This window comes from Chryseobacterium luquanense (genome assembly GCF_026460945.1).
Lineage (GTDB): Bacteria > Bacteroidota > Bacteroidia > Flavobacteriales > Weeksellaceae > Chryseobacterium > Chryseobacterium luquanense.
Genome location: NZ_JAOVZV010000025.1, coordinates 1 through 57474 on the forward strand (window position 1 = coordinate 1; position 57474 = coordinate 57474).

The window sequence follows — 57474 nt, forward strand, 5'->3', positions numbered from 1 at the left end:
ACGTTCTACAGGACCACATTTGCATTATGAAGTGCATAAAAACAATTCGCCTGTGAACCCTAAATTGTTTATGAATTTATAATTTAATTGTTAGTAAAAAGCTTCGGCGGCACCTTTGGTGCCGCCGAAACTATATTTATTAGAAAATATTTGATTAAATTCCTAAACTTTCTCTTACTCTCTGAATCGTCTGTGTTGCAATTCCTCTCGTTTTAACAGCTCCTTCCTGAAGTTTTGCTTCCAGTTCATCAAGATTGTTCATGTAGTAAGAAAACAATTCTCTTTCTTTTTCAAATCTTGTTAGAATTAACTCTAAAAGCTCTTTTTTAGCATGACCGTAGCCAAAGTTTCCGGCTAGATATTTAGCTCTTAATTCCTCAGTTTGTTCAGCAGTTGCAATTAATTCATAAATAGCAAAAGTTTTGTCTGTAGACGGATCTTTTGGCTCTTCTAAAGATTTAGAATCACTTTCGATACTCATAACCTGCTTTTTTAGTTCTTTTTCAGGCAAGAAAATATTGATGATGTTTCCTCTGGATTTAGACATTTTATGGCCGTCAACGCCTGGAACATATTTCGTGTCTTCCTGCAATTCTGCTTGTGGTAAAACCAAAACTTCGCCCATCTGATTATTAAATCTTGATGCAACATCACGCGCAATTTCCAAATGCTGAAGTTGATCTTTTCCTACAGGAACAATTTCGGCATCATACAATAAAATATCTGCAGCCATCAAAATAGGATAGGTAAACAAACCTGCATTAACATCTTGCAAACGGTCTGCTTTATCTTTAAATGAATGTGCTAAAGTCAATCTCTGATAAGGAAAAAAACATGATAAATGCCAAGATAGTTCACAGGTTTCAGGGATATCGCTCTGTCTGTAAAAGAATGTTTTTTCGGTATCTAATCCACAAGAAAGCCAAGCCGCAGCAATTTCGTAGGTGTTATTTTTAAGTTCTTTTGCATCTTTAATCTGTGTAAGTGAGTGCAGATTCGCAATAAATAAAAATGATTCGTTTCCTGCTTGCTTTGACAGCTCAATTGCAGGAATAATAGCACCTAGAAGGTTACCAAGGTGCGGCGTTCCGGTGGCTTGTATGCCGGTAAGAATTCTTGACATTTGTTTAAAATTATTTTAAAAATTTATTGAATTGCAAATTTAGGTATAATCCCACAGATTGCACGGATTTGCACAAATGATTGTGTGAATTTGTGTCAATAAGAGCAGACTTTAGCCTGCTTAATAGAACATAAAAGATTGGGCTTAGCCAAAACTTAAAATATTTTACTCAGATTATAATGATTTAGTGGATTAATACGAGTAAAGACATTTAGCTGAAAATCTTCGTAATCGGTGAAATCAGCGAGAGACTAAAGCTATGGAATCAAAATCTTCTCTCCACCATATTTCGGTTCTACCCCAAACGTAAAATCCCAGAAAACCTTTGCTCGGGCTAGTTTTTCTCTTGCATTGGTCTTGAAACCTGCATATTTATTTACGTCTGCAGCATTATAACCAAATGCTTCAATTCCGTTTTTTCGTGCAAGAAAAACAGCTCTCTCATTGTGAAACTTCTGTGAAATGATAATGTAAGAATTCTGTCCGAAAATCTCTTTTGCACGAACGACTGAGTCTAAAGTTCTGAAACCTGCAAAGTCTTCAAAGATTTTTTCAGTGGGAACTCCGGCTTTGATCAGTTCGTTTTTCATTTCCTCAGGTTCATTATAATCCTTTTGAGAATTATCTCCGCTTACAATAATGTTTTGAACCTTTCCAGATTTATATAAGTCTGATGCTGCTTTTATTCTGTTAAAAAAGTATGCGTTTGGATTTCCGTTGGATAAAGTTTTACTGGTTCCCAAAAGAAGTCCTGTTTTCTCTGTAGGTAGTTTTGAAAGATCTGAAGTAACGAAATTTTTCGTCTGATCTTTGATGGTGAAATTTGACCAGATGACAAAAATAATTCCTGCCACGAAAAGCAGCAGGAAGATTTTGATTGTATTTTTAATTAATTTTTTCATACATTTTGCACCCTTAAAAGGTTTCATAAAAGTATGAAATATTTTAAAATTCTAATCCATTCGGGAAAGCTTTCTTTCTAAATATTAATAATAATGCAGCACCTACAGTAATTGCAGAATCGGCAACATTGAAAATATATTTGAAGAATTCAAAGTGTTTTCCGCCAATTAAAGGCCAGCTATCAGGAACCGTCCAATCAACCAAAGGAAAATGAAGCATATCAACTACACAACCTTTCATAAATGTTGAATAACCTTCACCGAAAGGAACAAGTTTAGACACTCCGCCGTAACCAATCCACTGATTGACGCTTTCGTCATAAACCATTCCGCTGTCGAAGATTAATCCGTAGAACATTCCGTCTAATAGATTTCCGATAGCTCCGGCGAAAATAATGGCCATTGGAATAATTAGATAATTTGATTCACCTCTTGCCAACCATTTTTTAAACAGATAAACCATTCCGCCAATTAAGAAAATACGAACGATTACCAGAAAATATTTGCCAAGCATTCCACCAAAATGAAAACCATACGCCATTCCAGGATTCTCAACAAAAGTTAATTTAAAACCAGGAAAAACAGAAACACTGTCGTTAAGACTAAAATTAGTTTTAACATAAATTTTTGATGCCTGATCGATCAATAAAATAAGAAAAGTGATAAGTGCAATCTTCTTCATTACAAATTCGGCTTTGGTTTGTCCTTAAAGTTTTTTACTGGCTTATCTTTTTTCACTGCAGGAGTACGAGGTTCGAATGTCTGAGTTTTTGCGCCTCGTGTGTGAAATTTTTCGTAACGAATTCCCATGTCTTTCATTACACTTTTCAGTGCATTCAGCTCCATTTGATTTTTTGGGTGTACAATTAATGCTTCCATTATAGTTGGTTTGTAGTCGAAGTTTTAGCTTAAAATAAAGCTTTAACAACGATTTTATTTTAAATTAATGTTTAGAAAGTTCGTCGAGTCTTTTTCTGTCTTTTGCAGACAAATCGTTGATTCCGTTTTTACCCATTTTACTCAGAAGGTGATCGATTTCTTTTTCTCTTTCTCTCTTATCTGAATTAAATTTATCGTCAATTGTATAATTTTTTTCCTTTTCAGGAAAGAACTTCTGTTTTATTTTTTCTCTGTTGAAAAACCATAAAACAGCAAGTACAATCACCGCTAAAATTAAAAATTCAGTCATAGATATAATTAAAAATTAGGTTTATAAAATGTCGTAAAACAAATTATAAACCCAATTAATTATTTACAAAAATAAGATAAAAATAATTATCTCTGCATATTTTTAGCTTCAATGCTTAAAGTCGCGTGTGGAACTGCCAAAAGTCTTTCTTTCGGGATGAGTTTTCCGGTCACTCTACACACACCGTATGTTTTGTTTTCAATTCTGATCAAAGCATTTTTCAGATCTCTCACAAACTTCTCCTGTCTTCCTGCCAAAATAGAGTTTTGCTCTTTACTCAGCGTTTCTGCACCTTCTTCAAATGCTTTGAAAGTTGGTGATGTGTCGTCAGTTCCGTTGTTTTGATCGTTGATGAAACTTTCTCTAATCAACTGCAGATCTTTCTCTGCTTTTTCTATTTTATCTTTGATTAACTTTTTAAATTCCTGTAAATCAGAGTCGTTATATCTTACCCTTTCGTCTTGCATTGTCTTTTTCTTTTTTAATAAATTTATGAAATGGATTTTGAAAAAACAATAATTAAATATTAATTTTTTTCAACATTTACTTTAAAATTAAGGTCATCGATGTCGATTTCGTTAAAATTTGAAAGTGAAGATACAATTTCTATTTTATTTGACAAGACCTCAGATGAAATATATTCCTCATTTTGCTTAATTTGTTCCAAAAATGGTGTATTTTCTTCCAAAATGATGTTTATTCTGTCTGTTAATTCAAAATCTTTCTCTTTTCTAAGATTTTGGATCCTGTTAATAAACTCTCTTGCGATACCTTCAGATTTTAATTCTTCTGTTAGCGTCAAATCTAATGCCACAGTTGTTTTTCCGTCAGAAGTTACCGTCCATCCCGGGATATCTTTCGTTGAAATTTCTACATCAGCTGTTGTAATTTCATATCCCTGGATTTTTACTCTTCCTTCTTTTTCTAAAGCTGAAATTTGCTCCGGTGTGAAATTAGAAATCTCATTCCCAACTACTTTCATGTCTTTTCCAAGTCTTGAACCTAAAGTTTTGAAGTTCGGTTTGATCTGTTTTACAATTAAATGTGACGCTTCTTCAGCATTGATTAACTGTAATTCTTTAACATTAACTTCCTGCTTAATTAATTCTGAAACCGCTAAAATCTGCTCTTCAGTTTTCTTATCCAAAACAGGAATCAACACTTTCTGTAAAGGCTGACGTACTTTTATGTTTTCCTTCTTTCTCAGAGAGAAGACCATACTCGTAATATTCTGAGCTAAATGCGTCTTCTCAACCAAATCCTGATCGATTAAACTTTCATCGGCAATCGGGAAATCTGTTAAGTGGACGGATTCAAAAGTTTCCTTTCCGGTAGCTGCGTTCAAATCCTGATACAACTGATCCATAAAGAACGGAGCGATTGGTGCAGATAGTTTGGCAACAGTTTCAAGACAGGTATATAAAGTCTGGTAAGCAGAGATTTTGTCATCAGAATAATCTCCTTTCCAGAAACGTCTTCTGCATAATCTTACGTACCAGTTACTCAGGTTATCATTCACAAAATTGCTGATCGATCTTGCCACTCTTGTCGGCTCGTAATCTTCGTAGAAAGCTTTAACTTCTTTGATTAAAAGATTCAATTCAGATAAGATCCAACGGTCGATTTCAGGACGGTTTTCAATATTTTTTTCAGCATATTTAAATCCGTCAACATTTGCATATAAAGTGAAGAATGAATAGGTATTGTAAAGCGTTCCGAAGAATTTTCTTCTAACTTCATCAATTCCTTCGATATCAAATTTCAGGTTTTCCCAAGGGTTTGCATTCGAAACCATGTACCAACGTGTAGCATCCGGTCCGTAAACTGCTAAAGTTTCAAACGGGTCAACCGCATTTCCTTTAGATTTTGACATTTTCAGACCGTTTTTATCCAAAACAAGTCCGTTACTCATTACATTTTTATAAGCAACTGAATCAAAAACCGCAGTTCCGATTGCGTGAAGTGTGTAGAACCATCCACGGGTCTGGTCAACTCCTTCTGCGATAAAATCTGCAGGGAATGCTTTATTGTTGTCAATTAACTCTTTGTTTTCAAACGGATAGTGTAGTTGCGCATAAGGCATAGATCCTGAGTCAAACCAAACGTCAATCAGGTCGCTTTCACGGTTCATTGCTTTTCCTGATTCTGAAACCAAAACAATCTTGTCAACGATATTTTTGTGAAGATCAACCAAAGAATAGTTTTCTTCAGACATATTTCCGATTTCAAATCCTTTGAATGGATTTTCTTTCATCAAACCTGCTGCGATAGATTTTTCAATCTCATTGTACAACTCTTCAACAGAACCAATGATGATTTCCTCCTGTGCTGAGCCTGTCGAAGGATCTGTTCTCCAGATTGGCAATGGAATTCCCCAATATCTTGAACGGGAAAGGTTCCAGTCGTTCACATTTTCCAGCCAATTCCCGAAACGCCCTTCTCCTGTAGCTTTCGGCTTCCAGTTGATTTCTTTGTTTAAATCTACCAAACGGTCTTTTACCGCCGTCATTTTTACAAACCAAGAATCTAACGGATAATATAAAAGTGGCTCATCAGTTCTCCAGCTGTGTGGGTAACTGTGAACATATTTTTCAACTTTAAAAGCTTTATTTTCTTCTTTTAAACGGATTGCGATTTCTACATCAACAGACTTCTCTGGTGCTGTTCCCGCATCGTAATATTCGTTTTTCACATATTTACCTGCGAAATCTCCCATTTGCGAAGTGAATTTCCCCTGCAAATCAACCAACGGAACCGGATTTCCGAATTCATTTAAAACTAACATTGGCGGAACTTCAGGCGTTGCTTCTTTCGCAACTTTCGCATCATCAGCACCAAAAGTTGGCGCAGTGTGAACGATTCCTGTACCGTCTTCAGTCGTAACAAAGTCTCCCGAAATTACTCTGAACGCATTTTCAGGATTTTGGTAAGGTAAAGTGTACGGCAATAACTGCTCATATTTAATCCCAACCAAATCAGCACCTTTGAATTCCCCAAGAATTTGGAAAGGGATGGTTTTGCTTGATGAAGTGTAATTGGCGAAATCATCGTCAGTTCCCTCAATGAATTTTTTACCAAACTGTTTTCCGGTCAGAGCTTTAGCCAAAACAATATTGATCGGCTCAAAAGTATATTGGTTAAATGTTTTTACTAAAACATAATCGATTTTCGGTCCTACGGTCAAAGCGGTGTTTGAAGGTAGTGTCCATGGAGTGGTCGTCCAGGCTAAGAAATGTACATCTCCAAAACCCTGTAAAAACGAAGGCAATGTTTCAGGAAGTGTTTTGAACTGTGCAACAATCGTCGTATCGGTAACGTCACGGTAAGCTCCCGGCTGGTTTACTTCGTGAGAAGAAAGTCCGGTACCTGCTTTCGGAGAGTAAGGCTGGATTGTGTAGCCTTTATACAACAAATCTTTGCTGTACAACTGCTTCAATAACCACCAAACGGTTTCCATGTATTTTGATTTGTACGTGATGTACGGATCTTCCAAATCTACCCAGTAGCCGATTTTTTCGGTCAGGTGATTCCAGACATCCGTGTAACGCATTACCGCTTCACGACAAGCTTTGTTGTAATCTTCAATCGAAATTTTTTTGCCAATATCTTCTTTTGTAATCCCTAGTTCTTTTTCAACTCCTAATTCCACAGGAAGTCCGTGCGTATCCCAACCCGCTTTACGGAAAACCTGTTTTCCGTTCTGAGTCTGGTAACGACAGAAAATATCCTTCAACGCTCTTGCCATGACGTGGTGAATTCCGGGCATCCCGTTTGCTGAAGGCGGACCTTCATAAAATACAAACTCAGGATTTCCTTCACGGGTTTCAACACTTTTTTCAAAGGTTTTATTGGCTTTCCAAAATTCCGCAACATTCTCGGCTACGTCTATCAGGTTGAGGTTTTTATATTCTTTAAATTGGCTCATTGTAATTTCTCAATTTCGTTGATTAATCAAGTTGGCAAATTTAGTGATTTTTGTCGGTTTATAATATATGTTTTATTTTGATTCAGTTTATTGAAAAGTTTGCAAAAATTGAAACGGTTTTCAACGGTGAATCGTGAATGGTCAAATGTGAATTTTCACAATTTACCAAATGAACAACTTGCTATTTTATCAATAGGAGCGGGCTTTAGCCCGCTTTCAATATCGCCACATTATATTGGCTTTAGCCAAAACCTATTTTTTCTCTCGCAGATTTTGCAGATAACGCAGATTTTTAAGATTAAATTTTAAAACAATCATCTGTGAAAATCTGTGTGATCCGTGGGAACGAAATTAGCATCCAACTTTTAATTTTAATTTAAATAAATTTGTCATCTAAATTTAAACTATTGGAACTCTTCCCACTCATCGAGAAATCAAGCATTCAGGACATCAAAACGTTTCAGGAAGAAAAACTTCATGGGCTTTTACAATATCTTGAGATGAATTCGCCCTTCTATCAGAAATTATTCAAAGAAAATAATATTCAGGTTTCTGAGATTCAAACTTTGGAAGATTTGCAGAAAATTCCGACGACATCGAAGAATGATATTCAACAGAACAATGATGATTTTTTCTGTGTTCCACAAAATCAAATTGTCGATTACAGCACAACATCAGGAACATTGGGCGATCCCGTAACTTTCGGTCTTTCCGAAAAAGATATGGAAAGAATTGCTTACAACGAAGCGATATCTCTTGCCTGCGCAGGAATTCAAAAGGGTGATGTTGTACAGATGATTACGACGATTGATAAAAGATTTATTGCTGGACTTGCCTATCTTTTAGGTTTAAGAAAAATGGGCGCGAGTGTCATCAGAATGGGACCCGGAATTCCCGAACTGCAATGGGATTCGATTTTCAGATATAAACCTAAGTATTTGATCACGGTACCATCATTTCTTTTAAAAATGATTGACTACGCTGAGAAACATGGGATTGATTACAAAAGTTCAAGCGTTATCGGAGCGGTCTGCATTGGTGAAAGCATCAAAAATCAGGATTTTTCAGATAATATTCTTTCGCAGAAGATAAAAGAGAAGTGGGATATTAAATTATTCTCTACTTATGCATCTACAGAAATGAGCACTGCATTTACAGAATGTGAATTTCAGATCGGCGGACATCAGCATCCTGAATTGATTATTGCGGAAATTCTTGATGAAGAAGAAAATCCTGTGAACGAGGGTGAAAGCGGCGAACTGACCATTACGACTTTAGGTGTTGAGGCTTTACCTCTCTTAAGATTTAAAACGGGAGATTTAGTTAAAGCGCATTACGAACCTTGTGAATGTGGCAGAAATACGATGCGATTGGGTCCGGTTGTCGGCAGAAAACAGCAGATGATTAAATATAAAGGGACAACGCTGTATCCGCCTGCAATGAACGATATTCTGAATGATTTTGACGGAATTTTGTGTTACCAGATTGTAATTCAATCAAATGAAATTGGTTTGGATGAAATTATCATTAAACTTAGTACAGAAAGAGAAGATGAAAGCTTTGAAGGCGAAGTTCGTGATCATTTCAGAGCAAAATTAAGAGTAAGTCCGAAAATTGAAATTGTTGCTTTTGATGTTTTGTCTAAAACGGTTTTTAATCCGAACAGCAGAAAACCGATTAATTTTTTAGATTTAAGATAATTTTTAAATTTTATTCGAATAAGTTGGAAATAGTATCGTTTTGTTAAAGTGAATTTTCTTTTCTGATACTATATTTGCAGTCTTAATTTAAACTATGAAAAAAATATTTCTCTTTCTGTTCGTTGCAGTGAGCACGACAATTCTCGCTCAAGATAAATTAACGATCGAATCGGGAAACCTGAGTTTTCTGAAAGGTCAAACCGAAGTGAATGTTGAACGTAATTACGGGAGTCCACTTTTTCAGGCTGAAAATTTTACAGAAACTGAATATCTGGACAGAAGACATAAAGAAACGGTAGCCAAAAAAAGCGAAGTTGCATGGAAAACCTGGATTGATACTTGGGAACAGCATGTAGAAACTATTTGGACGGAAAAATTTATTGAAGGATTAAATAAATCAAAGAAGATTAAATTTGCCCAAAATGTTGAAACAAAATACACATTAATCATTCATCCAAAATGGATGTATGCCGGATGGCAAGGTTTCGTCACGCAACCCGGAAAATTGTCTGCAGAAATTACAATCGTGGAAACGGCAAATCCTTCAAATGTTTTAGCAACATTAAAAGGTGATAAAATTGAAGGTACTGGTAGCAAAGTCGATTACGGAATGGAATACGGAAGAATTTCAGCAGCCTACGAAAAAACGGGAAAAGAGTTCGGAAAAGAACTGAAGAAAGCTTTAAAATAAAACAAAACGGTCTGAAAATTCAGACCGTTTTTTTATGCTTTTTCTTTTTCTGTTTTAATGAAATTGGCTAAGTTGACAACCGCTGTGTCATGTATTCTCACAAAAGTATTTTTCTTATTCCAAACATATCCAGCGAGAACTGCACAGATTTTCCTTTTCACATCAGGATTTTCAGGTTGGTGGAAAAATAATTCCTGAAGATTTCCAGTGTACCATTCTTTCACGTACGTTGTAAAAACGTTCACGCCGTATAAAATATAATCCGCAAATTCTGTCTGCCAGTCGACTTTTTCACCGTTTAACTGCCGGATTGCCAATTTTGCTGCCGTCATTCCGCCTTCTGTGGCAAATGCCATTCCTGACGAGAAAACAGGATCTAAAAATTCTGACGCATTACCCGTCAACGCAAATCCGTCTCCGTATAATTTTTTAACGGAACATGAATAATCTTTCAAATGTCTCGGTTCAAATAAAAATTCCACATCTCCGAAACGTTTTACATAATAATCCGACAGAGAAATTGCTTTTCTCAAAGCCTCCGCAGCATCGCCGTTTTTAGATAATTTGTCAATATATTCAGTGGGTCCGACAATGCCAACGCTCGTATTTCCGTTAGAAAAAGGAATTACCCAAAGCCAGACTTCCGTTTCAATAATATCAAAAGAAATCAAAGTTCCCTCCTCGCCTTCTTCTCTGTTGATGTCTTCCACATGAGCAAAAATTGCTGAGTGCGGAGAAAGTTTTGAGGGTTTTTCTAAATCTAAAAGTCTTGGCAAAACTCTTCCGTAACCGCTGGAATCGATCACGAATTTCGCATGGATTTCTTTCGTTTTTCCGTCTTTGTTTTTTACGGTGGTGATAGAATCGGTTCCGTTAAATTCAATGCCAATCACTTCGGTTTCAAATTCAAGATCAACGCCTTTATTGATGACTTCCTGAGCCAAAGTATTGTCGAAATCAGCTCTCGGGACCTGCCACGTCCAGTCCCAGCCTTCCCCGAATTTGTTGCTGAAATCAAAGATGCAGACTTCATTGCCACGCATAAAACGTGCGCCGAGTTTTTTTTCGAAGCCCATTTTATCGAGTGCAGGAAATAATCCGGCCTCGTCAAAATGATCCATCACCCGCGGAATAAGGCTTTCACCCACCACAAGCCGCGGAAATTTTGTCTTTTCGACCACCTTCACATTGATGTTATTCTTCTTCAGATAAGCAGAAGATACGCATCCGGAAGGCCCAGCTCCAATTACTAAAACATCAACAATTTCTTTGTCCATTTGTTTAATAAAACTTTTATCTTTGCGCAAAATTAGTGACAATTAATTATATTTTACAAAATTATATCTATTACTTTTAATTGATGAAAATAAATAACTTTTTAGAACTGAGAGATTTTCAGAGAATTATAATTGAAAACGAAAGCATAGAATTAGATCCATCACTTCTCCAGAGGGTGAATGAAAGTTTTTCTTTTCTTAAAGAATTTTCAAAAAATAAAGTAATTTATGGTGTGAATACCGGTTTTGGGCCGATGGCGCAATTCAAAATCAGCGATGAAGATACGCATCAGTTGCAGTATAATTTAATCAGAAGTCACTCTTCAGGTATCGGGAATCCGCTTCCTGCAGATGAGGTGAAAGCCTGTATGTTGGCAAGATTAAATACTTTGTCACTAGGAAATTCAGGTGTTCACGAATCTGTTGTAAATTTACTTAAAGAATTAATTAACAGAGATATTACGCCGCTGATTTTTGAACACGGCGGAGTAGGAGCAAGCGGTGATTTGGTTCAGCTGGCGCACTTAGCTTTAGTATTAATTGGTGAAGGCGAAGTTTTTTATAAAGGCGAAAGAAAATCAACTAAAGAGGTTTTTGAAATTGAAAGTTTAGAACCGATTCAGGTTGAAATTCGTGAAGGTTTAGCTTTAATGAACGGAACTTCAGTGATGTCTGGAATTGGTATTGTCAATGCTTACAAAGCCAATCAGTTAACTGAAATTTCATTGAAATTATCCTGTGCAATCAACGAAATAGTTCAGGCATACGATGATCATTTTTCAGAGGTATTGAACGGAACGAAACTTCATGCCGGACAGCAGAAAATTGCTGAAAAAATGCGTGCTCATTTGTCTGACAGTAAATTGATCAGAAAAAGAGCAGATCATTTATACACTCATTTTGAAGAGCAGGAAAAGGTTTTTAAAGAAAAAGTGCAGGAATATTATTCGTTGAGATGCATTCCGCAAATTCTTGGACCTGTTTTAGATACACTGGAATTTACAGAGAAAGTTTTAGAAAACGAAATCAACTCCGCAAACGACAACCCAATCATCAACGTAGCAGACCAACACGTTTACCATGGCGGAAATTTCCATGGAGATTACATTTCTCTGGAAATGGATAAGCTTAAAATCGTTGTTACAAAACTGACGATGTTGGCAGAAAGACAGCTGAATTACCTTTTAAATTCAAAAATCAACGAAATCTTGCCTCCTTTTGTAAATTTAGGTAAATTGGGTTTCAATTTCGGGATGCAGGGCGTTCAGTTTACGGCAACTTCTACGACTGCGGAAAGCCAGATGTTATCGAACCCAATGTATGTTCACAGTATTCCTAATAACAATGATAATCAGGATATTGTAAGCATGGGAACGAATGCTGCGGTGATTTGCAGAAAGGTGATTGAAAATGCTTTTGAAGTGTTGGCAATCGAAGCGATAACTGTTGTACAGGCAATTGAATATTGTGGCTATCAGGATAAAGTTTCATCGAAAACGAAAGAACTTTATGATGATATCAGACAATTGATTCCTGCATTTTCAGATGATATGGTGATGTATCCATATCTTCAAAAAGTGAAAGACTATCTGAAGAAATAAAGCATCCGTATTGCGAACCCGAAGGGTTCAACATTAATAGCCGTAGGTGAAACCTATGGAAACGATATTGAAAAAAACAATCCGAACCCTGAAATGGTTCAACAACTAAAAATAAACTACACATGAAATGTGCAATCATAACAGGTGGTTCCCGGGGTATCGGCAGAGCGATCTGTATAAAACTGGCAGAAGAAAAAAATTATCATATTCTCATCAACTACACTTCGAATGAAGCTGCAGCAAAGGAAACTTTAGCCAAAGTTGAAGAGTTGGGTTCTACAGGAGAAATTCTTAAATTCGATGTAGGAAATGCTGAGGAAACTCAAAAAGTTTTAAATGAATGGCAGGAAAATAATCTAAAATCCATCGTTGAGGTTATCATTAATAACGCAGGAATTACAAGAGATGGTTTATTCATGTGGATGCCAAGTGAAGACTGGAACTCGGTGATTAACACGAGTTTAAATGGTTTTTACAACGTCACCAATTTCTTCATTCAGAAATTATTGAGAAACAAATACGGCAGAATTATCAATATGGTTTCCGTTTCCGGAGTGAAAGGAACGGCTGGACAAACCAATTATTCAGCGGCAAAAGGCGCTTTGGTTGGAGTTACAAAAGCTCTTGCTCAGGAAGTTGCGAAAAGAAATATCACAGTAAATGCAGTCGCGCCAGGTTTCATAAAAACAGATATGACGCAGGATTTTAATGAAGACGAACTGAAAGCAATGATTCCTGCAAATAGATTTGGTGAAGCGGAGGAGGTGGCAGATTTGGTAGCATTTTTAGCCTCAAAAAAATCTTCGTACATCACAGGAGAAATTATTAATATTAACGGAGGAATTTATTCATAAATTAGGTGGCAGATAATAGGTAACAGTGATTCGCTGCAACCTAAAATCTATAACCTACAACCTAAAATTTAAATGGAAAATAGGGTAGTCATTACCGGAATGGGAATTTATTCTTGCATCGGAACTTCTTTGGAAGAAGTGAAAGAATCCCTGTATCAAGGTAAATCCGGAATTGTTTTAGTGGATGAGAGAAAAGAGTTTGGCTTCAGATCAGGTCTTAGTGGCGTGGTTCCCAAGCCCGATCTTAAAAATCATCTCAACCGACGCCAGCGTGTCAGCATGGGCGAAGAGAGTGAGTATGCCTACGTTGCAACACTCGATGCTTTACAACAGGCCAATATCGATCAGGACTTCTTAGACCAAAACGAAGTCGGAATTTTATACGGAAACGACAGTGTTTCAAAAGCCGTCGTAGAATCGATCGACATCGCAAGAGAGAAAAAAGATACCACTTTGATGGGGTCCGGAGCGATTTTTAAGTCGATGAACTCCACAGTGACGATGAATCTCTCTACGATTTTTAAATTGAGAGGAATCAATTTAACCATCAGTGCAGCTTGTGCAAGCGGTTCGCATTCTTTGGGACTGGCTTATATGATGATTAAAAATGGTTTTCAGGATATCATCGTTTGTGGTGGTGCTCAGGAAACGAATAAATATTCCATGGCGAGTTTCGATGGTTTGGGTGTTTTTTCAGTAAGAGAAAACGAACCGACCACAGCCTCAAGACCTTTCGATTCTGAAAGAGACGGCTTAATTCCAAGTGGTGGAGCGGCAACTTTAATTGTTGAAAGTCTTGAATCTGCGCAAAGAAGAGGTGCAAATATTTTAGGTGAAATTGTAGGTTACGGTTTTTCTTCAAACGGAGGACACATTTCCACACCAAATGTTGACGGTCCTGCTTTAGCGATGAACAGGGCTTTAAAACAATCAGGTTTAGATGTGAAAGATATTGACTACATCAATGCTCATGCGACTTCAACTCCGATTGGCGATGCAAACGAAGCAAAAGCAATTCACGAAATTTTCGGAAGTGAGGTTCCGGTAAGCTCAACAAAATCGATGACGGGTCACGAATGTTGGATGGCGGGTGCAAGTGAAGTTATCTATTCTATTTTAATGATGCAGAACGATTTTGTGGCTCCAAATATCAATCTTGAAAATCCTGACGAAGATGCAAAAAGGATAAATTTAATCTCCGAAACAAGAAATCAAAAAATTGACGTATTTTTGTCGAATTCTTTCGGATTTGGGGGAACCAATTCCGCATTAATCGTTAAAAAATTTGAATAAAAAACATGGAAAGAGAAAAAATTGTTGCCATTGCTAATGATTTTTTAATCAATGAGTTTGAGGTAGATGGTGACGAAATCAGTAATGATGCCCATTTCAAGAAGACTTTGGGCTTAGACAGTTTAGATTATATAGATTTGGTGGTGGTAATTGAGTCTAATTTTGGAATAAAATTAGGTGAGGCAGACTTTAAAGATATTATTACTTTTGATGACTTCTATTCGACAATAGAAAATAAAATCGCTAAAAAAAACGCATAACTATCGATTAAAAATTTACTCAAAAACAATTAATGATATAGCAATTTAGCAGTTTACCAATGTTTAAGATATTGTTACATTGCTAAATAGATTTAAAACTATGAACAAGTGGAAAGGCAAATCTAAAGGCACTATCTTAGGTTACAGAATCTTTGTCTGGTGCATTAGAAATATCGGGATCCGAAGTTCTTATTTTGTTCTTTATTTCGTAGCTTTCTACTATTTTCTATTCGAAAAAAACAGCAATAAATATTACCGCTATTACTTCCAAAAAAGACTCAATTATGGGTTTTGGAAAACGAAATTTTCTCTGTTTAAAAGTTATTTTACTTTTGGAACAGTTTTGATTGACAAAACCGCAATTTCTGCAGGATTAAGAGATAAATACACTTACGAATTCGACGGAATAGAAAACCTCAGAAATCTTTTAGCCGAAAAAAAAGGCGGCGTTCTCATCAGTGCTCATATCGGGAATTTCGAAATTGCAGAACATTTTTTTGCCGAAATTGATTTCGATTGCCAGATTAATTTAGTGACTACAGATCAGGAAGTTACAGTCATTAAGGAATACCTTGAAAGTGTTTCTGTAAAGAAAAGCAACATCAAATTCATTTACGTAAAAGATGATATGTCGCATATTTTCGACATCAATGAAGCCTTGTCAAAAAACGAATTGATTTGCTTTACAGGTGACCGTTATTTTGAAGGTTCAAAATTTCTTGAGGGAAATTTATTTGGAAAAAGCGCAAGATTTCCTGCAGGCCCGTTCCTTATTGCTTCCAGATTGGGCGTTCCGGTAGTTTATGTCTATGTGATGAAAGAGAAAAATCTTCATTATCATTTGTATGCCAGAGTTGCGGAAAACGTGAAAAAACGCGATGCACAGGGACTTTTAAACTCTTATACTCAAAACCTTGAATCGATGATTCAAAAATATCCGCTTCAATGGTTCAACTATTTCGATTTTTGGGATGATATTGATTAATTTTCAATATTTTTAGGGCAGCTATTCCGCCTTCCGCTCCCAATCTTTTTTGCCAAAGCTTTTCCCGAAGCGAAAAAAAGGATTTCCGCTAAAGTCGGGCTGCGTGCAATTCAAAATTTATAAGAATTTAAAATCCCTGAAAGGACGATTTAGCAAAGGATGGATGAAGTCCTATGATTAGAAGATATATCCAAAAGTTGAAAAAAACATACGACATATTGATTATCGGCAGCGGAATAGGAGGTCTTGTTTCGGCTCTTATTTTGGCGAAAGAAGGCTTAAAAGTCTGTGTATTGGAGAAAAACAATCAATATGGCGGAAACTTGCAGACATTTTCAAGAGATAAATTAATTTTCGACACCGGAGTTCACTATTTGGGCGGACTTTCAAAAGGTCAAAACCTGCATCAGTTTTTTTCTTATCTGAAAATAATAGATGATCTGGAACTCCAGAAAATGGATGAAAACGGCTATGATAAAATTACTTTCGGAGATGATGAAATTGAATATCCACACGCTCAAGGATATGACAATTTTGTCGAGCAATTATCCAGCTATTTTCCTGAAGAAAGAGAGAATTTAGAAAATTATTGTGAAGAAATCCAGCGTGTTTGCAATCACTTTCCAAGATATAACGTGATTGGAAAAAATAGTTACAGCGAAGAAATTCTCCATTTAAATACCAAAAGATTCATCGAATCCATTACTCAGAATAAAAAACTGCAATCCGTTTTATTAGGCTCTAATTTTTTATACGCGGGAGATTCTGAAAATATTCCGTTTTATGTTCACGCTTTGACAGTGAATTCTTACATTCAAAGTGCGTACAAATGCATGAAAGGAGGAAGCCAGATCTCTAAACTTTTAATCCGTAAATTGAGAGAATACGGAGCAGATATTCACAAGCATTCAGAAGTTGCTGAAATTATCTTTAATGAAAATAATGTTTTAAGTTCTGTAAAAACAAAGTCAGGAAAAGAATATTTTGCTAAACAGTTTATTTCGAATATTGAAATTCGGGCTTTAACTAAATTAATAGGTGAAGAAAGACTGAAAAAATCTTTTTTAAACAGAGTATTGAGCTGGGAGCCTGTTTCTTCGTGTTTCAGTGTTTATTTGATTTTAAAACCTCAAACAATTTCAAATTTCAATTATAATATTTACCATTATTCATCCGAAGAATCAGTATGGAATGCCTATCGTTACGATAAAAAATCGTGGCCGGAAACCTATATGCTTTCTTCCACACCTTCAAAACATCATCCTGAATTTGCAGAAAGCTTAACCGCTATTTCTTATATGGATTTTGATGAGGTGAAAGCTTGGCAAAATACTGTAAATACTGTTGTTGAAGAAAATGAAAGAGGAAAGCAATACGAAAAATTCAAGCTGGAAAAAGCAGAAAAAATGATTGATGCTTTAGAAAAGAAGATTCTGAATTTAAGAGACTCAATTAAAAATATTTATACATCTTCTCCACTATCTTATCGTGATTATATCGGAAGTTTTGAAGGAAATATGTATGGCTACGTCAAAAGTTCAGAAAATCCTTTAAAAACGATGGTTTCTCCACGCACGAAGATTGAAAACCTTTTCCTCACAGGTCAATCCGTCAACATGCACGGAATTTTAGGCTGTACAATCGGAGCTTTTAATACCTGTGCTGAAATCTTAGGGAAACAATTAATCGATGAGCGTTTATCAAAAATTTTAAATCAAGCCAATGAAAAGTAAATCTTTATTTTTTCTTTATCTGGTTTTAAATCTTATTTCGTGTGGGACAAGAAAGTCTGTTAAACACATTCCGGAAGTTAACCAATATACGCTGGAAATTCCAAAAGTTGAGAAGATTAACGATTCTACTTTTAGTTTTAATCAAAATTATTTAACTAAAAATAAACAACAGCTCTGGGAATTATACATCAAAGGAAATCCTTTGCAGTTAGGCTATAATAATGGTGCTTTAACGCAGAATTTAATGCAAAAGCAGGAAGAAATTTTCTTTTCTAAAGTGGAAGGTTTTGTTCCGTCAAAATTTAAGCAAAAATTGTTGAGAGGTTTCCTGAAATGGTACAACCGTAAGATGTATCTGAATGTAAGAGAAGATTTTCAGGCTGAATTGTATGGCTTATCTCAATATTCATCGGACAAATATGATTTTATTGCACCAAAATTCAGAAGAGCAATGTATCTGCACGGAGCGCACGATATTGGTCACGCAATGCAGGATTTGATGGTGGTCGGCTGTACTTCTCTTGCGGTGTGGAACGAGAATACAGAAAATGGTGATCTGTTGATTGGTAGAAATTTTGATTTTTCTGTGGGTGAAGATTTTTCTAAAAATAAACTTATTGAATTTGTAGAACCCGAAAATGGAATTCCATATATGTCGGTAAGTTGGCCAGGAATGATTGGCGTGGTTTCCGGAATGAATAAAGAAGGAATTACGGTGACAATCAATGCCGGTAGGTCGAAAATTCCACTAACGGCAAAAACACCGATTTCTTTGGTGACGAGAGAGATTTTGCAATATGCCAAAAACATTGATGAAGCGATTGCGATTGCAAGAAAACGGAAGGTTTTTGTTTCAGAATCGATTTTGGTTGGGAGTGCAAATGATAAAAAGGCAGTAATTATTGAAGTTTCACCTAAGAATTTCGGTGTTTATAATGCGGCTAATTCAAGCAGAGTTTTTTGTACCAATCATTTTCAATCTGAAGCTTATAAAAATGATAAAAAAAATCAAAAGCATATTATCGAAAGTCATTCAGAATACCGATACGAAAAACTTCAGGAGCTTTTGCAGGAAAAACCGAAACTGAATCCAGAGAAAATAGCTTCTATCTTAAGAGATAAATCAGGTTTAAAAGATAAAAGTATTGGTTATGGAAATGAAAAGGCTATAAATCAATTGTTAGCTCATCACGCCGTTATTTTTTCGCCCGAAAAAAGATTGGTTTGGGTGTCATCAAATCCTTATCAGCTGGGAGAGTTTGTCTGCTATGATCTGAATGAAATTTTCTCTGATAAAAAATTAAAAGATGGTGACTTTGCAAAAACGGAATTCAATATTGCTAAAGATCCATTTGCAGATTCTAAAGAGTTTGGGAATTATGAAGAATTTAAGTTTGCGAATGGAGAAGTTGAAAATGCAATTGATTCGGATGATGTGATTCTTACGGATGATTTTATTCCTCATTATCAATCGTTGAACCCAGATTTTTGGCTGGTTTATTATCAGGCTGGAAAGTATTATTTTAAGCAAAAAGATTATTCTAAAGCTAAAATTGAATTTGAAAAAGCTTTAATGAAAGAAATTACAACAGTTTCGGATCGCGAGAATGTTGAAAAAAAATTGAAGAAAGTAAATAAGTACTTAAAATAAACTTCCTTTACAATCAAAATTGATTGAAAAAGTTGTAGAGTTTTATTTTTACAGCTTTTTTTGTGAAATTGTTATTGTGTTTATCTTCTTTATGTCTTTGTTTTGTTGAATAATATTTTATAATTTGTTTGTTTGATTGAATTATTTTGGATAAAATTATTTATTTGATGAGAAATTGTTTGGGAGTTTAGAGTTTAAATATTTATATTCGTTTTTCCTAAACTAATGAATTAATGAAGAAAATATATCTTTTAATCTTATCTTCTTTTTTACTATTTACTTCCTGTAAAACCGATGAAAAAATTGAGGCTGTAGAAGCAGAAAGTCCGTTTGTGAACTTTAATATTGATGCAGTTCCTTATGCTAAACTTTCAACGTATTCTTTTTTTACGGGAGATCTAAAAAATCTAAATCCTTCCAAAAAAGTGATTCCTTACGAACCTGCAAGTTCACTTTTTACAGATTACGCTCTGAAAAAGAGATTTATTTGGATGCCCGAATCAACCATGGCAACGTATGACTCGGATGATAAATCTTTAAATTTTCCTGTCGGAACGGTATTAATTAAAAACTTTTATTACAACACTGTTCAACCCAACAATACCACGAAAATTATTGAGACAAGATTGATGATTAAAAAAGTCAGCGGTTGGATATTTGCTGAATACTTGTGGAATGATGATCAGACTGAAGCAAATCTGGTAACGGGAACAGATTTTACAAGTGGAAGTTCTAAAAATATCACATTTAAAAAAAGTAATAATGATGTGATAACAACTGCTTATAGAATTCCTTCAGAATCTGAATGTTATGCCTGTCATAAATTAGATAATCAACCAGTTCCTATTGGTGTAAAACCTCAAAACCTAAACGTTTCTTATAACTATCCAAATGGAATAAAAAACCAATTACAGAAACTTGTAGATGAAGGCTATTTGCAAAGTTACCCTTCGAATATAGTTTCTACCGTAGATTACAGAGACACAAGTAAACCTTTAGACATTAGATTGCGTTCGTATGTTGATATTAATTGTGCACATTGTCATCAGCAAAATGCACGTTGTGATTACAGAGCAATACGTTTGAGCTTTAATAAAACTACTAATCTTGCAAATATGGGAGTTTGTGTTATTGCAGATGAACCAATAGATCAATCTTTGGAAAGAATCATTACTCCCGGAAATCATAATAAATCTGTAATGAATTATAGACTAAACTCCACGGATGAAAGTATGAGAATGCCATTATTGGGAAGAACTGTAGTGCATGATGAAGGGGTAGAACTTTTAAAACAATGGGTAAATTCTTTGAATCAAAACTGTCCATAAAAATAAAACCAAACAAAAATAACCATGAAAAAAACACTATCCTTTTTTGTTGTATTATTTAGTATAACATGGGGAATTGCTCAATTATCTTGTGCTACTGCAGTGAATCTTACACTTGGAACACACACTGCACCTTCTGTTACAGGTGCGCCTCTTTCTACAGCTTGTACGCTTGGTACTTCTGGAAATGCAGCCTTATGGTATAAATATACAGCAGTTCAAAATGGTAATATCACTGTTTCAACATCTTTAGCCGGACAAAATATTGATACAAGAATTATTGTTTTTATGGGAAATTGCGGAACTCAAACCTGTGTTGCTGCGAATGATGATTTTTCAGGATATGCTTCCCTCGTTACCTTTGCAGCAACGATGGGAACTACATATTATATCACGTTTGATAATAAGTGGACGAGTTCTGGGTTTAATTTTTCTATTACAGAAACTGCTGCTCTACCAAATCGCTTATCATTTGTTCAGCAATATGTAAATGCACCAGGAACTTACAATCATTGTGTGGTAGATATGAACGGTGATTATTTAGATGATATTGTGTCGGTTGTGAGTAACACTCATATCGTAATTGCGTATCAACAGCTTTCAGGTATTTTTAATGAATTGTCTTATACGATTCCTAATACTGTAGTTCTTCCTTATTGGAGTATTGCAGCTGGAGATTATGATAATAATGGTTTCAATGATCTTATTTATGGATCTAGCAGTGGAATTGCTTTTGTAAAAGCCAATGCAACTGGAACAGGTTATACATCAGAAAGGAAACCTGAGTTTTATCTTACACAGCGTACAAATTTTGTAGATATCAATAAAGATGGAAAGCTAGATGCTTTTGTTTGTGATGATAATGCTCCTAATAGGTTTTATATGAATGATGGAATCAATATGAATCATAATCAAGGCGGAATGGGTGATTTCCCTTCCGGTGGAAACTATGGCTCGATTTGGATTGACTATGATAATGATGGTGATATGGATTTATTTATAGCTAAATGTAGCGGCGGCGGTTCTGGACCTGGCGGAAATATTGATGAACTTCATAGAAATAATGGCAATGGAACTTTCACAAATGTAGCTGCAGCAGCAAATATGGCAAATCCTGTTCAGACGTGGTCTTCAGCTTGGGGAGACTTTAATAATGATGGTTGGATGGATGCTGTTGTTGGAATGAATTCTATAGCAAACGGATATAGTAAAGTGATGAAAAATAACGGGGACGGCACGTTTGCAGATGTTTCTGTGGGTTCTGGTTACGATACTTCGAATAGTTTAAGCCGAGAATATGTTGCCTATGATTTCGATAACGATGGATTTTTAGATATTTTAGGAGCTGGAAATAATATTATGTTTGGTGACGGAACTCTTAAATTCACTCCAAATGCTACACCATACAATTTAAATTACAACAACAGACCTGTAGGTGATCTTAACAATGATGGTTTTCTTGATATTCAGAATGGAAATACAATTATGCTGAATGCCGGAAATACAAATAAATGGCTGAAAGTAACCTTACAAGGAACTCAAAGTAACAGAAACGGAATTGGCGCAAGAGTTGAAATTTATGGAGCTTGGGGAAAACAAATTCGTGATGTGCAAAGTGGAGTAGGATTCAGAAATATGAATACACTTAATACTCATTTCGGGATTGGCCAGGCAACAGCAATTACAAAAGTGGTGATAAAATGGCCTTCCGGATTGGTAGATACAATTAATAATGTGACACCAAATACAACTCTTCACGTTGTAGAAGGAACTTTTTTAGGAACCAAAGATGTAGAGAATACTCAGGATTTATTTACGGTTTATCCAAACCCTGTTTTTGATGTTATTAATTTTAAATCGAATAAAAACTTTATTCCGGTTGAAGCAAAAGTTTATGAACTGAGTGGAAGAATGGTTTTACAAACAAAAGTTGATAGAGAATCGGTTTCTGTTAAACAATTAAATTCAGGAAATTATTTATTAATTTTAACTGATAAAAACGGAAAAACACATTCTCAAAAAATTATTAAAAAATAAGATTTCAATCGTATACCTAAATTAATCATGCAAAGTCTAAAGGCTTTGCATTTTTGTTTGAACGAAATTAATTGTTATCGGGACTGACTTTATTTAAGAACAAAAATGTAGCAACCCATGAAATCACAGACATTGTAGTTGCTAAAATCATACTTCCAATGATGTATTGAACAACATTGTTTTTTACTAAATCAAAATTCCATTCCTGATTAAAAATATCACTGTCACCTTGAACGAAAGGTGCTCCCAAAAATAATGAAGCAACGATGATAAATGGAATGAAAGGTGGTAAACTTACATTGGATGCAATAAATGCCAAAACTTTATTCAGTTTAAATAACACTGATAACGAAATAACAAGCAAGGTATGATAACCTCCGAAAGGTAAAAATCCTACAAATACGCCTAAAGCGATTGAGAAAGCTTTTACACGATTGGTGCCTTCACTTTCTAAAATATCTTCTTTGATGAAACGTTTGAAGCTTTTCTTTCTGAAATTCCGAATAAAATTTCTTGGAATGATATAAAATATAGTGATGGTGACCAACACCGTATTCAGAATACTGATCCTCGTAAAATCTTTGAAAGGTCTGAAGTGAGAAACCCTTTCTGCAGGGTCATACAAAACTTTTATCGGAATATTTTTTACGGGAATATGGCGCCAGGCGGTTCTTACAATAATTTCAATTTCAAACTCAAATTTTGGGGTAAAATATTTTTTTGGAATTTTATGCAAAGGATATACACGGTAACCGGATTGGGTGTCTTCTAGTTTAATTCCTGTCTCAAACCAGAACCAGAAATTAGAAAAACGATTTCCAAAACTGCTTTTCTTGGGAATTCCGTCTTGTGACATATTTCGGTTTCCAATCAATAAAACGTCCTGATTTTCATTCAATAAAGCTTCTACAAAAATCGGAATATCGTTTGGGTAATGCTGTCCGTCTGAATCAATTGTGATGGCATGATGGTAACCTAATTCTTTTGCTTTTCTGAAACCGATTTTTAAACCATTTCCTTTCCCTCTATTTTCAGGTAAATTGAGGATGGTAAATTGAGAATAAGTTTTTAGAATTTCTGAAGTAGAATCGGTAGAACCGTCGTTGACAACGATGATGTTTTGCGTGTATTCCAAAACACCGTCAATCACTCTTTTCAGCGTCTTTTCGTTGTTGTAAGTAGGAATTAAAACGCAGATTTTCCTTTCGTTAATTGCATTCTGTACTTCAGAAAGTGTCATTTATTTCAATGAATTTTTTTCCGTTGCGGTCATTGTTTTAGACTGCATTGCGAATTTTTTGATGTACGTTTTCAGCGCAGCATTCTGCTTGGCATAGTTGCTGAGAATAAATACTTTATCTTCTTTCAGGTTTTTCGAATATCCCACAATTTTCGGAATGTTTTCCTGAACGCTCATTCTGATTAACCTCAGTTCGACGTTGTTGGGATTAGATTTTATGACGCTTTCCAATTCTGTTGCGCCGGATTTTACGAAAGATTTTCTTTTGTTTTTCTCGGTCGTCACCTTAGCTTCCAGGATTTCTGCAGCAGCTTTGTAGCCTTTCGTTAATGCATCTGAAGATGAATTTTTATCTGCTAAATCGATGAAGTTTTTTGCACCTTCATTTGAAGAATTGGCTTTTGAATACGCATTTCTCAGTGCATCCAAATCACCGTTTTGAAAGAAAAGAAATAATACTGTTATGAATGAAAATAAAAATTTCATGTAGAGTTTTTGATTGTTTTTTAAAGGTCACAAGGAATCGCTGGGTTTTTATCACTATTTATGTTTTCAAACCTAAGCGATTTCATATTAAATCTTAGAATAATTAACAGACATTTTTAATGCAATAGTCTCGCCAAAAACTGTTGTGTTTTTCACCTTTACCTCGTTTTCAATTTCCTTAATGTCAAGCTGCATTGTCAGATTTGGAGTTTCAAAAGGGTTGATAATGGCCATGAATTTCACGTTGGAGGCAGATTTCAGGAATAATTTATTTCCTGTAAATTCCTCAGTGAGTTCTTTCACAATTTGCATCATACAAACGCCTGGCGTCACAGGATTTCCAGGGAAGTGGCCATTGAAAATTTCGTGGTTCTGATTCAACGTGATTCTCGCCGTGAAACTTCCGTTTTCTGATTTTTCATTGCCTTCCAATGTGTAAAAGTCTGTCAGTATAGTCTGCATTTTATTCAGTTTCGGTTATTTGAAATAATTTGATATTTATCTTAAAATCTTTGTGTTCAAGATGAATTGTCTCTGCAAAAGTAGGTTTTTTAGCTACAAAAGTGAAATTGATTTTTTCCTTTCTTTTTTTGGTGTAAACTATTTGTTGAAGCAGCGCATTTTCTTTGTTAAAATACAGGAAGTAATCTTTCTTGCCAGCTGCAGACCGGAAAATTCTGGATTTTTCATCTACAAAACTCTCGGCGATAGCATATTTCTGTCTTAATAATTCCTGAAAATCATTTTTCAGAAAATTAATGACCATTTTTTTATCTAAATCTGCCAGAACATAGTTGAGTTTAAAATCGTTTTCAGAAATTTCAAAGTCAATCATTTTATTGCCAAAATCTGAGGTCATTACAACTCTGTGTGTGGTTTCTGAGATTTTTTTAATGATAAGAATTCCGCTGATGTCGTTGCCGTAGACTTCCATTTGGCATTTGTAGACATAATCTTCGTTCGAAGAAAAATACAGATTTTCAACTGATTTTTCTGCAGTTGAAATTGGTTTTGCATCTGTCAGCTGATACGTTTTGCACGAAAATATCAGTAACAAAAATGAACTATAAAGAAAACTCAGAAGCAGGAATCGGCGCATTGATTTTGGTGTTTTTGAAAACAATATTTGTTGTATCTCCCGAAGCCTCAGTCATATTCACCTGCGAAACTGTCGATTGATTTTTAGGGAAATGCAGTTCGATTTGCTTTATATATTTTAGCAATTGAGCAGATTTCGGAGTAAATTTAGCAATATATGATGTTGAATTTTTTAGATAAATCACAGAGAATTCAGGGTCACTGAACATTTTTCCGTTGGAACTTCCGACAATCAGTTTATTTATTTTTTCAAAGGTTTTACTCTTCGCATCCACCGACGATTTTTTCCCTTGGTCGTTGATGAAAATTTTGTTTTCCTTAAAGATAATGCTGTATTGATAAGGTTTTGTGTATTTCCAGCTCAGTGTATTTGGTGATTTTAAAGACATTTTTCCCTGTGTGACAATGTTTTTATCTAAAAAATCCATTTTTTTTGTCTGAACAAAATCGCTTTGTAAGGTTTTAATTTCCTTTGTTTCAGCAGAAATTCTTGTCACAAATGCTTTGGATTCGGCACTCGTCATTGCCGTAGTTTGGGCAAAAACAAGACCTGAAAATAGAAAAAGGACTAAGAAAGCTATATTTTTAAACATTGTTTTCTGATTTAATAATTGAATCAATCGTGAACGTTGAATATTTTTCACGCTCCAAAAATAACAATAATTCAACCAAAACATGGTACGTTTTCTCAGAAGTGTCGTGAAGCAGGATAATGCTTCCTTTTTTTAAATTTTTGGTAATTCTGTTATAGATTTTTTTCTCATCATCAATCATTGTGTCCAACGAACGGACGTTCCAGCCGATACTTTTTTTCTGTGTTTTCTTGATTGCTTTTGCAATATTCGGATTGGTCACTCCAAAAGGTGGACGATACAAATTAGTTTTAAAACTGTCAATTTTCAACATTACATCATCACATTTTTCAATTTCCTCAACCATTTTTGAAGTGGATAAAAAGCCTGTATTATTGGAATGTGAAAAAGTGTGATTACCAACCGTATGACCTTCTGCAGTGATTCTTTGGAAAGTTTCAGGATATTTTTCAATCTGTTTTCCGATGCAGAAAAAGGTGGCTTTGATGTTATTCTCTTTTAAAATGTCTAAAAATTTCGGAGTGAATTTTGTCGGTCCGTCATCAAAAGTCAAAGCAACTTCTTTGATTTTTGTTCGTTTATGAGTAAAACTGTTAGCAAAATATCCCAGCTGAATATCAAACGAACCCCAAATTACAACCGCTGAAAAAAGGATGATGCAAAAGACGTAAACCCAAATTGTTCCCTGAAATGCATAAACAACGGCATTCAGGAAAAGATAGAAGACAATGAATGGATAATGTTTCATCTTTATTGTTTTTGAATTTCTGGTTTAAAATTTTCAGATTCTTAGTGTTTCAGACAGTATGTTTGTCATTCCGTAGGAATCTCGACAGCGTTTAAAGCTGCTTAGATTCCACGCTCCACTTCGTTTAGCTCTGAATGACAAAGAGGCTGATTAATTAAAATCGCTCAATAAATTAAATTCTTTCCAACAAAACCAAACTGTGGTCAATTCCTCCGAGATGATTGTAGAGCAGAATATTTTGAATGCTTTCTTTTTTCACATCATTAATTTTCATCACTTCCGGAATCACTTGATTTTTCAGAATCTGACAAGCCATAAATGTTGAAAAACCGCTTGCTGTATTGAATTCGCCACTCAAATGTTTGTAATATAATAACGAAGAATTTTGAAATAATTCCGATGCATATTTATAATAAACATCCGATTCTGAATCTCCGCTGAAACCTAAAATAACAGCATCAATCTCTTCGCTTTTTAAATTATTTTTAACTAAAAAATCTTCAATGAATTGTTGAGTTTCGTCTAAGTCTAATGAATTTACAATTTGAATATCTTTTAATTGTGCGTAAGAAGTTTCGGTTTTCTCTTTTCCTAAAACAAAAAAACTTGAGCCTTCGCCCCAAATCACACCTTGCGTTGTGGAATTCAAATAATCAACCGGAAGATTTTCTTCTTTTTTAATGGAATTGCTCAATTTGTAGAGCTCCATCGTTCTGTCCGTTTGTTCATCTGTTGAACCGACAAGAACATTTTCTGCCTCACTATCCAAAATCTGAAGTTTCGCATCCAGCATTGAAAATTCCAGTGAAGATGAGCTGTTGACGTACGTGAAATTATAGCCGTGACATTGCAATCCCAAAGCAATTTGCCCGGAAACTGTATTGTGTGTCGATTGGATGAAAAAAGTTGGCGTCAGAAATTCTTCATTATTTTCCAAAACGTTTTTCAAAAACTTTTCAGAATCCTGAGAACAGCCCATTCCTGTTCCGACGATGATAGCGTCCGGTTTTTCAATTCCTGCTTCCTGCAGAGCTTTTGTAGAAGCTACGGAACTCATTTTTACTGTTTTAGACATTCTCCGGCTCATTGCTGGCGGGATGAATTCTTTATAATTCGGCTCGATGGCATTTAAAATCTGAACTGAATTTTCAGGTTTCAAAGTGTTGAAGAAATTTTGTTTTAAAGTGTCCTGAACCGAGATACAAGCGGCACTGTTGATATAAACTGCACTCATTATTTAGAAAAAATTAAAGTTGAACAGTTTCCGCCAAATCCAAATGAGTTGGAAAGTACGTGGTTGATATTTTTTTCTTTCAGTTCGGTTACCGGCGTCAAATCAAATTCTTCCATTTTGGTTTTGAAATTTAAATTTGGAAAAATCACATTGTTCTGCATCGCCAAAATCGAATAAACCGCTTCAATTCCTGCTGCTGCCGCCAAAGTATGTCCGGTAAACGCCTTTGTAGAACTGAATTCCGGAACCTGATTTTCACCAAAAATCCGAATCATTGCAATACCTTCAGACAAATCATTATTCGGAGTCGCCGTTCCGTGAACATTGATGTAATCGATGTTTTCTTTATTTAAACCTGAAACTTTCAAAGCTTTTTCCATTGCTAAAAAAGCGCCTTGTCCGTTTTCCGAAGAAGCGGTTTGGTGGTGCGCGTCGTTGGCATTTCCGTAACCGGAAAGATAAGCGAGGACTTTTTTATTTTCTTTTTTGACAATTTCATCAGATTCTAAAACAAGGAAAGCGGCGGCTTCGCCCAAGTTCAGACCTTTTCTGTCGTTGTCGAAAGGCGTGTTGTAAGAATCGGTCAAAATCATCAGCGTATTAAAACCATTCAAAGTAAACTTCGAAAGTGAATCTGTTCCTCCGACAATCACACGGTCAAGAACACCGTTTTTAATGAGTTTTGCGCCCATCATAATTGCGTTGGCTGCAGATGAACAGGCTGTGCTGATGGTAGAAACCATACCTTTAAGACCCAATAATTCTGCAATTGCCAAAGATGAATTTCCGGCATCGTGAGCATCAATGTACTTTTGCTTTTCAGGGAAATCTTCGTAAGTGTAGAAATATTTTTCGGTGATATCCATTCCGCCCACGCTGGTGGAGGAAATGAGTCCGGTTTTATATTCATTAATATCCGAAATTCCGGCGCTTTCTACAGCTTCTTTTGCGGCCACCATTCCCAATAAAGCGGTTCTTGTGACGTTGTTATCTTCATTCAACTGAAGTTTCTGCACAAGTTCTTCATTAGACAATTTTATCTCGCCTGTTTTAATGCTTCCGGCGTGGCGTGTTTCAAACAGTTCGATGTCTGAAATGCCGTGTTTACCGGTCGTAAGCGAAATAAAATTTTCCTCGACATTGTTACCAATGGAGGAAATGATGCCCATCCCTGTAATGGCAATTTTTTGACTCATCCTTTTATAATGTACCAATGTATCAATTTAACAGTGTAACAATATTGTTACATTGCTAGATTGATATATTGTTAAATTGAATTATTTTGTTCTGTTTTCTTCGATATATTTTGCCATCACTTCGATAGACTGGAAAATTTCTTTTCCTTTTTTTGGGTCAGATAATTTGATTCCGTAGTCTTTGTCAAGAAGCACGATTAATTCCAGCGCGTCGATAGAATCCAAACCAAGACCGCCACCGAAAAGTGGGTCTGTATCTTTGATTTCTTCTACTGCAACGTCCTCAAGATTAAGAACTTCTATGATTTTGTTTTTTAATTCTAATTTTAAATCTTCCATTTTTCAAAAATTTACCAATGTATCAATGTGCCAGTTTACCGATTGGGACTGAATAGTATTGTTACATTGTTGTACTGTTATATTGTTAAATTATGTAGTTAGCAAATATACAAAAGCTTTATAACTTTCCTGATATAGTTCGACCCAGCCACACAAGACTTTTTCAGCTTTCCCTGATTGCAGAATCTGTGCCGCGTATGAATTCAAAAATTCTTCATCAAATTCATCCAAAACGAAAAACGCATTTTCGGTCTGCATTTTATGTTTAATGCTGATTTCACCAACGCAGATGTTCGGTAAAGTGTACACAAAAACGGCAGGACTTGGGAAATAATTTTCCTCGGAATTGATGCTTTCCTGATATTTAAAATCGGTGTCGAGGCTTGAGGATTTGTTGGCGAAAACCAAAGCGGTTTTGCTGTGGTCATCGTTTTTCAGAATCATTTCGGATGCCAGAAAAGCGAGTTTGCTGAGATTATCCATTTTATGAAACTTAGGATAATTCAGTTCTAAATTTTTGTAAGCTTCTTTAGCGAAATGTGAGAAATTTTCGGTTTGGGATTCAAAAATAATTTGTTCGTTGAGGATTATTTTTGAATTTTCTATGGTGCAGATGTCTGTTTTCTTCATTGAGGATTTTCAAAATTTCAAGGCTTTTTTGTTGGATTTTGATGAGTGTTGAAAATAGCGAAAACCACAATTTCATTTTCTACAATTTCATAGATAATAACAAAAGGGAATTTTTGAATATATGCCTCACGCAAATTTCCCTTCTTCAGAGGAAAGTGCAATGGGTTATTTTGAATTCTAAAGAGATAACCTTCAACCTTTTTTGTGAATTTTTCTCCCAGTCCAATTTGTCGGCTTTCGTACCATAATGCAGATTCAAGCAAATCAGCTTCAGCATTTGGTGATAGGGAAAGGTGATAAGTCATAATTTCTTCATCAATCTTTCTTTAACTTCTTCCCAAGAAGAGGTTTTTAGCTCACCATTTAAATACTTTTTGCGTTCTTCCTCAATTCTGTCATACACATAATCAGGAACTTCGGGATAATCGGTAGCTTCTAATTCGTAATCTTCTTCTTCTTCTTCTTCTTCTGCATCAATGATTGCATTGAAAATACGAAGTATACGTTCATCTGCATCATCAATGTAATCGTGAATTCTTTTTCTGATTTCTAAAGTAGATTCCATTTTTTAAACTTTAATTCTATCAAAATTACAAAAATTTTCTTACGCTTTCTCTAAAACAATGGCCGCATTACAACCACCAAAACCTGAAGCCGTTTTCAAAATGTATTTAATTTCTGCCGATTTATTTTCTTTAATAATATTCAAATCCAGAGAGACACCCAGTTCTTCGAAGTTTTTAGACGGAATTAAAGTGTTTTTCAAAGCAGATTCCATTGAAATAATACTTTCCAATAAACCTGAAGCTCCTAAGCAATGTCCGTAATAGCCTTTCATACTGTTAAGTGGAACATTTTGCAAATTCATTCGGTTGAATGCGATGGCTTCCATTTCGTCGTTGTAAAGCGTTGCCGTTCCGTGGGCGGAAATAAAATCGATTTGTTCTGCTGAAACTTTCGCTTCTTTCATTGCATTCTGAACGCTGGCAAACAATCCGTCGCCGGTTCTTGATGGTCCGGAAATATGATTGGCGTCATTAATGGCTGAGTCGCCTAAAACTTTAAACTTAAATTTTTCGTTCTGATATAATGCAGACGTTATGAAAACCACAGCGGTCGCTTCGCCCAAATTAATTCCATTACGATTTTTGTCGTAAGGTTTGCAAGGTTCGCTTCCAATCGCCTGAAAAGAATTAAAACCTGAAATTACAAATTCAGAAATCTCGTCTCCGGCAACCACAAAAGCATCTGTATATTTTCCTGCCTGAATTATATTTTTTGCGACAGCAATTGCCATTACACCCGAAACACAGGCATTAGAAACGACAATCGGTTTATTTTTAAACCCGAAAAAATCAGCAATTTTTTGAGCTAAACTGGAAAGGAAAACTCCTTCCGGTAAAGTACTTTCGTTTTTTAATAAACTTATATTTCCTTTTGTTGTTGAAAGAATAAAAGCAGTTTCCTCTGAAATCGAATGTCTGTCCACCAAAGGTTTCAGACTCAACAAAAACATTTTTTCAAGTCTTGTGAAATTATGAGTGTTGAAGTGTTTATTAAATTCCTCTTCCAATTTCTCAGAATCAATTTTAGAAACAAAGAAAGCTTCGTGATTGTCGATAATTTTATGCAAAGCCACGCCAGATTTTCCTTCCAAAAGTGCGTTCCAGTTTGCTTCCACATCAAAACCTAAAGGCGTGACGCAGTTATAATCTGTAATGTAAATTTCTTTGTTCATTAATTACTAAAATTTTTGAATCTTTTTTGAAAAGCCAAAAGCTAACAGCAAATCGCCAAAAGCAAACTATAATCCCATTTTATCTTTCCAATTCTGAAAAAACTCAGGATTGTATAAGCATAAATTATTTTCAGAATCTAAAAAAACCTGAACAGTTTCGCCACTGCAAACCAGTTGATTGTGTTGATTGAAAATCTCGTATTTATAAATCAGCTTTGCCGAAACAGAATTCACGAAAGTGGTTACAATGTTGAATGTTTCCCCGTATTTCAAAGGGAGAAAATGTTCGCACGTACTTTTTACAATTGGCGTTACAAATCCTGCTTTCTGAATGTCGAGATAAGTCAAACCGTGCTGTCTTCCGAAAGCTTCTCTTCCGTCTTCAAAATACACGATGTAATGCCCGTGCCAGACGATTCCCAGCGGGTCTGTCTCGTTGAAACGTACGCGTACTTCTTCGGTACAAATTAAATTTTTAGACTGCATTTTGTTTAGTTTTTAACCACAATGGGCACAAAGGTTTTCACAAGGGATACAAATTATAATCAAATATATTTTTGTCTGATAAAATTAAAATAAGATTATCAGGTCGCTCTTCTAGAGCTTTACTTCTATCAATATCTATTTGCTATTAACAGTTCGCTTCTAACGAAGCTTTGCAAAGTCCCATCAGGACTTACTGTTCGTAGAAAAAAGGAAATCGCAAAAACATAGCTCCAGAGGAGCGAACTGTTAATTTATCTTGTAAACATTGAGTTATTCTGGTTGTTTATATTGTTTATCGGACAAACTATAAACCAAATATTTCTGTTGGTTCATTCATTTTATTCTGCTTTCAACTTTGACAAAGTTTTGACTCTTGATAGACTTGACAAAACGTGAATTTCCCACGAAATCCCTAGCCCTGATGTTCTATGTTAATCTTCAAATTCTTTAAGTTAAATCTTTACAGTGTTGAATCAAACACTATTTTGTTTCCTCTCATACAATAAAGAAATGCTGACCATCGCAATATAAAATAAAAATAAGAAAATCAGTTCCTTGGCAATATCGCCAATGCCGCTGTTTCTTAAAATAATATCATAATATGCATTCAGTCCCCAGTTCATCGGGGAAAACTGCGCAATTTTCTGCATAAATTCTGGCATTAGGAAAACCGGAACCCAAATTCCGCCAATCGCCGCCAAAACTACAACCGAAGTCGCTCCAAACGGTGCTGATTGTTCCTGAGTATCTGAAACGGTTCCAATTAAAACTCCAAATCCAATCGCTGCCAATCCTGCAAAAAGAGTCACAATAAGCAGATGAAACATTTTTCCTGAAACATCAAACTGAGGTAAATCCATCAGCGGGAAAAGCCAGATTCCCACTGCAACCATCAGCAAAAACTGGATGACGCAAATGATGAGATAGGTGAATGTTTTTCCTAAAATATGAATGTAATACGGCGTCGGGCTCACGCGAACTCTCACGCTCGTTCCCTGACTTTTTTCTTTGACTAAGTTAATCGACAACGGCACCACAATAAAGAAAATCGCAAACAGCGCCCACGCAGGAACATTGTGTTGCACGGAATTTGGCATTACTTCTTCGTTGCCTTTGTTTGGTGTGATTTCTTTGAAGGTAATCAAACTTTTATTTTCAAGGTCTTCCGTTGTTCCGAGTTGGTCCTGGAAGGCTTTGTAGATTTTTTTATTCTCAATTTCGAAAACCATTTTGTTGATGGCATTCATCACAGAATTTTTGAAACCTGCGTTGGTGGCGGGGTCGAAATAGAGATGAATGTCTTTTGCCTTTGAAGCTACAGCTTTTGTCGAAGTAGAATCGGTTTCCAGGCCAAACGAACTTACAACAGTCTGAACTTTAGAATCGATATTTGAATTTAAATCTTTTGTCAGATTTTTTGGAATGACGATGGCCATCTGATAATCTCCCGTGAAAACAGCTTTTTCAGCTGATTTTTCGTTGTAATCTGTGACGAGTTCAAATGTTTTGCTGGTTTCCAGTTCTTTTTTGATGACTTTGGAAACTTCAGATTTATCGTTATCAATAAAAATAATCGGGATTTTTGAACCTTCCAGATTTTTGAATGTCGAATCCTGAATTAAAGTGATGGTAATAATCAACAGCAACGGCATCAGGAAAATAATCACAATTCCGCCCGAATCTCTCTTCAATAACTGAATTTCCTTGATGAAACTTCTCCACAATTTATACAACATCTCTCAATTCTTTTCCGGTTAATGAAATGAAAACATCCTCCAGGTTTTCCGCATTGGTAACTCTTTCCACCAATTCTTCAGGAGTTCCAGTCGCGTGGATTTTGCCGTGGTCGATGATGGCGATTTTTGTACAGAATTCCTCGGCTTCAGATAAGTGATGCGAGGTGTAAATAATGCACGTTCCTTTTTTATTTAAATCTAAAAGATAATCGATAATCGCTTTTTTGGATTGAACATCAACGCCAACAGTCGGCTCGTCCAGAAACAGAACTTTTGGGTTGTGAAGCGTTCCTGCAATCAGATTGCAACGTCGTTTCATTCCGCCTGAAAACTGGTCGACTTTTTTATTGGCAAATTTCGTTAAGCCCATTAATTCTAAAGCTTCGTCGATGGCTTTGTGAAGATAACCGTTCTTCAAACCATACAGACTTCCGAAAAACAACAGGTTTTCTTTCGCCGTCAAAGTCGGGTAGAGCGCATATTCCTGCGGAACTACACCAATGATTTGCTTGATTTTCGAATTGTCTTTTTTAGGCGACAAACCGTTGATGGTAAAACTTCCTGAGGTTGGTTTAATCAAACCTGAAAGCATAGAAATTAACGTCGTTTTCCCTGCCCCGTTGGGACCGAGAATTCCGTAGATTTCGTTTTTATCGATGTTCAAAGAAATATCATTAACCGAAAAATCTTCCGAGTTTTTGTATTTCTTGTAGAGGTTTTTTATTTCGATGATATTCTCCAAACTATATCGCTTTTCTCAATTTCTTATAAAAAGCTTCCTCCAAATCTGCAATATGCAACATCGATTTTGAAAGCTGATTATAGATATCACTTTTCGAATTTCTGTTTTTATAAACTCTTGCAATATCTACGGCAAAATCTCTCCATAGGTCGCCGATTGCGGTAATTTCTTTAGATAATTCTTTCAATTCATCATTTTTAAGAATCACTGAGGCTTCCTGTAAAAAAGCTCCGTAAATAAACCTGAATCCGCCACCGCCGGTACCGATTTCCTCCTGCATTCTAATCAACTGTCCGAGATAATGATTGGTCACTTTCGTGCCTTTTTTCTCAGCCCATTTCGGGATGCTTTTCGCCACCCAACGCATTGCTTTTACACCAATTAATGGAACGGGAGCCAACATATTTTTGCAGGTGTCTTTAATTCCTTTTTTGATAGCTTCTTCCAGATGAACATTCTCAGGAATGTGTGTAGGGAAATACATATGACCTTTCGGAGCAAGTGCACCTTTTGCGTAACGAACTTTTTCGAGTTCTGCTTCCGTTAAAGTTGTAGCAAAATCCATTACAGGGTCGCTGATGAGGAATTTTCCGTCTTCTTTTCCGTAAACTACGAGATTGTGGGCGTTGAAGTGAAATTTATATTCTTCAGGAAAATAAGTCAAGTTGAAAACACCAACCTGTAAACCTGTCGGGATATTTTGTTCTAAATTTTTCTCCAATGCCTTTTGAGCTTCGTTAGGATTTGAGAATTTTTGTCTTTTGATTTTAATTCCCAATCGTTTAGCCGCTTTGGTGAAAATCGAACCTGGCATCGGACGATAACTGAAACCTGGCGCAAAATTCACTTTTAAGAAGGGTAGATAGACGAAAAACAATCCGGAACCGATTCCGAAAATCATTGGTTCGCTTAGTTTTAAACCTTTATTTAGAAGTAGATTGGAAGCAACACCGTTTTCGCAATGCGCTGTCTGATGGTGTTCAAAATTTATTTTCATTAATGGTTTGAGTTTATCAAACCTTCAAGGTTTTCAAAACCTTGAAGGTTTCTATAGTCCGTTAAAATTTTTCAGTTCATCTACCGAGATTCCGAATGTGTCGGCGTATTTTTTCAAAGTAGATTCGCTGAGTTTTTTAAATATATTCGGTTTTGCGTGTCTTTTGACTGTCCATTGCCACTTTCCGACGTATGCTGCAAGAACCTGCAAATCCATTTTATTGAGTTCCATAAAGTAGATGATCGGGCTCACGATATTGTTGGCCACATTTTGTTTGGCTTCTTCAATACGCTCATTGATAAGCTCCATCGATTCTTCGAGAGCTGCTTTTTTAGCATCCCAACCAATACTGTTTGCTGTGGTGTAATTGTCATTTTCATCAGTTACATACAACACTTCGGTCATATTTGCTGATTGTAAATTACTTTCGTCCTGTGGAAGATCTTGCTTTTTCACTCGAAGAAATTCTGTTAATTATCTTTTTAAATCAATTGGCTAAAATAATAAAAATACAGGACATAGGATTAGGTAATTTTTTTTGTTATCTTAAATTTAAACTTGAAAATTTGTTGAAATAAACAAGCGCAAAGTAAATCTCTGCGCTTGTTTATAAATAATTTTCAAAAAATTTAACTTCGTATTTTCTGAAGTTTTTTATTTACAGAATTTGTTGTGAAATAGAGTGTTGATATTACTAAAAATAAAATGCTCATCATCGCAAAGTATTCTGTGAATCGCATTACCATGCTTGGTTCTTTGATATCTCCGTCCATTAGAAATCCGATTGTTGTAAGAATTGCAGATACTATAAAGATGTTTGAAAGTTTTCTTTTCATTGTTTTGATTTTTAATTTATATATCAAACGGAAGTGAGCTTACTTTATTGTGTAATTTGATTTGTAACAAAGTTAAATTTATAAAGACTTATTTTAAAATAATCAATTCATATGAAGAAATTTTTTATTTCAGTTTCGCTTTTTTGCACAATCATTGCAATGGCGCAGAAATTTGAGACACAGAAACAGACCGATGCTCAAGGATACAGCTTCGAGACTGTGAAAAATGATCAGGCTGGTGTAAGAGTTTATACCCTGAAAAATGGTTTGAAGGTTTATCTTGCTAAAAACGATGATGCACCAAGAATTCAGACTTATATTCCGGTAAGAACTGGTTCTAATAACGATCCGAGTGACAATACGGGTCTTGCTCATTACTTGGAGCACATGGTTTTCAAAGGAACTTCACACTTAGGAACTCAGGATTGGGCTAAAGAAAAAGCTCTTTTAAAACAAATTTCTGATCTTTATGAACAGCACAAAGCAGAAAAAGATCCTGAGAAGAAAAAAGCATTGTATAAAAAAATCGATGAGGTTTCTCAGGAAGCTTCAAAATATGCAATTGCAAACGAATACGATAAAGCAATTTCTTCTTTGGGAGCAACAGGAACCAACGCTCACACTTGGTTAGACGAAACGGTTTACAAAAATAATATTCCTTCAAACGAGCTTGAAAAATGGCTTAAAGTTGAAAAAGAGCGTTTTTCTGAATTGGTTTTAAGACTTTTCCATACAGAATTGGAAGCAGTTTATGAAGAATTCAACAGAGCGCAGGATAATGACGGACGTTTGGTAAATTATGCATTAATGGATGCGCTTTTCCCAAAACATCCAAACGGTCAGCAAACGACAATTGGTACTTCAGAACATTTGAAAAGCCCTTCAATGGAAGCCATTCACAAGTATTTTGATACATATTATGTTCCCAATAACATGGCGGTAGTTTTAGTTGGAGATTTAGATTTCGACAAAACGATAAAATTAGTTGATCAATATTTCGGTACTTTTAAATATAAAGAATTGCCGATGAAGAAAATGGTTTCGGAAGAACCAATGACTTCCATTGTATCAAGAACTGTAAAAAGCCCGTCAACGCCAAGAATGACAATGGCTTGGAGAACCGATTCAAACGGAACTCAAGAAGCAAGATTGGCAAGTGTAGTAGGTGAAATTTTGAGCAACAGCGGAGATGCAGGTTTAATTGACCTTAATATCAATCAAAAACAAACGACTTTAGGCGCAGGAGCTTATGCAAATGCATTAAAAACATATGGTTCATTCAATATGTATGTAACTCCGAAAGAGGGACAGAGTTTTGATGATGCTAAAAAATTGCTTTTAGCTCAGATCGATTTAGTTAAAAAAGGTCAGTTCCCGGATTGGATGTTGAAAGCAATTGTGAACGATATGAAAGTTCAGCGTATGAAAGGCTGGGAAACTGCAGACGGTTTGGCAACCACGCTTTACAGTACTTATATTGGTGAAAGAACTTGGGAACAGGAACTTGATGAAATCAATCAGTATGAGAAAATCACAAAAGCTGATGTGGTAAAATTTGCTAACGAATTCTTTAAAAATAATTACGTTGTAATTTACAAAGAAAAAGGAGTAAATGATAAATTGGTACGTGTACAAAACCCAGGGATTACACCAATTAAACTTAACAGAGAAGCACAGTCGCCTTTCTTAAAAGATATTTTAGGTAATAAACCCGCTGAAATTAAACCTCAGTTTGTAGATTATAAAACTGCAATTGCTACGACTCAGATTAAAGATAAAAAAGTAAGCTTTGTCAACAATAAATACAACAAAGTTGCTCAGGTAAGTTATATTTTCCCATTCGGAACAGATAACGACAAAGAACTTTCTTTAGGAGTGAGTGTTTTACAATATTTAGGAACGGATAAATACACTCCGGAACAATTGAAAGAGGAATTCTATAAATTAGGAATTTCAAACAGCTTCAGAACTTCAAATGATCAGACTTTTATTACATTAAGCGGTCTTGAAGGAAACATGAAAAAAGGAGTTGAATTGCTAAATCACTGGTTGAAAAACGTAAAAGCAGACCAGGAAATTTACAATCAAACGGTAAAAACTATTCTTGAATCAAGAGATGTTGCTAAAAAGGATAAAACCAGAATTATGGCGGCACTTTCCAATTATGCGAAATACGGGAAAGACTCCAGAATGACAGATATTATTTCTAAAGAAAGATTGCAGAATATTAACGTTACAGAATTAATGTCTAAAATCAAGACTTTAAATAATTATCCTTACGAAGTTTTCTTGTACGGAGAAAGTCAAAAAGACCTTGAGAAAGCAGTAAAACCATTTATTGCAGACGCAACGTTGCAGCCTGCAAAAGCTAAAGAATACGCAGAGCCAAAAACTGGAGGCACTGTTTATTTCGCAAACTATGACATGGTACAAATGGAAATGGCGAAAGTAGCGAAGGGAAGTGATGTAAATCTTGCGAACTTCGGGAAAATTAATGTTTTCAATGAATACTTCGGAAGAGGATTGTCATCTATTGTTTTCCAGGAAATCAGAGAAAGTAAGTCTTTGGCGTATTCAGCATACGTTTCTTACGCAACAGCGAATGAGAAAGGTCACGCCAACTACATCACCAACTACATTGGAACACAATCGAATAAATTGCCTTCAGCTGTAAATGCGATGGATGAATTGATGATTCAGCTTCCGCAAATTCCTGCTCAGTTTGAAAACTCAAAAGGTTCGGCTTTAAAGCAGATTGCATCCAACAGAATCAACAGAACCAACATTTTCTACAATCAAATGTCATTGAAGAAATTGGGAGTTGATTATGATATCAGAAAAGATATTTATGCTGAAATTCAGAATTTGACTTTACCTCAATTGACTAATTTCTACAACACAGAAATTAAGCCTGTACAATACAACACGGCAATCATCGGGAAAAAAGAAAACCTGAATATGGAATCTATTAATAAAATGGGAACTTTTAAAGAAGTGACTTTAGAAGAAATCTTCGGATATTAATTTTCATTGATATAAATTGTTTGAAGTGAGGCAGAAATGTCTCACTTTTTTGTTTAAGATCAATAACTAATATTTTTGTAATATCATAACTGTGTCAAGGGTTTAAATCTTGACACGGTTATTTTTAAATAGAAGTGTTTACATTATGTGATTTTATTTAATCTATAATCCATGCTCCCAAATCAAGTATTTCAATCCTGTAAATTATTAACGTTGAAAGGATACCCAATCCATAAATTATGATATGTTTAAATAGAAGTATTCGATTAAGTTTTTTTTGGAAAATTACCATTAGAACTAAGCTAGGTAATATTAAGAATGAGAAAAATAGCATGATTTCACTTATCTGAAATATTGAATAAGTAATAAATAATGTTTTCGGGTCAGGATTTGAATATGATGGCATTCTTCCATACAACAAATAAGAATGAGTTATTAGTAATAATAAAGCCAATAGATTTATTAGTGGGATGTAAGAAAATATTTTGTAATAAATTGAATACTTCATATTAATTCTTTTCTCGTTTCAAAGCCCAAGCAAGAAATACGGTAATAAATTATAAATGATTTTTTTTGAATTTTACTTTCTCTTATACTTCAACTGCACCAAAAGATAAATCTCACCCTTCTCTAAGTCATTGCACCAAGTTCTTTCAATAACTAAAGCGTTGTTGTATAAACCCAAATTTTCCATATTTTCATAGTATTCAATTCTTTCTGAAGTTTGATATTTAAAGAAAGAAATCAGGTTTACTTCGTCTCCAACTTGGGGTGCAACAGGAAATTCTACAGATCTTTCAAACTCAAATTCAACATCGTAGGAATAGAACCTTACTTTTACGCTCATAATTTTATTTTCATCAAATATATCGAGAAATTCATCAATAAAAAAAGCCAACTGTAAAAGTTGGCTTCTGTATCTTTAAAATTAAATTTTCAGTTACTTTATTTCCTGAATAAACAAACTGATTTCTGTACGAATCAGCAGTTTTTCATCTAAAAAAGTTTCACAGAAAATCTGACAGATATTTTCGTATTTTGAAATTAATGAAGCTTTTGAAAAAATCTTATTTCCAGCTTCAGGCAAACCGAAAATTTCAATCTTTTTGATGTTTGTAATAAACCCAATTACTTTGGTATTTGATTCAGTGTTTGAAAAAAAACTCTGCCCAAGAATTGAAGATGAGGTTTGCGCAGAATGCTCAATCAAACCAGCTTCTACAAACTGATTGTTGTGAACAAAAATGTTATCAGCTTTGATTTCAAAAGAAGTCACCACTTTTTCCGGAGTCAACTCCAAAATGTAGTCAACCATCAACATGGGCTCTCTATGAGGTAAGAAATGATGAATGTTGATGAGGTTTTCTTCTTTTAATTCCATTTTATTATATTATTTCATCATTCGAGTAGATTTCGAGAAGTTTGAATTTAAAGTTCTCGATACAAATTCTTGCAGAATTTTACTCGAATTGACGATAATTAAATCTATTTCACCACAGTTTTCATCTGCGATTTTGCGATTATTTTATCGTTTAATTTAGTAATGATTTCTACTAAAGTTACACCCATCATTTCATTTAAAATAGAAACTTCGGTTTTTAAAATATCATTTACTTTCGGCAAATCTTCCGCTTCAAAAGATTTAATGGCACCAATATAACCTGTAGGAGCTTCTTTTCCTAAAAGATAAAATTTATAACCTGTATGAAGAGCCACGCTTTGAGCCTGATGTTCAATCAAACCTGAAGCCTGAAAAATTCCGTCATTTACAAAAATATTATCTTCTTTAATGGTAAAACCAGAGATTAACTGGCTTTCATTATATTCTGCAAGTTCGCTCACCATGACAAAAGGAAATTTTTGCGGAATAAGACTTTCTACAAAATTTTTGTCTGATGTCGGTAAAGAAATTTCCATTAGCAAACGGTTAATAATGCACAAGAATAAGCAAATCTTCCACTTTCAGGAACGCAAAGCATGATTCTTTCTCCTTTCTTAAGTTTGCCAGAATTCAACAATTGTTCAACTGCAATAAAGATTGAACCCGCTCCGATATTTCCAACTTCCGAAAGGTTGTAGAACCATTTTTCCCAAGGGAAATCTAAGCCTACTTTAGCAAATTCCTCTTTTAAACCTTCTTTAAAGTAACCAGAAGAAATATGTGCCAAAACATGGTCGATAGAATCAGGATCAAGGTCGTGTTTGGTGAAAGAAGCTCTCAAACTTTCTGCACCTTTTACCAAAATGTATTGGTCTAAAAGTTTAGTATCTTGTTTTAAAGCAAAAATTGATTGGTTTAGCCATTCTTCAGCAGGATATTCTGCCCAAGATTTCAGGCTTCCGTCTTCCTGTTTTTCACAACCGGAATACATGCACGCTTCAATTTCGTGAGCATAAGAATAGAAATCAATCCATTCTATTTTTAAAGAAGTTTCGTTTTCTCTCGGTTTATTTTCCAACAGAAAAGCTCCGGCTCCGTCAGAAAGCATCCATCTCAAAAACTCTCTTTTGAAAGCTACGATTGGTCTTTCTTCAAGAAGTTTTAAGTTTTCAGCTTCATGATTAAATTTATCGGCAGTCATCCATGCAGACATCCTTTCAGAACCAACACAGACTGCATTGTCTTTAATTCCGGCTTTAATATTTAAAAAACCATAATTTAAAGCATTCATTCCCGAATTACAAAGTCCGGTTGAGGTATTGATTTCAACAGACTTTCCAATGTTAAGCTCACCATGCACCATCGATGCATGAGAAGGCTGAATCTGGTCTGCAGAAGTTGTTCCGCACGAAAGCAGTTCCATGTCTTCTTTTTTGAAATTTTCGTCAAAAAGACCTTCAATTGCTTTTGCAGTAATCTGCGCATTGGTGTGCGTGGGTTTTCCGTTTTTATCTAAAGCGTAATATCTGGTTTTAATTTTATTATTTCTTAGAATCAGTGCTTTTGCTTTTGACGGTTTGTCATTTATATAGCCAAGATACGTTTCCATTTCGTCATTAGAAACCGGTTCATTCGGCAAGTATGTTGAAGCTTTTGTTATAAATACGTCGTACATTTCTATTTTAAATTAATTCCTTGTAAATATTTTTTCTGTTTTTGTCTTTTTGTCCATAAAATTGGAGCAAGCAAGATATGAAAAATCAACACAATTGGTGAAATGATCCAAATTGCTGCCATCAAATATACCTTAAAGAATTTTATCAGCAAAGGTCGTTTTTCTTTTTTATTGATGATCAGGTTAGACCAAATAGTAAAGATTTTGTTGCCTACTTTCTCTACTCGTACTAAAAAGGCTCTTATTTCTACGGCTCCGTTTTTTACCAACTCAGATTGAAGATTGACTAAATCATTGTTTTCAAAATGTCTTTCAATAATTTTACCATATTTTCCGGCTCCGTTGATTTCTTCATCCGAAACTCCGGCAGCAGGAAGAATTCCTGATTTTTCTTTTTGTCCGGTTGTCATCCATCGAAGAATCGTCAAAACACTTGTGTAATTGTCTCTTCTGTCCACTAATGCGATATTTCCGACCAGTTTAGCGTCGAAATTCTTTAAGTAAACTTTCAGTTTTTCCTGTGAAAGCATCCACATATTTCTTGTTGCAGAAATGGTTACAACTGGCGTGTTTTTTAAAATGTCAGCTGCAAAGCCGCTTTTCAAGAAAGAAATAATTGGGATTGATGGCGTTAAATACCAAACCTGATAACCGAAAAGTACTAAGTCAAATTTAGTGTTGAGCACTTCTTCCGGTGGTGGAAGAATTTCACTGGGGATCTGTAAATAAGATTCCGGAAATGTGTTGAAAAAAACATCACTCGGCCACGGAAAAGGAAAATCTTTTTTAAGCTGAATGTTGTAATAAGTTACTTTGTATTCGTCTTTTTTATCTTCAAACGGCTGTGCGATATTTTTGACAATATCTTCTAACTGACCTGTTTGAGTATAATAAAGTACGAGTATATTTTTTTGCATTAATATTTTTTATGGATTACAAAAATAAGATATTCAATTTTATTATTTATGCCTAAATATTTTTATTGATTCCGAATTAAACAAGTGTTTGTAATTTGGGTTTTCAAAAGTTCGATTTTTAATATTCAGCAAAATAATGATCTCCGGAAAATCTTTGATATCATTAAGATAAAAATTTTTATCAGAAATTAAAAGTACATCTATCTTTTTATTGATTTGAGACTGATTTTCAATATAGAAAATTTTTCTTCTTTGCACCAAATAGTTGTTTTTGGCAACTAATCTTTTTTCTTCATCATTAATTAAGCTGAAAATTTTTCTTCCGGCTTGCTGAAGTGTGAGCAAAATATCTTTCTGTCCGAAATCATTCGCAATATGAAAAACCGTGGCATCTTTCGGAATGTGTTTATTCAATTCAAAATAAGCCGATTTGTTTTTGTTAAAATCTTCTTTTAAAGGTTTTACAACTTCATTTTCTTTATATAAAAAGCTTAAAAACAGTTTTTTCTTAAAATAGTCTTCATCTTCAATATCAATTCTCAGTTTTGCAAATTCATCTCTGAAATAAGCGTTGATTTTCTTCGTTCTTTCAGAATAATCTTTACCAAAACTCAAATCTCCTTTATGAATTCTGTCGCCAACTTTCACTGTGATACTTCCGTCATAAATAATAAAATCTCCTTTCGGCTGCACTTCAGAATTTCCATGAATATATATGGGAAGGATGTCTAAATTAAATTGTTCGGCAATGTAAAATGCACCTTTATGAAATCTTTTTATGTCATTCGTATAAGAACGCTCAGATTCCGGGAAAACAACCAAAGAATATCCCTGTTCTATTTTTTCTTTCAGTTGATCCATTCCGTTTTCAATTCCTTGAGAAACCGGATAGAATCCCAAAGCTTTTACCAATTTCCCGAAAACCGGAGAATTATAAACCCAGTCATTCACAAGATAAATAATTTTGTGATTGACCATTCCTAAAGCCAGAGTGTCAAGAAATGAAGTGTGATTTGCGATAATTACTGCAGGTTGAGAAAAATCTTCATCTGGGTTTCTGATGACTTTTTTCTTTACAAATGGATTTGAATATAAAACTGAAGTCAGGAACTTTGCTAAAAGTAATTTGATGAAATCTAATGTTTTTCCTTTCGATCTTTTTACAAAAATACTTCCGATTGCAGAAAATAGTAATCCGCCCAAACCATAATAAATAAAAGACAGGAACGAATTTAATAATAACCTTAAGGTAATTGGCGATAAACCTTTTCTCTGTCGGTTAATGATTAAAAATCTAAACCAAAACGGGTACAAAGTTGAAGTAATCACAATTACGGAAAACATTCCGATCAAAGCGACCAAAGCTAAAGAATGTAAAGCCGGATGTTTTGCGAAGATCAAAGAACCGATGGATAAAATTGTTGTAAAAACCGCCAGAATAATCGAAATTCTATATGTTGGAAGCTCGTTTTTTCCGGTTGTGTGTTCTTTTTGCATTGCTTTCGTGAGGAAAATACTGAAATCGTCACCAACTCCGAAAACCAAAGTACAGACAACGGTGCTGAAAATATTTAATTCTAAACCAAGAAAATATAAAATTCCTGCAGTCACGACTCCCGTTAAAACAATTGGGAACATCGTGAGAAGCGACAATTCAAAATTTCTGAAGAAAACGATAATTGTTAAGACAATTGCTAAAAGAGAATAATTAATCAACGTATTGAAATCATTTTTTAGCAAGCCCAAAAAATTCTCATTCATCTGTTGACGGTCGATTGCCAAAGCTTCGTGGTTTTTTTCAACATCTTTTATGAAAGCATCTCTTTTCTTTTCATCCACTTTTACGACATTCGAAACGGTATAAAAACCATTTTCGTTGCTCAGAAATTCAGAAATTTGTAGTGCTTTTATTTTTTCGTATTCTCTTAAGCTTAAAGTGGAGTAAGTTTTATTTAAATTTTCATTAAACTGATCAAATGCAGAAGAATTAAAACCAAATTTATTTCCATTTTGAACCAATTCAGAAATTGTTTGATTTTTTCTGTTCTGATTCCAAAACAGATTCCATTTTTCAACCTTTTTTTGTTGGTCTTCATTAGATAAAACAACATTACCAATTGAATTGTAGCTTAAAATTTCACCTTCTTTTTTTTCTTTTTCTAAAAACTGGCTCAGTTGTGAGTTCCTTTCTAAAGCTTCATTTTCCGAATTTCCATAAGAAATTGTATAAATGGATTTCGAAGTGATGTCTGATAACTTTTCAAGCTTGGCTTCACTGATTTTTAAATCTTTCGGAATGTAATTTAAGTCACCGATATCTTCATTAAAACCAACGTGGCGAAAGCCAAAAAGACACGCAATAATCATAATTGAACAGACAATAATCAAAGGTTTGTTCTTTTCGTAGGGATAATTACCAATCTTATCGATGAAATTAGTGCTTACTTTTCCCGACTTTTCTTTCGGATGATACAATTGCGGAACAATAATCAAAGCTGCAAACGAAGAAAGGAAAACAGTAATTGCTGCAAAAAGCCCGAGATCTTTCAAAGCTTCAGAACGAACGAAAACCAGACATAGAAATGAAACAGCAGTCGTTGCGCTACTCAAAATAATCGGTTGTGTGATTTCCTTGTAAAGCTCTTCAATATTGTTATTATGTTTGTAATGCGTCAAAATATGGAGCGCATAATCAATTGTAATTCCAATTAAAATAGCTCCAACACTTAATGAAATTGCTGAAATTTTATCTTTAATAAAATACAAAATCATCAGTGAAATGAACACGGCGAAAACTGTCGGTAAAAAAACGATGAGTGGCGTAAAAAAATTCCTGAAATAATAAATCAGCAAAATCAACAAGACTGTCATCGAAATAATGACTGTATTCTGAATGTCTTTCTTGATCTGTTGTGCATTCGCAACCGCAATTACCGGCGAACCGAAATAACTGATTTCTGTTTTTCCTTTGAACGATTTATTGATCTCGTCTTTAATTTGATTTAGCTGATTCACAAAAACTTCATTGTTTTTGGTATCGTTGCTTTTATTTTTTGGATCGATAAAAAGCAAAAGGTTTTTTCCGTCTTTGGTGACGATGTAATTGTCTTCGAGTTTGAAATCTTTACTGATATTTAAAGCATTCAGTTTTTTGATTCCTAAAAAAGTAATTCCAAGCGGGTCTTTTTTGATGAATTCTTTCGTTACCAAACTTGTCGGAGAAACTAGCGAGACATAATTGTTCTCAACCTGCTTTGCAATACTGTCTTCATTGAGTTTTCTTTCGATTTCTTTGTAATCGTTTTCATCCAGAAACAAAGGCAAATTTTGATTGACAAAATCAAAAGTCTCAGAGATTTCATTGTCATTTACTTTTCCCTGAACCGAACCTATATATTTTTTTAAAGGTTCAATTTTATTTAAAAAAGTATCTGCAGTTTCTGAAAGTTGAAAATTGTCGTCTTTCGATTTCTTTTCAATGATGACGATGATTTTGTCTGAAAAATTGAGTTGTTTCAAAACTTTTGCCGTCAAATCAGATTTGTCATTTTTAGGAATAATCTGATTAATGTCTTCTTCAAAATTAATTTTGGAGGCAAAAAATCCACAAATGACAAGAATTCCCAAAGCTGCTGCGATGGAAAACAATCGGTTTTTAGAAATAAAATAATATAATTGTATGAAAAAGCGATGCATTGCCTTAATAAATCAAGTTGCAAATTTAAATTTTTAATGATTGGTTCAAAACAATAATGTAATAAGTTTTGTCTGAAAATCAATAAAATATTGATTATAAAATGAAAAAAACTTATACTTTTGCAGAAGTTCCCAATTCCCTTGTTCTATTTTTAGAACTGAAAAACGATTAACACGTTGTATGTTGAAAACATTTGATGAAAAATTATCCGGATTTCTGTTTGTAGTAATTTTACCGTTTCTGCTGTTTTTCATGTCGTATTACGGCTTTGAATCTTCTTATGTGGGATTGAAATCAATGGAAAAACCGCCCGATTTTATGTTTACCTCGGTGTATGCTTATAGGGTTATTCCAAATTTTTTGATGGTGGAAGTTTTTCATTTCTTTGAATTTTTTGTGAATAATTATTTACCATCAACAAAAGATTTTTTACTTAAAAACGGAACGTTATTTTATCATAGTATTTTTCTGATTAACGCTGTGTTTTTCGTGCTTTCTTCAATTGTCTTAAATAAAATTCTCCATTTCAATACTTCACTTGCTAGTAAATATATCAGTAGAATTTTTCATTTGTTAGCGATTTTTTTCATTGTTATTGTACAATATGTTCCGACCAATTGTGATTCAATAGCGGTGTTTTTTTATCTTTGGGGAGTTTGGTTTACTTTTAAATATTTCAAAAACAGAAGAAAGATTGATTTTATTTTTTTATGTGTGATAATCATTATTTCTACTTTTGTAAGGGAAACTTCATGTCTGAATATTGCTTTTTTTGCAGCACTTTTTGTTGATTTTAAAAAGGTTAGAAATTTTATACATTTAAAAGAAATTTTAATATTGATTACTTCGTTTGTATTGCCTTATTTGTCACTGAAGATTTTGATTCCACAAAATGTTTCTTTTTTTGAGGGCGTATATCTTATGAAAAACCTTACAAGTCCTTTTAATATCGCAGGTCTTTTGTTTGGTATTACTGGTTTTTATTTTGTTTTTTGGTTTGCAGAGCCTCTTCAAAAAACATTTTTAAAAAAATATTTATTTTTTTCACTTCCATATTTGGTGATGATTGCTTTAGTCGGTCTCGTTTGGGAAACTAGACTTTTTTTACCATTAATTCTTTCAGGAATTGTGGTGGTTTCTCATCAGTTTAAAAATATTCATACAGTTTAAATGAGTTTATTACACCCATACTATATTATTGCGCTTGTTTTCATGCTTATCTTCAGCTTTCAGGAAGTTTATGGAAGAAAGGTGGAGAAGAAATGGCTATGGTTTTTAGCAGGTTATCTTATTATTCTTGCGGGTTTGAGAGATCAGGTGGGTCCCGATTATGGAAGTTATGTAGGAATTTACAATTATTCAGATACGAAAGATTATGTAAGTATCATTATGAAGGCTTTGTATGTGGAAGGACCACAACCTATGGAACTCGAATGGCTTTTCGTTTTGATTAATAAAATTTTGCTCAATATTTTCAGTGCACCATTTTATATGCTAACACTTGTTGTAGCGGCGATAACTATCATTTTAAAAGTTGAATATATTGATGATAACACCTTTTATCCTTTTACATTTTTATTGTTTATGTTTATTCCAGGCTTCTTTATTGGAGAAAGCGGACAGATTAGGCAATGTTTGGGGTCCTTTATCGTTTATTATGGAATTAAATTTATAAAAGAAGAAAAACTTATTTTATATCTGCTTTGTATTTATCTGGGAGCAGGAATTCATAATGTTTGTTATGCATTTTTGCCTATGTATTGGGTTGCAAGAATTCCGATAAACAAATTTTGGATGTTGCTTTTCATTATTGCATCGGTATTTGCTTCACCTTTTGAAGTTTACCGTGTTTTAGGTACTTTTATGGATGGTATTGCGGGTGATAATATGCTTGTAGAAGGATTTAATGGTTATGTAGACGAGTCGGCTCAGCGATTGAATGGAGGTTTTGGTATTCCTGAAGCAATGATGGCAATTCTCACTTTTTTCCTTTTCTATTTTGATACGCCAATGAAAGAAAAATATCCATATTATGAGTATCATCGGAATTATGCAGTAATAGGAATTTGTTTTTATTTTATTTTTAGGAATAATCCGGTTTTCTCATCAAGATTAGCCGGTGCCTTTATTGGTTTTTCATACATTATCATTCCTAATGCCATGTATGTGGTCTCCTATGGAACAAAAAGATTAATTCATACTTTCATTATTGTACTTTTCTTTTTTAATTTCATTGTATTTTCAAGCTTTAGAAATATTGTAAATGGAAGATTTACAGCAGAATCTTACAAAAATTTTCTACTTCCATAAAGAATACGTTTCTAAAAGGTCTTTAAACACTTATTTTTTTTCCTATTATTTAAATTTTATTAATCATTAATGAAAATTAATTAAGACGCATACATTTTATGTGTCAAATATTGTATTTTTGCTTCCGAAAATAATTTAAACGGAATTCTCACACATATTTGAATATTTTTACGCATTTGTCAAGATAACTGATTTATGATTTTTATTTCATTGGTGTTTTTGATGTTTTGTTGTGTTTGTGGGAATGTTGTTTATAAATCACAAAATCAACTTACAATATGAATAAAAAATACTTTTTTAGTATTGCAGCGCTGTTCTGTTTATTTTCTGCTGATGCTTATTCTAAAAATGTTTTAGAATCAAAATTTAATGTGTCTAAAGCTGAATTTTCAGCATTGAAAATAAAAACAGACACTTTAGGTGATAAATTCCCTGATAAAAGTAATGGGAATGCAGAAAGAGTCGCTGTAAAAGATTGGATGAAGGCGCCGAATAGCTATATTTTTGAACCTTCACAAGCAAGTGATGGGATTTATATTCCTGTAAAAAAAGCTTATGCTATGTGGAGTGGCTATAAGTTTTTAGGCTATTCTAGTATTCCAAGCGGTACTATCACGGCCGATGTTCTTTGGGAAGATAATCATGGATTGATAAAATCGGGGCTAAATTATGCTTTGGAAATTGTTAATTCAGGAGAAAGTGCCAAAATAAAAGTACCGATTAACAAAAGCAAAGAGGGAAATGCGGTTATCGTTTTTAGAGTTAACGGAGAGATTTTTTGGTCATGGCATATTTGGGTAACCGATGATCCAACCAACGGGTCTACTTATAAAAGTTTTGCCGGTGTAAAAAGAGAAAAAAGCGACGGAACAATAGAAATAATTCCAGATGTAGAGTGGAAATGGATGGATCGGAATTTAGGCGCTTTAAGTAATTCAAATACCGCCAACGATTGGAATAAAAGCGGAGGACTTCTTTACCAATGGGGAAGAAAAGATCCTATTCCGCCATTAGCATATAAAGGAAATGATTTTTATGAGGTTTCCGGATCTATCGGAAGAATTCGTCATAGAGGTGCAAAAAATTTCACGAATGCTCAGAATTTCGATAATTTAAGACAATTTGTACCGCTTTCTGGTGCAACAGTTGATAATAATATTAAGCTTTCAGTAAAAAATCCGTTAAGTCTTATTTATGTTAATAAAGATGACAATTCCGGACCTGCCTATTATAACAATAATGCCAATCTAATGGTTAACTGGTTTGGAAAAACCGTTTCTTTAATTGATAGTAGGCTTACAGAACTGAATTTATGGTCAGATAATTCCCGTGGAAGATTAAATACAGATTACAGCAGTGATGCAAGTACGGCTCCCTATAAAGATAAATCATCTTTTGACCCATGTCCGAACGGATGGAGAATTCCTTCCATGTTGGTGGCAAATCAGGCTTCGGGATCTTATGTAGATAATATTAGGGTAGATTTTTCACCTTTTGGAGTACGAACGAATATTGGGAAAACAGCTTTTGAATCAAGCGGATATCATATAGTTAAACCTAATGACACGAATGTTCCTGCATTTATGACAGGGTTTAAAGTTTATCCTAATGTAGGTTTCGATTTATCTAATGTGGGCGGGAATAATATGGGAACTTTCCCGGGAACAGGTCAACTTGCTATTAATTCTCAAGCCGGACAATATACGGATCAACATCAGGTAGGTTTGTGGACAGCAACAATGACCCGCTTTTATGATACAACTCCTGCTGTTGGAGCCAGACTTTTATATATGATTCCGGATAAATATCAAAATGATACGCCAAGTTCTGCATTTCCGACAATTAAAGGAAGATATTGGTATTTGCCGTTGTCGACTTCTAAGACTTCAGATGCAAATGCTTGCAGATGTATTAAAGATCCTTTAAATATTCTTAATAATTATGATTTTCCAACTGAATATTTTTCTGAAACAGATGAGTATACAGAAGGTTTGAATAATCCAAATACATATCAAATTGTAAAAAGTACAACTGCTACAAGCTTGGAAATTCCTGTAAGTAAAGCTTTTTCAGTTCAAAGTCAATTGCTGAATAACCCTGATATTTTAAATGCTTCAAATTTTAATGATTTAAAAGCAAACGTTTTATGGTCAACAAATACGGGCTTAATTAACACTGTAACCATAGCAAATCCTTCACCTGGATCAACTGCAGATTTGGTAAATTCTAAAATTGTTTTAAATCTAAACCCCAATCAAAGCGGTAATGCTGTCGTTACATTGCATAACGGAAGTATTGATAATCCGGTGTATTGGTCATGGCATATTTGGGTGACCGACACTCCGATTGAATCTTACAATTATACCACAGAAATGCCCAATGCAAATGCAACTAATTATATAAATTATGTTCCAAAAGGCGATGTTCTTAAAACAGAATTTATGGATAGAAATCTTGGGGCAACAGATGCTTTTCCAATTGTAGCTAATCCTTTAACTCCGACTGTTGATGAATATGCTAAAATCAGAGCTTCTACAGGATTACAATATCAATGGGGAAGAAAAGATCCTATTCCTTCGTTTCAATATGCAGATACTCGAGCTTCTTACAATGTTTTTTTAGGAAATGTAAATGCGAATGGAGCAGTAGCTTACACAACGCTTACTCCTGCAACTTATAATAATTTATCTGGAGAATATATTGTTCCTTATGATACTTACACTAATTCTTCTAATGCAAATGTTTTAGCAACAGATAAAGTTTATGAGAAAGTAGCAAAAGTTTTATCATATTCGGTTGAAAACCCATTGGTTTATATGATTCCAAGTTCGTTTGCGCCTTACAATTCTGCAGTTCCGAATTACACAAACGGAACAGATTGGTTATTAAACGAACCAAATGTCGCACCTGAAAGATGGGGAAGAGGTGGTGAAAAATCAGCTTTCGATCCTTGTCCGGAAGGTTGGAGGATTCCTGATCTCACGGGAGTAGCAATTATTACCAACAGAGATTTTGGAATTTCACCTTGGTATAAAAAAGATAAGAATGTAGCAACAAGCTATAATTTAATTAATGAATATGCCGGTGTAAGAGTGAGAAATACAACAACGACGACAATCGGATATACCTTTAACGATTCAAGTTATCCTGTAGGAAATTATCCTAATTCCGGATCACGTGGTTTCAGAAGTGTTACGGCTAACCAAACTTCTGTCGGAACTTTTAATGTGAATAATTTCCAATTTCCGGGAGTTTGGACCGGGGCTTTAAATTCAAATTATATTGGAAGACCAATTAATATTTTATTTAATGCAGCTTCTACAGCCAATCAATTTATTGCTTTCCATGATAATAATGATCCTTACTTTGGGATGAATTGCCGTTGTGTGAAGGTTAAAACGAATCAAAACGGAGATGAAGAAGGTCCGATTCCCGCAATTCCTGTGACTCCTTCGGGATCTACAAAAGCTGCAAATGTTTTCACTAAAAATGAAATCGCAGATAAGGCAAAAGAAAATAAAATTGTTCTTTTTCCAAATCCTGTAAAAGATGTTTTATATATAAGAGCGACGGATAATAAAGACTACTATTATCAGATTTATAATGCTTCAGGTCAAATGGTGAAATCCGGTAAATTTGAAAATACAAAGACCGATGTTTCATCTTTAGTTCAGGGAGTTTATTTGGTAAGAGTTAATAATTCCGAAACAGTTGTAAAGATTGTGAAGAAATAATTTTTAAATCTTTTAAGCTTAAAAATAATTAAACTTTAAAAGAGAAACAGAATAGCGCAAGAATCCTACAAATTTCATATTTTTGAGAAATTAAAAACTGAGTTTGTCGATTATTTAAAAGCTGTTTTGTTTCTCTTTTTTATTTGATACGCTCACAAACACATAAGGTTGAAAAAAGTTCTGTCTTATTTTAACATCAAGATTTTTATCTATGTTCTTATTGTTGCAACCGCTTTGTTTGCAATAGTTTTTACATATTTTCATAATGCAAATTCAGATGGCTATATTTTAGGTGATTGGTTGATCAATTATCAGGATGGCGGTTTCAAAAGACGCGGACTTTCCGGAAGTTTCTTCTTTCTTTTACAAGATTTATCGGGAATTCCGCTTCATTATTTGGTTTATGCGTTTCAGGTAATTATAATTTCGCTTTTCTTTTACTACTATTTTAAGCTGATTCAATATAAAGAAACAACATTTCTCTATCTGTCACTTTTATTGTCTTCGATAGGATTTGTCGGGCTTTTTAATTGCGTTGATTATGTTGGTAAAAAGGAATTTATCGTATTTTTTCTTTTTGCCTATTTCGTTTATCATTTAAATAAAAACTCACTCTCAAAGCGGAAAGAATATTTAATTTCTCTCGGACTCTTTGTTGCAATGTTTTTTCATGAAATCACGATCTTTTTTGTACCCTATTTTCTCATTGCATTATATCTAAAGACTCATAAGCTTGAACTTGAACGATATTTAAAATATATTCTTGCCGTTTTTGTTCCTGCTGTTTTAATTGTATTGTTCGGTCATGATATTAATGAAGGTCACTCTTTAGAAATATTAAAAAATCGTGGAGTTGTTTTAACTAAAGGAATTTTCTTTTGGAATATTAATGAGAGAATTTATATTAATGAACATCTCAGTCAATACTTATTATATATAATCAGCTTTGTAATTAGCGTTTTTCATCTGTGGTATTATTTAAAATATCAAAGAGAGCGAAAGATTCTGTCTATCTGGTTAGTTATAGCATTTTTATTCTCACTACCACTATTTTATCTGGCAATCGATTGGGGAAGATGGATGTACATTCACATGATGTTTATTATCGTGCTTTTTGCCTTATTATTAAAGGATAGCGATTCTTATTTAGCTTCAGAAAAATTGGTTTTAAATCAAAAATTCTGGATTACTTTCTTCATAATAATCATTTCGTTATGCTATAGAGTTGAGATGTCGGGAAGAGGTTTTACACTCGAAGGATTCTTCTACAGAACCTTAATTGCACCATTTGAACTGCTAAATAAAATTATTTAACAAACCCATCTAATAAAAAAGCTTTACTTTTGCAAAAATTTCAGGAATGTCGAAAAATTTAGTAATCGTTGAGTCCCCCGCAAAAGCAAAAACCATTCAGAAGTATTTAGGAAAGGATTTTGAAGTGAAATCCAGTTTCGGTCACATCCGAGATTTACCTAAAAAAGGAATGGGGATTGACTTGGAGACGTTCAGCCCCGATTACGAAGTTTCTGCCGACAAAAAGAAATTGGTGACAGAACTTAAAGCTTCTGTGAAAAAAGCCGAAATGGTTTGGCTGGCTTCCGATGAGGACCGCGAAGGTGAAGCAATTGCATGGCATTTGGCAGAAGAATTAAAACTGAAACCTGAAAACAGAAAAAGAATTGTATTCCACGAGATTACTAAAAATGCAATTTTAAAGGCTATTGAAACGCCTAGAGATATTGACCAGAATTTGGTTAATGCACAACAGGCAAGAAGAGTTTTAGACAGAATCGTAGGTTTCGAAATGTCTCCTGTACTTTGGAAAAAAGTAAAACCGGGATTGTCTGCAGGAAGAGTGCAGTCGGTTGCCGTAAGATTGGTAGTAGAGAGAGAAAAAGAAATCCGTGCATTTACACCAAAACCAAGTTTCAAACTGGATGGGATTTTCTTAAATAAAACTTCTCAGGAAATCGCTGCAAAGCTTAAAAAAGATTTTGAGAAAGAAGAAGATGCCGAAAAATTCTTAGAATTAGCAAAAACTGTTGAATTTAAAGTTTTAAATGTAGAAACAAAACCGGGAAGCCGCTCTGCATCTGCACCTTTTACCACCTCTACATTACAACAGGAAGCTTCTTCAAGATTAGGTTACAACGTAACCAACACCATGCGTCTTGCCCAGAGATTATACGAAGAAGGGTTTATTACCTATATGAGAACCGACTCGGTAAACCTTTCTCAAGAAGCCATTGAAGGTGCTAAAAATCAAATTACATCAGAATACGGAGCAGAATATTCTTCTCCGAGAAATTATACCACAAAATCATCTTCTGCGCAGGAAGCTCACGAAGCAATTCGTCCGACAGATTTTTCTGTGAAATCGATTGGGGATGTTCAGTTAAGCAAATTATATCAGTTAATTTACAGAAGAACACTGGCTTCTCAGATGGCAAATGCTAAAATTGAGAAAACAGTAATTGAAATTGGTAACTCAAAACTTCCGCAGCATTTTGAAGCGCAAGGTGAAGTAATCATTTTCGACGGTTTCCTTAAAGCATACGGAATTGTAAAAACGGAAGACGAAGACGAAGAAAACAACGAAAAATTGTTGCCGAAAGTAACAGTTGGAGAAGTTTTAGACTATAAAAAAATTACCGCAACAGAAAAATTCACAAGACCAAGCGCAAGATATACAGAAGCAGGTCTGGTAAGAAAGCTTGAAGAGTTGGGAATTGGTCGTCCGTCAACTTATGCACCAACAATTCAAACAATTCAGAATCGTGAATATGTTGATAAAAGAGAAATCGAGCCACAGACAAGAGAAGTGGTGAAGATGTCTTTAGTAAAAGATAAAATTAAAAAAGAAGTCCTTGATGATAAATTCGGGGGCGATAAAAATAAATTCGTTCCGACCGATATTGGTGAAGTTGTCAATGATTTCCTAACCGATAATTTCAGTGAAATTTTAGATTTCGGTTTTACCGCAAGAGTTGAAGAAAGTTTTGATGAAATTGCTAACGGTGGTCAAAAGTGGAAAGAAATGATGACCGATTTCTATTCAAAATTCCATCCGAGAATTGCTGATGTAGAAGAAAATGCAGACCGTGCCAATGGAGAAAGACTTTTAGGAGTTGATCCTAAAACCGGTAAAAATGTTCACGCAAGAATCGGAAGATATGGTGCGATGATTCAGATTGGAGAACAGGATGATGAAGAAAAGCCAATTTTCGCATCATTATTGGCAGGACAAAACATTGCAACCATTAATTTGGATGATGCTTTGGAACTGTTTAAGCTACCTTTTGAATTAAATAATTTTGAAGATCAGACGGTTTCTGTTGGTGTTGGAAGATTTGGTCCTTATGTGAAATGGGGCGAAACGTACATCAGTATTCCAAAAGGGGAAGATCCTCTTTCTGTAGATCAAAAACGTGCTGAAGAAATTATTGCTGAAAAGAAATTGGCAGATGCGCCAATCGCAAACTATAAAGGAGAACCTATTACAAAAGGATCGGGTAGATTTGGGCCTTTCATAAAATATCAAAGTATTTTCATCAATGTTCCGAAAAGATATGATTTCGAAAATCTTTCTCAGAACGATATCAACGAATTGGTTGAAGCTAAATTAGAGAAAGAAGCCAACCGTTACATCCAACAGTGGGAAGCTGAAAAAATCTCCATCGAAAATGCAAGATGGGGTCCTATCGTAAAACACGGAAAGAATATTTATAAAATTCCAAAGAAAAAAGACGATACCAAATACGAAGCCGACGACTTAAAAGAAGTTTCTATCGATGAGGTTAAAAAATGGATTACAGCACAGGATCCAAAAGCTTTTGCTGAAAAGAAAAAACCAGCAGCAAAGAAAGCTCCTGCTAAGAAAGCGACTACTGCAAAGAAAACGGTTGCAAAAAAACCGGCAGCGAAGAAATAATTAGTTTTTAATAAAATAGGAAGCACAGATTTTTTGTCTGTGCTTTTTTGTTGCTCTCCGATGTCTCCTGACTTCGGAGTTTACTTATTTGTATTTGTGGCGCAAAGTCGGAGACTTTGCGTAGCGGGAAATCAATATAAGTTTTCTATTTTCATTT

Annotated in this window: 51 protein-coding genes; 18 read left to right on the plus strand and 33 right to left on the minus strand. The window is 34.6% G+C overall.

What is annotated here, in order from left to right; all coding sequences use genetic code 11:
• On the plus strand, window positions 1-82 hold an 82-nt coding region (locus OEA66_RS20550), incomplete at its 5' end, for a M23 family metallopeptidase (protein WP_375379305.1).
• A 72-nt stretch (window positions 83-154) separates the two neighbouring features.
• On the opposite strand, the gene trpS is transcribed toward OEA66_RS20550, so the two are convergent.
• The 7 genes from trpS to ileS form a co-directional block, all read right to left on the minus strand.
• Complete coding sequence (gene trpS, locus OEA66_RS19025; RefSeq protein WP_267282894.1) at window positions 155-1123, minus strand: tryptophan--tRNA ligase; 969 nt, start codon at window positions 1121-1123, stop codon at window positions 155-157.
• Between the two features lie 257 nt (window positions 1124-1380).
• Window positions 1381-2025, minus strand: a complete 645-nt coding sequence (locus OEA66_RS19030) for a SanA/YdcF family protein (RefSeq protein ID WP_267282895.1) — start codon at window positions 2023-2025, stop codon at window positions 1381-1383.
• Between the two features lie 43 nt (window positions 2026-2068).
• A complete protein-coding gene (locus OEA66_RS19035; RefSeq protein ID WP_267282896.1) occupies window positions 2069-2707 on the minus strand; it encodes a lipoprotein signal peptidase in 639 nt (212 codons plus the stop codon).
• Window positions 2707-2904, minus strand: a complete 198-nt coding sequence (locus tag OEA66_RS19040) for a DUF2683 family protein (protein WP_219969626.1) — start codon at window positions 2902-2904, stop codon at window positions 2707-2709. Before OEA66_RS19040 ends, OEA66_RS19035 begins: the two co-directional genes overlap by 1 nt.
• A 64-nt stretch (window positions 2905-2968) precedes the next feature.
• Window positions 2969-3214: a DUF6576 domain-containing protein gene (locus OEA66_RS19045; RefSeq protein WP_267282897.1), complete on the minus strand. Its 246-nt coding sequence runs from the start codon at window positions 3212-3214 to the stop codon at window positions 2969-2971.
• A gap of 86 nt (window positions 3215-3300) precedes the next feature.
• Window positions 3301-3681 carry a TraR/DksA family transcriptional regulator gene (locus OEA66_RS19050; RefSeq protein ID WP_129535779.1) on the minus strand — a complete coding sequence of 127 codons (381 nt, stop codon included), beginning with the start codon at window positions 3679-3681 and terminating at the stop codon, window positions 3301-3303.
• A 59-nt stretch (window positions 3682-3740) separates the two neighbouring features.
• Window positions 3741-7139, minus strand: a complete 3399-nt coding sequence (gene ileS, locus OEA66_RS19055) for an isoleucine--tRNA ligase (RefSeq protein ID WP_267282898.1) — start codon at window positions 7137-7139, stop codon at window positions 3741-3743.
• A 407-nt stretch (window positions 7140-7546) separates the two neighbouring features.
• Here ileS and flxY point away from each other — a divergent pair, with 407 nt between their 5' ends.
• Both flxY and OEA66_RS19065 read left to right on the plus strand, forming a co-directional pair.
• Complete coding sequence (gene flxY / locus OEA66_RS19060) at window positions 7547-8839, plus strand: flexirubin biosynthesis putative acyl-CoA ligase FlxY (protein ID WP_267282899.1); 1293 nt, start codon at window positions 7547-7549, stop codon at window positions 8837-8839.
• Window positions 8840-8933: 94 nt separating this feature from the next.
• On the plus strand, window positions 8934-9530 hold the full coding sequence (locus OEA66_RS19065) for a hypothetical protein (RefSeq protein WP_267282900.1): 597 nt from the start codon (window positions 8934-8936) through the stop codon (window positions 9528-9530).
• Window positions 9531-9562: 32 nt separating this feature from the next.
• On the opposite strand, the gene OEA66_RS19070 is transcribed toward OEA66_RS19065, so the two are convergent.
• On the minus strand, window positions 9563-10807 hold the full coding sequence (locus tag OEA66_RS19070) for an NAD(P)/FAD-dependent oxidoreductase (RefSeq protein WP_267282901.1): 1245 nt from the start codon (window positions 10805-10807) through the stop codon (window positions 9563-9565).
• An 83-nt stretch (window positions 10808-10890) separates the two neighbouring features.
• Here OEA66_RS19070 and flxA point away from each other — a divergent pair, with 83 nt between their 5' ends.
• The 9 genes from flxA (at window position 10891) to OEA66_RS19115 (ending at window position 22549) form a co-directional block, all read left to right on the plus strand.
• A complete protein-coding gene (flxA, locus tag OEA66_RS19075) occupies window positions 10891-12408 on the plus strand; it encodes a flexirubin biosynthesis tyrosine ammonia-lyase FlxA (RefSeq protein WP_267282902.1) in 1518 nt (505 codons plus the stop codon).
• A 122-nt stretch (window positions 12409-12530) separates the two neighbouring features.
• Window positions 12531-13262 (plus strand): flexirubin biosynthesis SDR family reductase FlxB, encoded by a 732-nt coding sequence (gene flxB, locus OEA66_RS19080; protein WP_267282903.1) that lies wholly within the window; start codon window positions 12531-12533, stop codon window positions 13260-13262.
• A 72-nt stretch (window positions 13263-13334) separates the two neighbouring features.
• Complete coding sequence (locus tag OEA66_RS19085) at window positions 13335-14555, plus strand: beta-ketoacyl-[acyl-carrier-protein] synthase family protein (RefSeq protein ID WP_267282904.1); 1221 nt, start codon at window positions 13335-13337, stop codon at window positions 14553-14555.
• Window positions 14556-14560: 5 nt separating this feature from the next.
• Window positions 14561-14815 (plus strand): acyl carrier protein, encoded by a 255-nt coding sequence (locus OEA66_RS19090; RefSeq protein ID WP_242802637.1) that lies wholly within the window; start codon window positions 14561-14563, stop codon window positions 14813-14815.
• A 100-nt stretch (window positions 14816-14915) separates the two neighbouring features.
• Entirely contained in the window at window positions 14916-15800 is an 885-nt protein-coding gene (locus tag OEA66_RS19095; RefSeq protein WP_267282905.1) for a lysophospholipid acyltransferase family protein, read from the plus strand.
• A gap of 173 nt (window positions 15801-15973) precedes the next feature.
• Window positions 15974-17533 carry a phytoene desaturase family protein gene (locus tag OEA66_RS19100; RefSeq protein WP_267282906.1) on the plus strand — a complete coding sequence of 520 codons (1560 nt, stop codon included), beginning with the start codon at window positions 15974-15976 and terminating at the stop codon, window positions 17531-17533.
• Entirely contained in the window at window positions 17523-19184 is a 1662-nt protein-coding gene (locus OEA66_RS19105) for a C45 family autoproteolytic acyltransferase/hydrolase (RefSeq protein WP_267282907.1), read from the plus strand. The genes OEA66_RS19100 and OEA66_RS19105 overlap by 11 nt, the downstream gene beginning before the upstream one ends.
• 233 nt (window positions 19185-19417) lie before the next feature.
• Complete coding sequence (locus tag OEA66_RS19110; protein ID WP_267282908.1) at window positions 19418-20512, plus strand: hypothetical protein; 1095 nt, start codon at window positions 19418-19420, stop codon at window positions 20510-20512.
• A gap of 24 nt (window positions 20513-20536) precedes the next feature.
• Entirely contained in the window at window positions 20537-22549 is a 2013-nt protein-coding gene (locus OEA66_RS19115; RefSeq protein WP_267282909.1) for an FG-GAP-like repeat-containing protein, read from the plus strand.
• A 67-nt stretch (window positions 22550-22616) separates the two neighbouring features.
• Here the strand turns inward: OEA66_RS19115 and OEA66_RS19120 are convergent, their stop codons facing one another.
• The 19 genes from OEA66_RS19120 to OEA66_RS19210 form a co-directional block, all read right to left on the minus strand.
• Complete coding sequence (locus OEA66_RS19120; protein WP_267282910.1) at window positions 22617-23789, minus strand: DUF2062 domain-containing protein; 1173 nt, start codon at window positions 23787-23789, stop codon at window positions 22617-22619.
• On the minus strand, window positions 23790-24275 hold the full coding sequence (locus tag OEA66_RS19125) for a hypothetical protein (RefSeq protein ID WP_267282911.1): 486 nt from the start codon (window positions 24273-24275) through the stop codon (window positions 23790-23792).
• Between the two features lie 87 nt (window positions 24276-24362).
• A complete protein-coding gene (locus OEA66_RS19130; RefSeq protein ID WP_267282912.1) occupies window positions 24363-24737 on the minus strand; it encodes an ApeI family dehydratase in 375 nt (124 codons plus the stop codon).
• Between the two features lies 1 nt (window position 24738).
• A complete protein-coding gene (gene lolB2 / locus OEA66_RS19135; protein WP_511165686.1) occupies window positions 24739-25374 on the minus strand; it encodes a flexirubin biosynthesis protein LolB2 in 636 nt (211 codons plus the stop codon).
• A complete protein-coding gene (lolA2, locus tag OEA66_RS19140; protein ID WP_267282914.1) occupies window positions 25340-25966 on the minus strand; it encodes a flexirubin biosynthesis/transport protein LolA2 in 627 nt (208 codons plus the stop codon). The genes lolB2 and lolA2 overlap by 35 nt, the downstream gene beginning before the upstream one ends.
• Window positions 25959-26714, minus strand: a complete 756-nt coding sequence (locus tag OEA66_RS19145) for a polysaccharide deacetylase family protein (protein WP_267282915.1) — start codon at window positions 26712-26714, stop codon at window positions 25959-25961. The genes lolA2 and OEA66_RS19145 overlap by 8 nt, the downstream gene beginning before the upstream one ends.
• Window positions 26715-26886: 172 nt before the next feature.
• Window positions 26887-27948: a beta-ketoacyl synthase N-terminal-like domain-containing protein gene (locus tag OEA66_RS19150; RefSeq protein ID WP_267282916.1), complete on the minus strand. Its 1062-nt coding sequence runs from the start codon at window positions 27946-27948 to the stop codon at window positions 26887-26889.
• The gene (locus OEA66_RS19155) at window positions 27948-29144 is read right to left on the minus strand and encodes a beta-ketoacyl-[acyl-carrier-protein] synthase family protein (RefSeq protein ID WP_267282917.1); all 1197 of its coding nucleotides are present in this window, start codon (window positions 29142-29144) and stop codon (window positions 27948-27950) included. Before OEA66_RS19155 ends, OEA66_RS19150 begins: the two co-directional genes overlap by 1 nt.
• A gap of 81 nt (window positions 29145-29225) precedes the next feature.
• Window positions 29226-29483 carry a phosphopantetheine-binding protein gene (locus OEA66_RS19160; RefSeq protein ID WP_034963026.1) on the minus strand — a complete coding sequence of 86 codons (258 nt, stop codon included), beginning with the start codon at window positions 29481-29483 and terminating at the stop codon, window positions 29226-29228.
• Window positions 29484-29573: 90 nt separating this feature from the next.
• Complete coding sequence (locus OEA66_RS19165) at window positions 29574-30113, minus strand: 3-oxoacyl-ACP synthase (protein WP_267282918.1); 540 nt, start codon at window positions 30111-30113, stop codon at window positions 29574-29576.
• A 17-nt stretch (window positions 30114-30130) separates the two neighbouring features.
• Window positions 30131-30418 carry a type II toxin-antitoxin system RelE/ParE family toxin gene (locus OEA66_RS19170; protein ID WP_263002662.1) on the minus strand — a complete coding sequence of 96 codons (288 nt, stop codon included), beginning with the start codon at window positions 30416-30418 and terminating at the stop codon, window positions 30131-30133.
• On the minus strand, window positions 30415-30678 hold the full coding sequence (locus tag OEA66_RS19175; RefSeq protein WP_267282919.1) for a hypothetical protein: 264 nt from the start codon (window positions 30676-30678) through the stop codon (window positions 30415-30417). Before OEA66_RS19175 ends, OEA66_RS19170 begins: the two co-directional genes overlap by 4 nt.
• 39 nt (window positions 30679-30717) lie before the next feature.
• Window positions 30718-31851, minus strand: coding sequence for a beta-ketoacyl synthase N-terminal-like domain-containing protein (locus tag OEA66_RS19180; RefSeq protein WP_267282920.1), 1134 nt, complete (start codon window positions 31849-31851; stop codon window positions 30718-30720).
• Between the two features lie 66 nt (window positions 31852-31917).
• Entirely contained in the window at window positions 31918-32337 is a 420-nt protein-coding gene (locus OEA66_RS19185; protein WP_267282921.1) for an acyl-CoA thioesterase, read from the minus strand.
• A 473-nt stretch (window positions 32338-32810) separates the two neighbouring features.
• Window positions 32811-34073 carry an ABC transporter permease gene (locus OEA66_RS19190; protein ID WP_267282922.1) on the minus strand — a complete coding sequence of 421 codons (1263 nt, stop codon included), beginning with the start codon at window positions 34071-34073 and terminating at the stop codon, window positions 32811-32813.
• Window positions 34063-34815, minus strand: a complete 753-nt coding sequence (locus OEA66_RS19195; RefSeq protein ID WP_267282923.1) for an ABC transporter ATP-binding protein — start codon at window positions 34813-34815, stop codon at window positions 34063-34065. Before OEA66_RS19195 ends, OEA66_RS19190 begins: the two co-directional genes overlap by 11 nt.
• A gap of 1 nt (window position 34816) precedes the next feature.
• Window positions 34817-35812 carry a BtrH-related acyltransferase DarH gene (gene darH / locus OEA66_RS19200; RefSeq protein ID WP_267282924.1) on the minus strand — a complete coding sequence of 332 codons (996 nt, stop codon included), beginning with the start codon at window positions 35810-35812 and terminating at the stop codon, window positions 34817-34819.
• A gap of 51 nt (window positions 35813-35863) precedes the next feature.
• Entirely contained in the window at window positions 35864-36268 is a 405-nt protein-coding gene (gene DarG, locus OEA66_RS19205) for a flexirubin biosynthesis protein DarG (protein ID WP_267282925.1), read from the minus strand.
• A 173-nt stretch (window positions 36269-36441) separates the two neighbouring features.
• Entirely contained in the window at window positions 36442-36648 is a 207-nt protein-coding gene (locus tag OEA66_RS19210) for a hypothetical protein (protein WP_267282926.1), read from the minus strand.
• A 111-nt stretch (window positions 36649-36759) separates the two neighbouring features.
• Between OEA66_RS19210 and OEA66_RS19215 the strand changes: the two genes are divergently transcribed.
• On the plus strand, window positions 36760-39672 hold the full coding sequence (locus tag OEA66_RS19215; RefSeq protein WP_267282927.1) for a M16 family metallopeptidase: 2913 nt from the start codon (window positions 36760-36762) through the stop codon (window positions 39670-39672).
• Window positions 39673-40252: 580 nt separating this feature from the next.
• On the opposite strand, the gene OEA66_RS19220 is transcribed toward OEA66_RS19215, so the two are convergent.
• The 6 genes from OEA66_RS19220 to OEA66_RS19245 all read right to left on the minus strand — a co-directional run bounded on the left by OEA66_RS19220 (window position 40253) and on the right by OEA66_RS19245 (window position 47293).
• Window positions 40253-40519: a hypothetical protein gene (locus OEA66_RS19220; protein WP_267282928.1), complete on the minus strand. Its 267-nt coding sequence runs from the start codon at window positions 40517-40519 to the stop codon at window positions 40253-40255.
• Window positions 40520-40612: 93 nt separating this feature from the next.
• Complete coding sequence (locus tag OEA66_RS19225) at window positions 40613-41053, minus strand: hotdog family protein (protein ID WP_267282929.1); 441 nt, start codon at window positions 41051-41053, stop codon at window positions 40613-40615.
• A 104-nt stretch (window positions 41054-41157) separates the two neighbouring features.
• On the minus strand, window positions 41158-41589 hold the full coding sequence (locus tag OEA66_RS19230; protein ID WP_267282930.1) for a hotdog family protein: 432 nt from the start codon (window positions 41587-41589) through the stop codon (window positions 41158-41160).
• Complete coding sequence (gene darB / locus OEA66_RS19235) at window positions 41589-42728, minus strand: dialkylresorcinol biosynthesis protein DarB (protein WP_267282931.1); 1140 nt, start codon at window positions 42726-42728, stop codon at window positions 41589-41591. The genes OEA66_RS19230 and darB overlap by 1 nt, the downstream gene beginning before the upstream one ends.
• A gap of 2 nt (window positions 42729-42730) precedes the next feature.
• The gene (locus OEA66_RS19240; RefSeq protein WP_267282932.1) at window positions 42731-43645 is read right to left on the minus strand and encodes a dialkylrecorsinol condensing enzyme DarA; all 915 of its coding nucleotides are present in this window, start codon (window positions 43643-43645) and stop codon (window positions 42731-42733) included.
• 42 nt (window positions 43646-43687) lie between these two features.
• Window positions 43688-47293: an MMPL family transporter gene (locus OEA66_RS19245; protein WP_267282933.1), complete on the minus strand. Its 3606-nt coding sequence runs from the start codon at window positions 47291-47293 to the stop codon at window positions 43688-43690.
• A 229-nt stretch (window positions 47294-47522) separates the two neighbouring features.
• Between OEA66_RS19245 and OEA66_RS19250 the strand changes: the two genes are divergently transcribed.
• The 5 genes from OEA66_RS19250 to topA all read left to right on the plus strand — a co-directional run bounded on the left by OEA66_RS19250 (window position 47523) and on the right by topA (window position 57317).
• Entirely contained in the window at window positions 47523-48512 is a 990-nt protein-coding gene (locus OEA66_RS19250; RefSeq protein WP_267282934.1) for a hypothetical protein, read from the plus strand.
• Complete coding sequence (locus OEA66_RS19255; RefSeq protein WP_267282935.1) at window positions 48513-49652, plus strand: EpsG family protein; 1140 nt, start codon at window positions 48513-48515, stop codon at window positions 49650-49652.
• 278 nt (window positions 49653-49930) lie between these two features.
• Window positions 49931-53386 carry a T9SS type A sorting domain-containing protein gene (locus OEA66_RS19260; protein WP_267282936.1) on the plus strand — a complete coding sequence of 1152 codons (3456 nt, stop codon included), beginning with the start codon at window positions 49931-49933 and terminating at the stop codon, window positions 53384-53386.
• Between the two features lie 168 nt (window positions 53387-53554).
• The gene (locus tag OEA66_RS19265) at window positions 53555-54700 is read left to right on the plus strand and encodes a hypothetical protein (protein ID WP_267282937.1); all 1146 of its coding nucleotides are present in this window, start codon (window positions 53555-53557) and stop codon (window positions 54698-54700) included.
• Window positions 54701-54746: 46 nt separating this feature from the next.
• Window positions 54747-57317: a type I DNA topoisomerase gene (gene topA, locus OEA66_RS19270; protein WP_267282938.1), complete on the plus strand. Its 2571-nt coding sequence runs from the start codon at window positions 54747-54749 to the stop codon at window positions 57315-57317.
• Window positions 57318-57474: the final 157 nt, after the last annotated feature.

Excerpts from the sequence above, each read along its gene's own strand:
- trpS (WP_267282894.1), bottom strand. The coding sequence starts at position 1,123 with ATGTCAAGAATTCTTACCGGCATACAAGCCACCGGAACGCCGCACCTT.
- OEA66_RS19030 (WP_267282895.1), bottom strand. The coding sequence starts at position 2,025 with ATGAAAAAATTAATTAAAAATACAATCAAAATCTTCCTGCTGCTTTTC.
- OEA66_RS19035 (WP_267282896.1), bottom strand. The coding sequence starts at position 2,707 with ATGAAGAAGATTGCACTTATCACTTTTCTTATTTTATTGATCGATCAG.
- OEA66_RS19040 (WP_219969626.1), bottom strand. The coding sequence starts at position 2,904 with ATGGAAGCATTAATTGTACACCCAAAAAATCAAATGGAGCTGAATGCA.
- OEA66_RS19045 (WP_267282897.1), bottom strand. The coding sequence starts at position 3,214 with ATGACTGAATTTTTAATTTTAGCGGTGATTGTACTTGCTGTTTTATGG.
- OEA66_RS19050 (WP_129535779.1), bottom strand. The coding sequence starts at position 3,681 with ATGCAAGACGAAAGGGTAAGATATAACGACTCTGATTTACAGGAATTT.
- ileS (WP_267282898.1), bottom strand. The coding sequence starts at position 7,139 with ATGAGCCAATTTAAAGAATATAAAAACCTCAACCTGATAGACGTAGCC.
- OEA66_RS19065 (WP_267282900.1), top strand. The coding sequence starts at position 8,934 with ATGAAAAAAATATTTCTCTTTCTGTTCGTTGCAGTGAGCACGACAATT.
- OEA66_RS19070 (WP_267282901.1), bottom strand. The coding sequence starts at position 10,807 with ATGGACAAAGAAATTGTTGATGTTTTAGTAATTGGAGCTGGGCCTTCC.
- flxA (WP_267282902.1), top strand. The coding sequence starts at position 10,891 with ATGAAAATAAATAACTTTTTAGAACTGAGAGATTTTCAGAGAATTATA.
- flxB (WP_267282903.1), top strand. The coding sequence starts at position 12,531 with ATGAAATGTGCAATCATAACAGGTGGTTCCCGGGGTATCGGCAGAGCG.
- OEA66_RS19085 (WP_267282904.1), top strand. The coding sequence starts at position 13,335 with ATGGAAAATAGGGTAGTCATTACCGGAATGGGAATTTATTCTTGCATC.
- OEA66_RS19090 (WP_242802637.1), top strand. The coding sequence starts at position 14,561 with ATGGAAAGAGAAAAAATTGTTGCCATTGCTAATGATTTTTTAATCAAT.
- OEA66_RS19095 (WP_267282905.1), top strand. The coding sequence starts at position 14,916 with ATGAACAAGTGGAAAGGCAAATCTAAAGGCACTATCTTAGGTTACAGA.
- OEA66_RS19100 (WP_267282906.1), top strand. The coding sequence starts at position 15,974 with ATGATTAGAAGATATATCCAAAAGTTGAAAAAAACATACGACATATTG.
- OEA66_RS19105 (WP_267282907.1), top strand. The coding sequence starts at position 17,523 with ATGAAAAGTAAATCTTTATTTTTTCTTTATCTGGTTTTAAATCTTATT.
- OEA66_RS19110 (WP_267282908.1), top strand. The coding sequence starts at position 19,418 with ATGAAGAAAATATATCTTTTAATCTTATCTTCTTTTTTACTATTTACT.
- OEA66_RS19115 (WP_267282909.1), top strand. The coding sequence starts at position 20,537 with ATGAAAAAAACACTATCCTTTTTTGTTGTATTATTTAGTATAACATGG.
- OEA66_RS19120 (WP_267282910.1), bottom strand. The coding sequence starts at position 23,789 with ATGACACTTTCTGAAGTACAGAATGCAATTAACGAAAGGAAAATCTGC.
- OEA66_RS19125 (WP_267282911.1), bottom strand. The coding sequence starts at position 24,275 with ATGAAATTTTTATTTTCATTCATAACAGTATTATTTCTTTTCTTTCAA.
- OEA66_RS19130 (WP_267282912.1), bottom strand. The coding sequence starts at position 24,737 with ATGCAGACTATACTGACAGACTTTTACACATTGGAAGGCAATGAAAAA.
- lolB2 (WP_511165686.1), bottom strand. The coding sequence starts at position 25,374 with ATGCGCCGATTCCTGCTTCTGAGTTTTCTTTATAGTTCATTTTTGTTA.
- lolA2 (WP_267282914.1), bottom strand. The coding sequence starts at position 25,966 with ATGTTTAAAAATATAGCTTTCTTAGTCCTTTTTCTATTTTCAGGTCTT.
- OEA66_RS19145 (WP_267282915.1), bottom strand. The coding sequence starts at position 26,714 with ATGAAACATTATCCATTCATTGTCTTCTATCTTTTCCTGAATGCCGTT.
- OEA66_RS19150 (WP_267282916.1), bottom strand. The coding sequence starts at position 27,948 with ATGAGTGCAGTTTATATCAACAGTGCCGCTTGTATCTCGGTTCAGGAC.
- OEA66_RS19155 (WP_267282917.1), bottom strand. The coding sequence starts at position 29,144 with ATGAGTCAAAAAATTGCCATTACAGGGATGGGCATCATTTCCTCCATT.
- OEA66_RS19160 (WP_034963026.1), bottom strand. The coding sequence starts at position 29,483 with ATGGAAGATTTAAAATTAGAATTAAAAAACAAAATCATAGAAGTTCTT.
- OEA66_RS19165 (WP_267282918.1), bottom strand. The coding sequence starts at position 30,113 with ATGAAGAAAACAGACATCTGCACCATAGAAAATTCAAAAATAATCCTC.
- OEA66_RS19170 (WP_263002662.1), bottom strand. The coding sequence starts at position 30,418 with ATGACTTATCACCTTTCCCTATCACCAAATGCTGAAGCTGATTTGCTT.
- OEA66_RS19175 (WP_267282919.1), bottom strand. The coding sequence starts at position 30,678 with ATGGAATCTACTTTAGAAATCAGAAAAAGAATTCACGATTACATTGAT.
- OEA66_RS19180 (WP_267282920.1), bottom strand. The coding sequence starts at position 31,851 with ATGAACAAAGAAATTTACATTACAGATTATAACTGCGTCACGCCTTTA.
- OEA66_RS19185 (WP_267282921.1), bottom strand. The coding sequence starts at position 32,337 with ATGCAGTCTAAAAATTTAATTTGTACCGAAGAAGTACGCGTACGTTTC.
- OEA66_RS19190 (WP_267282922.1), bottom strand. The coding sequence starts at position 34,073 with ATGTTGTATAAATTGTGGAGAAGTTTCATCAAGGAAATTCAGTTATTG.
- darH (WP_267282924.1), bottom strand. The coding sequence starts at position 35,812 with ATGAAAATAAATTTTGAACACCATCAGACAGCGCATTGCGAAAACGGT.
- OEA66_RS19210 (WP_267282926.1), bottom strand. The coding sequence starts at position 36,648 with ATGAAAAGAAAACTTTCAAACATCTTTATAGTATCTGCAATTCTTACA.
- OEA66_RS19215 (WP_267282927.1), top strand. The coding sequence starts at position 36,760 with ATGAAGAAATTTTTTATTTCAGTTTCGCTTTTTTGCACAATCATTGCA.
- OEA66_RS19220 (WP_267282928.1), bottom strand. The coding sequence starts at position 40,519 with ATGAGCGTAAAAGTAAGGTTCTATTCCTACGATGTTGAATTTGAGTTT.
- OEA66_RS19225 (WP_267282929.1), bottom strand. The coding sequence starts at position 41,053 with ATGGAATTAAAAGAAGAAAACCTCATCAACATTCATCATTTCTTACCT.
- OEA66_RS19230 (WP_267282930.1), bottom strand. The coding sequence starts at position 41,589 with ATGGAAATTTCTTTACCGACATCAGACAAAAATTTTGTAGAAAGTCTT.
- darB (WP_267282931.1), bottom strand. The coding sequence starts at position 42,728 with ATGTACGACGTATTTATAACAAAAGCTTCAACATACTTGCCGAATGAA.
- OEA66_RS19240 (WP_267282932.1), bottom strand. The coding sequence starts at position 43,645 with ATGCAAAAAAATATACTCGTACTTTATTATACTCAAACAGGTCAGTTA.
- OEA66_RS19250 (WP_267282934.1), top strand. The coding sequence starts at position 47,523 with ATGTTGAAAACATTTGATGAAAAATTATCCGGATTTCTGTTTGTAGTA.
- OEA66_RS19255 (WP_267282935.1), top strand. The coding sequence starts at position 48,513 with ATGAGTTTATTACACCCATACTATATTATTGCGCTTGTTTTCATGCTT.
- OEA66_RS19260 (WP_267282936.1), top strand. The coding sequence starts at position 49,931 with ATGAATAAAAAATACTTTTTTAGTATTGCAGCGCTGTTCTGTTTATTT.
- topA (WP_267282938.1), top strand. The coding sequence starts at position 54,747 with ATGTCGAAAAATTTAGTAATCGTTGAGTCCCCCGCAAAAGCAAAAACC.